The 56973-nt window shown below is 72.1% G+C and carries 52 protein-coding genes, 3 tRNA genes and 1 other RNA gene (1 of these 56 only partly in view); 25 read left to right on the plus strand and 31 right to left on the minus strand.

The annotated features are described in order from the left end of the window. Positions 1-95: 95 nt before the first annotated feature. The 3 genes from CLT75_RS22780 to bagB are packed head-to-tail and all read left to right on the plus strand — an operon-like array spanning position 96 to position 2901. Complete coding sequence (locus tag CLT75_RS22780) at positions 96-674, plus strand: Rv0361 family membrane protein (RefSeq protein ID WP_135242384.1); 579 nt, start codon at positions 96-98, stop codon at positions 672-674. 49 nt (positions 675-723) lie between these two features. After that, positions 724-1698 carry an ATPase BagA gene (bagA, locus tag CLT75_RS22785; protein ID WP_135242385.1) on the plus strand — a complete coding sequence of 325 codons (975 nt, stop codon included), beginning with the start codon at positions 724-726 and terminating at the stop codon, positions 1696-1698. Positions 1699-1752: 54 nt separating this feature from the next. After that, positions 1753-2901: an ArsA-related P-loop ATPase gene (bagB, locus tag CLT75_RS22790; protein WP_209310370.1), complete on the plus strand. Its 1149-nt coding sequence runs from the start codon at positions 1753-1755 to the stop codon at positions 2899-2901. 9 nt (positions 2902-2910) lie between these two features. On the opposite strand, the gene CLT75_RS22795 is transcribed toward bagB, so the two are convergent. Then, positions 2911-3231, minus strand: a complete 321-nt coding sequence (locus CLT75_RS22795) for a WhiB family transcriptional regulator (protein ID WP_043327856.1) — start codon at positions 3229-3231, stop codon at positions 2911-2913. A gap of 402 nt (positions 3232-3633) precedes the next feature. On the opposite strand from CLT75_RS22795, the gene CLT75_RS22800 reads away from it, so the two are divergent. Further along, positions 3634-6078 (plus strand): transglycosylase domain-containing protein, encoded by a 2445-nt coding sequence (locus tag CLT75_RS22800; RefSeq protein ID WP_135242387.1) that lies wholly within the window; start codon positions 3634-3636, stop codon positions 6076-6078. A gap of 72 nt (positions 6079-6150) precedes the next feature. Here CLT75_RS22800 and CLT75_RS22805 read toward each other — a convergent pair whose 3' ends face one another. Beyond that, positions 6151-6606 carry a GatB/YqeY domain-containing protein gene (locus tag CLT75_RS22805; RefSeq protein WP_135242388.1) on the minus strand — a complete coding sequence of 152 codons (456 nt, stop codon included), beginning with the start codon at positions 6604-6606 and terminating at the stop codon, positions 6151-6153. Between the two features lie 25 nt (positions 6607-6631). Here CLT75_RS22805 and CLT75_RS22810 point away from each other — a divergent pair, with 25 nt between their 5' ends. The 4 genes from CLT75_RS22810 (at position 6632) to CLT75_RS22825 (ending at position 9668) form a co-directional block, all read left to right on the plus strand. After that, entirely contained in the window at positions 6632-7525 is an 894-nt protein-coding gene (locus CLT75_RS22810; protein ID WP_135242389.1) for a metallophosphoesterase, read from the plus strand. Positions 7526-7656: 131 nt separating this feature from the next. Continuing rightward, positions 7657-7733, plus strand: a tRNA-Pro gene (locus tag CLT75_RS22815). Between the two features lie 80 nt (positions 7734-7813). Beyond that, on the plus strand, positions 7814-8488 hold the full coding sequence (locus tag CLT75_RS22820) for an HAD-IA family hydrolase (RefSeq protein WP_135242390.1): 675 nt from the start codon (positions 7814-7816) through the stop codon (positions 8486-8488). Between the two features lie 76 nt (positions 8489-8564). Further along, positions 8565-9668: a calcium:cation antiporter gene (locus tag CLT75_RS22825; protein ID WP_135242391.1), complete on the plus strand. Its 1104-nt coding sequence runs from the start codon at positions 8565-8567 to the stop codon at positions 9666-9668. A 37-nt stretch (positions 9669-9705) separates the two neighbouring features. Here CLT75_RS22825 and CLT75_RS22830 read toward each other — a convergent pair whose 3' ends face one another. Next, the gene (locus CLT75_RS22830; protein ID WP_486485249.1) at positions 9706-10179 is read right to left on the minus strand and encodes a hypothetical protein; all 474 of its coding nucleotides are present in this window, start codon (positions 10177-10179) and stop codon (positions 9706-9708) included. Positions 10180-10289: 110 nt separating this feature from the next. Between CLT75_RS22830 and CLT75_RS22835 the strand changes: the two genes are divergently transcribed. Continuing rightward, the gene (locus tag CLT75_RS22835; RefSeq protein ID WP_135242393.1) at positions 10290-11573 is read left to right on the plus strand and encodes an MFS transporter; all 1284 of its coding nucleotides are present in this window, start codon (positions 10290-10292) and stop codon (positions 11571-11573) included. 57 nt (positions 11574-11630) lie between these two features. Here the strand turns inward: CLT75_RS22835 and CLT75_RS22840 are convergent, their stop codons facing one another. The 5 genes from CLT75_RS22840 to CLT75_RS22860 all read right to left on the minus strand — a co-directional run bounded on the left by CLT75_RS22840 (position 11631) and on the right by CLT75_RS22860 (position 17107). Next, a complete protein-coding gene (locus tag CLT75_RS22840; RefSeq protein ID WP_135242394.1) occupies positions 11631-13373 on the minus strand; it encodes a bifunctional metallophosphatase/5'-nucleotidase in 1743 nt (580 codons plus the stop codon). A gap of 466 nt (positions 13374-13839) precedes the next feature. Then, complete coding sequence (locus tag CLT75_RS22845; RefSeq protein WP_135242395.1) at positions 13840-15105, minus strand: hypothetical protein; 1266 nt, start codon at positions 15103-15105, stop codon at positions 13840-13842. A gap of 1 nt (position 15106) precedes the next feature. Then, positions 15107-15619: a SigE family RNA polymerase sigma factor gene (locus CLT75_RS22850; protein ID WP_135242396.1), complete on the minus strand. Its 513-nt coding sequence runs from the start codon at positions 15617-15619 to the stop codon at positions 15107-15109. A gap of 81 nt (positions 15620-15700) precedes the next feature. Next, positions 15701-16315, minus strand: coding sequence for a histone deacetylase (locus CLT75_RS22855; protein WP_135242397.1), 615 nt, complete (start codon positions 16313-16315; stop codon positions 15701-15703). A 12-nt stretch (positions 16316-16327) separates the two neighbouring features. After that, a complete protein-coding gene (locus tag CLT75_RS22860) occupies positions 16328-17107 on the minus strand; it encodes a phosphodiesterase (protein ID WP_135242398.1) in 780 nt (259 codons plus the stop codon). 178 nt (positions 17108-17285) lie between these two features. Between CLT75_RS22860 and CLT75_RS22865 the strand changes: the two genes are divergently transcribed. Then, on the plus strand, positions 17286-18743 hold the full coding sequence (locus CLT75_RS22865) for a diguanylate cyclase (protein ID WP_135242399.1): 1458 nt from the start codon (positions 17286-17288) through the stop codon (positions 18741-18743). Positions 18744-18879: 136 nt separating this feature from the next. On the opposite strand, the gene CLT75_RS22870 is transcribed toward CLT75_RS22865, so the two are convergent. Both CLT75_RS22870 and CLT75_RS22875 read right to left on the minus strand, forming a co-directional pair. Next, the gene (locus CLT75_RS22870) at positions 18880-19941 is read right to left on the minus strand and encodes an aspartate-semialdehyde dehydrogenase (protein ID WP_135242400.1); all 1062 of its coding nucleotides are present in this window, start codon (positions 19939-19941) and stop codon (positions 18880-18882) included. 6 nt (positions 19942-19947) lie between these two features. Further along, entirely contained in the window at positions 19948-21213 is a 1266-nt protein-coding gene (locus CLT75_RS22875) for an aspartate kinase (RefSeq protein WP_135242401.1), read from the minus strand. 238 nt (positions 21214-21451) lie between these two features. Here CLT75_RS22875 and CLT75_RS22880 point away from each other — a divergent pair, with 238 nt between their 5' ends. Beyond that, complete coding sequence (locus CLT75_RS22880; RefSeq protein WP_486485250.1) at positions 21452-22213, plus strand: hypothetical protein; 762 nt, start codon at positions 21452-21454, stop codon at positions 22211-22213. Positions 22214-22484: 271 nt separating this feature from the next. Beyond that, the gene (gene leuA, locus CLT75_RS22885) at positions 22485-24230 is read left to right on the plus strand and encodes a 2-isopropylmalate synthase (protein ID WP_135242402.1); all 1746 of its coding nucleotides are present in this window, start codon (positions 22485-22487) and stop codon (positions 24228-24230) included. 24 nt (positions 24231-24254) lie between these two features. On the opposite strand, the gene CLT75_RS22890 is transcribed toward leuA, so the two are convergent. Then, entirely contained in the window at positions 24255-25697 is a 1443-nt protein-coding gene (locus CLT75_RS22890; protein WP_135242403.1) for an MFS transporter, read from the minus strand. Positions 25698-25805: 108 nt separating this feature from the next. Between CLT75_RS22890 and CLT75_RS22895 the strand changes: the two genes are divergently transcribed. Together CLT75_RS22895 and CLT75_RS22900 are read left to right on the plus strand one after the other, a co-directional pair. Continuing rightward, a complete protein-coding gene (locus tag CLT75_RS22895) occupies positions 25806-26465 on the plus strand; it encodes an HNH endonuclease family protein (protein WP_135242404.1) in 660 nt (219 codons plus the stop codon). Further along, on the plus strand, positions 26447-26908 hold the full coding sequence (locus CLT75_RS22900; protein ID WP_135242405.1) for a hypothetical protein: 462 nt from the start codon (positions 26447-26449) through the stop codon (positions 26906-26908). Before CLT75_RS22895 ends, CLT75_RS22900 begins: the two co-directional genes overlap by 19 nt. Positions 26909-26960: 52 nt before the next feature. On the opposite strand, the gene CLT75_RS22905 is transcribed toward CLT75_RS22900, so the two are convergent. From CLT75_RS22905 to ffs, 9 genes are all read right to left on the minus strand, one after another. Further along, positions 26961-28064 carry an ABC transporter ATP-binding protein gene (locus tag CLT75_RS22905; protein WP_030273815.1) on the minus strand — a complete coding sequence of 368 codons (1104 nt, stop codon included), beginning with the start codon at positions 28062-28064 and terminating at the stop codon, positions 26961-26963. Continuing rightward, positions 28061-29176 carry an ABC transporter ATP-binding protein gene (locus CLT75_RS22910; RefSeq protein WP_135242406.1) on the minus strand — a complete coding sequence of 372 codons (1116 nt, stop codon included), beginning with the start codon at positions 29174-29176 and terminating at the stop codon, positions 28061-28063. Before CLT75_RS22910 ends, CLT75_RS22905 begins: the two co-directional genes overlap by 4 nt. Before the next feature lie 11 nt (positions 29177-29187). Beyond that, positions 29188-30156: an ABC transporter permease gene (locus CLT75_RS22915; protein WP_135242407.1), complete on the minus strand. Its 969-nt coding sequence runs from the start codon at positions 30154-30156 to the stop codon at positions 29188-29190. Next, on the minus strand, positions 30153-31157 hold the full coding sequence (locus CLT75_RS22920) for an ABC transporter permease (RefSeq protein WP_135242408.1): 1005 nt from the start codon (positions 31155-31157) through the stop codon (positions 30153-30155). The genes CLT75_RS22915 and CLT75_RS22920 overlap by 4 nt, the downstream gene beginning before the upstream one ends. A 78-nt stretch (positions 31158-31235) precedes the next feature. Further along, entirely contained in the window at positions 31236-32897 is a 1662-nt protein-coding gene (locus tag CLT75_RS22925; RefSeq protein ID WP_135242409.1) for an ABC transporter substrate-binding protein, read from the minus strand. A 322-nt stretch (positions 32898-33219) separates the two neighbouring features. Then, a complete protein-coding gene (gene recR / locus CLT75_RS22930; protein ID WP_013289050.1) occupies positions 33220-33813 on the minus strand; it encodes a recombination mediator RecR in 594 nt (197 codons plus the stop codon). Between the two features lie 8 nt (positions 33814-33821). After that, entirely contained in the window at positions 33822-34130 is a 309-nt protein-coding gene (locus CLT75_RS22935; RefSeq protein WP_013289051.1) for a YbaB/EbfC family nucleoid-associated protein, read from the minus strand. Between the two features lie 108 nt (positions 34131-34238). After that, a complete protein-coding gene (locus tag CLT75_RS22940; protein WP_135242410.1) occupies positions 34239-37334 on the minus strand; it encodes a DNA polymerase III subunit gamma and tau in 3096 nt (1031 codons plus the stop codon). A 107-nt stretch (positions 37335-37441) separates the two neighbouring features. Beyond that, positions 37442-37531, minus strand: an RNA gene (ffs, locus tag CLT75_RS22945) — signal recognition particle sRNA small type. An 81-nt stretch (positions 37532-37612) separates the two neighbouring features. Between ffs and CLT75_RS22950 the strand changes: the two genes are divergently transcribed. After that, a tRNA-Ser gene (locus tag CLT75_RS22950) sits at positions 37613-37697 on the plus strand. 64 nt (positions 37698-37761) lie between these two features. On the opposite strand, the gene CLT75_RS22955 is transcribed toward CLT75_RS22950, so the two are convergent. Both CLT75_RS22955 and CLT75_RS22960 read right to left on the minus strand, forming a co-directional pair. Next, on the minus strand, positions 37762-38982 hold the full coding sequence (locus tag CLT75_RS22955) for an RNA polymerase sigma factor (RefSeq protein ID WP_135242411.1): 1221 nt from the start codon (positions 38980-38982) through the stop codon (positions 37762-37764). Next, entirely contained in the window at positions 38979-39311 is a 333-nt protein-coding gene (locus CLT75_RS22960; protein WP_135242412.1) for a YciI family protein, read from the minus strand. Before CLT75_RS22960 ends, CLT75_RS22955 begins: the two co-directional genes overlap by 4 nt. Before the next feature lie 232 nt (positions 39312-39543). Between CLT75_RS22960 and CLT75_RS22965 the strand changes: the two genes are divergently transcribed. The 3 genes from CLT75_RS22965 (at position 39544) to CLT75_RS22975 (ending at position 43265) form a co-directional block, all read left to right on the plus strand. Then, a complete protein-coding gene (locus CLT75_RS22965) occupies positions 39544-40158 on the plus strand; it encodes a hypothetical protein (protein ID WP_135242413.1) in 615 nt (204 codons plus the stop codon). Then, positions 40155-40676 (plus strand): hypothetical protein, encoded by a 522-nt coding sequence (locus CLT75_RS22970; RefSeq protein ID WP_135242414.1) that lies wholly within the window; start codon positions 40155-40157, stop codon positions 40674-40676. The genes CLT75_RS22965 and CLT75_RS22970 overlap by 4 nt, the downstream gene beginning before the upstream one ends. 165 nt (positions 40677-40841) lie before the next feature. Continuing rightward, on the plus strand, positions 40842-43265 hold the full coding sequence (locus CLT75_RS22975; RefSeq protein WP_135242415.1) for a hypothetical protein: 2424 nt from the start codon (positions 40842-40844) through the stop codon (positions 43263-43265). Between the two features lie 68 nt (positions 43266-43333). Here the strand turns inward: CLT75_RS22975 and CLT75_RS22980 are convergent. Further along, positions 43334-43420, minus strand: a tRNA-Ser gene (locus CLT75_RS22980). A gap of 75 nt (positions 43421-43495) precedes the next feature. On the opposite strand from CLT75_RS22980, the gene deoD reads away from it, so the two are divergent. From deoD to CLT75_RS22995, 3 genes are all read left to right on the plus strand, one after another. Beyond that, a complete protein-coding gene (gene deoD / locus CLT75_RS22985) occupies positions 43496-44203 on the plus strand; it encodes a purine-nucleoside phosphorylase (protein WP_013289061.1) in 708 nt (235 codons plus the stop codon). A gap of 112 nt (positions 44204-44315) precedes the next feature. After that, complete coding sequence (locus CLT75_RS22990; protein ID WP_135242416.1) at positions 44316-44954, plus strand: TetR/AcrR family transcriptional regulator; 639 nt, start codon at positions 44316-44318, stop codon at positions 44952-44954. Next, on the plus strand, positions 44951-45418 hold the full coding sequence (locus CLT75_RS22995) for a thioesterase family protein (RefSeq protein ID WP_135242417.1): 468 nt from the start codon (positions 44951-44953) through the stop codon (positions 45416-45418). The genes CLT75_RS22990 and CLT75_RS22995 overlap by 4 nt, the downstream gene beginning before the upstream one ends. An 11-nt stretch (positions 45419-45429) precedes the next feature. Here CLT75_RS22995 and CLT75_RS23000 read toward each other — a convergent pair whose 3' ends face one another. The 4 genes from CLT75_RS23000 to CLT75_RS23010 all read right to left on the minus strand — a co-directional run bounded on the left by CLT75_RS23000 (position 45430) and on the right by CLT75_RS23010 (position 47232). Continuing rightward, positions 45430-45897 carry a nucleoside deaminase gene (locus tag CLT75_RS23000; RefSeq protein WP_486485360.1) on the minus strand — a complete coding sequence of 156 codons (468 nt, stop codon included), beginning with the start codon at positions 45895-45897 and terminating at the stop codon, positions 45430-45432. Between the two features lie 148 nt (positions 45898-46045). After that, a complete protein-coding gene (locus tag CLT75_RS23005; protein WP_135242419.1) occupies positions 46046-46570 on the minus strand; it encodes a tRNA adenosine deaminase-associated protein in 525 nt (174 codons plus the stop codon). Positions 46571-46692: 122 nt separating this feature from the next. Continuing rightward, positions 46693-46863, minus strand: coding sequence for a hypothetical protein (locus tag CLT75_RS32750; protein WP_166457820.1), 171 nt, complete (start codon positions 46861-46863; stop codon positions 46693-46695). A 72-nt stretch (positions 46864-46935) separates the two neighbouring features. Next, positions 46936-47232, minus strand: a complete 297-nt coding sequence (locus tag CLT75_RS23010; protein ID WP_135244102.1) for a hypothetical protein — start codon at positions 47230-47232, stop codon at positions 46936-46938. A gap of 171 nt (positions 47233-47403) precedes the next feature. Here CLT75_RS23010 and CLT75_RS23015 point away from each other — a divergent pair, with 171 nt between their 5' ends. Further along, entirely contained in the window at positions 47404-48135 is a 732-nt protein-coding gene (locus CLT75_RS23015; protein WP_135242420.1) for a M23 family metallopeptidase, read from the plus strand. Positions 48136-48206: 71 nt separating this feature from the next. Continuing rightward, complete coding sequence (locus tag CLT75_RS23020; RefSeq protein ID WP_135242421.1) at positions 48207-49277, plus strand: PHP domain-containing protein; 1071 nt, start codon at positions 48207-48209, stop codon at positions 49275-49277. A gap of 3 nt (positions 49278-49280) precedes the next feature. On the opposite strand, the gene CLT75_RS23025 is transcribed toward CLT75_RS23020, so the two are convergent. After that, positions 49281-50255 carry a DMT family transporter gene (locus tag CLT75_RS23025; RefSeq protein ID WP_209310371.1) on the minus strand — a complete coding sequence of 325 codons (975 nt, stop codon included), beginning with the start codon at positions 50253-50255 and terminating at the stop codon, positions 49281-49283. A 73-nt stretch (positions 50256-50328) separates the two neighbouring features. Here CLT75_RS23025 and CLT75_RS23030 point away from each other — a divergent pair, with 73 nt between their 5' ends. Continuing rightward, positions 50329-51999: a DUF885 domain-containing protein gene (locus CLT75_RS23030; RefSeq protein WP_135242423.1), complete on the plus strand. Its 1671-nt coding sequence runs from the start codon at positions 50329-50331 to the stop codon at positions 51997-51999. A gap of 45 nt (positions 52000-52044) precedes the next feature. Here CLT75_RS23030 and CLT75_RS23035 read toward each other — a convergent pair whose 3' ends face one another. The 3 genes from CLT75_RS23035 to pgfA form a co-directional block, all read right to left on the minus strand. Continuing rightward, a complete protein-coding gene (locus tag CLT75_RS23035) occupies positions 52045-53610 on the minus strand; it encodes a DUF6114 domain-containing protein (protein ID WP_135242424.1) in 1566 nt (521 codons plus the stop codon). 77 nt (positions 53611-53687) lie between these two features. Beyond that, positions 53688-54311, minus strand: a complete 624-nt coding sequence (locus CLT75_RS23040; protein WP_013289072.1) for a DUF6230 family protein — start codon at positions 54309-54311, stop codon at positions 53688-53690. A gap of 392 nt (positions 54312-54703) precedes the next feature. After that, a complete protein-coding gene (gene pgfA / locus CLT75_RS23045; protein WP_135242425.1) occupies positions 54704-55861 on the minus strand; it encodes a cell envelope lipid trafficking protein PgfA in 1158 nt (385 codons plus the stop codon). Positions 55862-55974: 113 nt separating this feature from the next. On the opposite strand from pgfA, the gene CLT75_RS23050 reads away from it, so the two are divergent. Next, positions 55975-56973, plus strand: partial view of an acyltransferase family protein gene (locus CLT75_RS23050; RefSeq protein WP_135242426.1) — the 5' portion only. It continues 240 nt past the right edge of the window; only the first 999 of its 1239 coding nucleotides appear in the window; the start codon lies at positions 55975-55977; its stop codon lies off the right edge, out of view.

Raw genomic sequence — 56973 nt, forward strand, 5'->3', positions numbered from 1 at the left:
CTTCCGGACTGGACGCGCGCCGACGCGCGCCCGCACACCTCGACCCGTGCCCGTCGCCTGGGGCGGCGACGGGAGCCGCAACCCGGGGGAGACAGATGACCCAACCGCCCGCCGGTGGCGACACCGGCACGCCCGGCGACCCGAATCCGCAACCGCCGCCCGTCGGCGGCGCGCCGCCGGGACCCGCACCCGCAGCCGGTCCGCCGGCGTACCCGTCCGACACCCCGCCGCGCAAGCGACCGGCGGTGCTGATCGTCTCGCTGGTGCTGGCCGCCGCGGTCGTACTCTGCGGCGGTGGGGGCACTGCTGCGTTCCTCGCGTTACGCAACAGCGAGGACGGCCAGGGCGCGAAAGAACCGCAGGTAGCCGTGGACGGCTTCCTCAAGGCCGTCTACCAGGAGCGCGATGCCGGGAAGGCGGCCGCGTTCGTCTGCTCGGCGGCCCGTGACGACGAGAAGATCGCCGCCAAGGTCACCGAGGTACGGGAGTACGTCGCGCAGTACCAGAACCCCCGTTTCCGCTGGCCCACCCCGACGGTCGACAACCAGACCGGGGACCGGGCCACCGTCTCCGCGCGGGTGACCATGACCACCGCCGACGAGAAGGTCGCCGAGCAGGCGCTGCGTTTCACAGTGGTGCGGAAGACGGGTTGGTGGGTCTGCGAGGTCGGCTGATCCCACCGGCCGGACAGAGCTGGTCCCAACGGCTGGTTAGGCTCGACGGGTGGCAGCTAGTGAGCAGCCGGCCGAGTCCGCCGGCAGATGGCCGGCCCGCCTGCACGTGGTGACCGGCAAGGGCGGCACCGGAAAGACCAGCGTGGCCGCCGCGCTGGCCCTCGGCCTGGCCGCCGAGGGCCGGCGCACCCTGCTGGTCGAGGTGGAGGGCCGGCAGGGCATCGCCCAGCTCTTCGGCACCGACCCGCTGCCGTACGAGGAACGGCACCTCGCCGACGCGCCCGGCGGCGGTGAGGTGCGGGCGCTGGCGGTGGACGCCGAGGAGGCGCTCCTCGAATACCTGGACATGTTCTACAAGCTCGGCGCGGCCGGCCGGGCGCTGCGCAAGCTCGGCGCGATCGACTTCGCCACCACCATCGCGCCGGGCCTGCGCGACGTGCTGCTCACCGGCAAGGTCAAGGAGGCGACCACCCGCACCAGCGGGTCACGCCGGACGTACGACGCGGTGGTGCTGGACGCGCCGCCGACCGGGCGGATCGGCCGCTTCCTGAACGTGACGGCGGAGACCGCCAGGCTGGCGAAGGTCGGCCCGATCAAGACCCAGAGCGAGGGCGTCTCCGCGCTGCTCCGGTCCCCGATGACCGCGGTGCACGTGGTCACGCTGCTGGAGGAGATGCCGGTCCAGGAGACGCTCGACGCGGTCGCGGAGCTGACCCAGCTCGGTTTCCCGGTCGGCCGCGTGATCGTCAACGGCGTCCGTCCGCCGGTGCCGGCCGGGCGCGCGGTGACAGCAGCCGAGCTGAAGCGCGGGCTGGCCGCCGCCGGCCTGCCGACCGACGGCCCGACCGTGGCCGGGCTCGTCGAGGAGGCTCGTGACCAGCAGGTACGCCGTGAGCTGGAGGACTCCCTGCGGGGTGACCTGGTGGATCTGGGCCTGCCCCTGGTCGAGTTGCCGCTGCTGCCCGAGGGGGTCGACCGGGCCGGGCTGGAGACGCTCGCCGAGGCCCTCGTCCGGGCGGATTGACTCACACCTGCGGCCGGCACGGAGCAGAGAGGCCCTCGGGACCGATACGCTCGATTGGTGCCTTCCGAAGACGCGGCGCCTCCGCTTGACGTCGACCAGATCCTCGCCGACGACGGCGTACGGATCGTGGTCTGCTGCGGGGCGGGCGGCGTCGGCAAGACGACCACCGCCGCGGCGCTGGCGCTGCGGGCGGCCGAGCGGCACGGCCGGCGGACGGTGGTGCTCACCATCGACCCGGCCCGCCGGCTGGCCCAGTCGCTCGGCCTGACCGAGCTGGACAACACACCCCGGCAGGTCAAGGGCATCGACGTCGAGGCCAGCGGCGGCGAACTGCACGCCATGATGCTCGACATGAAGCGCACGTTCGACGACGTGGTGCTCCAGCACACCGACCCGGCGAAGGCTGCGGAGATCTTCGCCAACCCCTTCTACCAGGCCATGAGTTCCACCTTCGCCGGCACGCAGGAGTACATGGCGATGGAGAAGCTGGGCCAGTTGCACGCCCGGGGCGAGTGGGACCTGATCGTGGTGGACACGCCGCCGTCGCGGTCCGCGCTCGACTTCCTGGACGCGCCGGCCCGGCTGTCCCGGTTCCTCGACGGCCGGATGCTGCGGCTGCTGCTGGCGCCGGCGCGCAGCGGCGGGCGGAGCATGTTCAGCCTGGTCACGGCCAGCTTCGGGATGTTCTCCAAGGTGGTGCAGAAGGTGATCGGCGCCCAGCTGCTCACCGACCTGTCCGGCTTCGTGGCCGCCCTCGACTCGATGTTCGGCGGGTTCCGGCAGCGCGCCGAGCAGACGTACCGGATCCTCCAGGCCCGGGAGACGGCGTTCCTGCTGGTCGCGGCGCCGGAGCCGGACGCGGTCCGGGAGGCCGCCTACTTCGCCGGTCGCCTGCGGGAGGAGCGGATGCCGCTGGCCGGGCTGGTGCTCAACCGGGTGCACCGGCCGGCGTCGGACCTGTCCGCGGCGGAGAGCCTGGCCGCCGCGGAGCGGCTGGCCGGCCTGGGTGGGCACGAGGGCACCGTCGAGGTGTTGCGCGCGCACGCCGCGCTGACCCAGCAGGCGGTACGCGAGGAGCAGGTGGCGGCCCGGTTCACCGAGGCGTTCCCGGCGGTGCCGGCGGTGTCGGTGACGGCGCAGCCCGCCGACGTGCACGACGTCGACGGGCTGCGGACGATCGGCGAGGCGATCAGCCGGAGCTGACCGGTGCGGTCAGGTGGCCGTGGTGACCAGGACCTTGTCCTTGCCGGCCTTCTCCTTGGCGTTCTTCTTCATGGCCGCCTCGAACATCTTGCGCCAGCTGGTGACCTGCGGGTGACGGCGCAGCAACGCCCGGCGCTCGCGCTCGGTCATGCCACCCCACACGCCGAACTCGATCCGGTTGTCGAGCGCGTCGGCCAGGCACTCGTACCGAACTGGGCAGCTCCGGCAGATCCTCTTCGCCACGTTCTGTTCGGCGCCCTGTACGAACAACGCGTCCGGGTCTCCGTTCTGACATGCCGCCAGTGACGGCCAGTCAGTGATCATGCCCATCTGTACACGTCCCCCCTTGCAGTACCTACCGACTTCGCGCGAGCAGCCCTCGTACATCCCCCCGGTCGTTCGCCCCGGCCTCCCCAGGGCGGCACGAACGACACCGGCTGCGATCGCCGCCACCATCATGCTGTGTAGTCGCCCGATTACGCAACGTTGTCGGCGAAATCCATCATTCCGGACACTCCCGGCTTCCCGGGCTTTCGCCCCGCGACTACCCCGCCCGACTACGTGAAAACGCTGCGCCGCTCCCGGAGTTCGGCGAGACTTCCGCCGGATCCCACGCAACCTCGGACCAGGGCTCGTGCGTTTAGCACAACGAGGCCGGCGCGTGCAGGAAATGGGGAAAGTTCCCCGCGCGCCCGCCATTCCCTACTCGCGTACCCTGTCGAGGTGACCTGGATGCGGAAACGTGACCACAACGTGCTGACCAACGCCGCATCGCTGCTGATCTGCGGCCTGTTGGCCGGAGTGGTGGTCGCTGCGGCGGCCTTCCCCGTGGCGGCGATGTCGGGCCTGGCCGCGAAGGCCGGGGCGGAGACGTTCGAGGCGCTGCCCAAGGAGCTGACAGTCGCCCGGGCACCCCAGATCACCAAGCTGCTCGCGGCCGACGGCAAGACCGTGCTGGCCACGATGTACGACGAGAACCGCAAGGACGTCCAGCTCAAGGACATCTCGCCGCACATGCAGAAGGCCATCATCGCGGCCGAGGACCACGACTTCTACAAGCACAACGGCGTGGACATCAACGGTGTGGCGCGGGCCTTCGTCAACAACCAGGCCGCCGGCTCCTCCCGGCAGGGCGCGTCGACGCTCACCATGCAGTACGTCCGGCTGGCCATCTCCTACTCGGCCACCCACCCGGCCGACGTCGTCGCCGCGACCGAGGACACCAGCGGCCGCAAGCTGCGCGAGATGAGCCTGGCGCTCCAGGTCGACAAGGAGCTCTCCAAGGACGAGATCCTCCGGCGCTACCTGAACATCGCCGCGTTCGGCAACGGCGCGTACGGCATCTGGGCGGCCAGCCAGGTCTACTTCAACAAGCCGCCGAGCAAGCTCGACATCCAGGAGTCGGCGATGCTCGCCGGCATGGTGAAGGCCCCCACCGCTTTCGACCCGACCACCAAGGCGGGTTACCCGGAGGCCGTCGGCCGGCGCGACTACGTCATCCAGAACATGGTGCAGATCGGCGCGATCACCCAGCAGGAGGCGGACGCCGCCAAGAAGATCAAGCTCCAGGTCAAGGGCAAGCGCACCCCGAACGGCTGCACCCAGACCACCACCCGCTCCTGGGGCTTCTTCTGCGACTACCTCTACCGCTGGTGGCTCCAGCAGGAGACGTTCGGTGCCACCTCGTACGACCGGGAGCGGCGGCTGAAGAGCGGCGGCTACACCATCATCTCCACGCTGGACGTCCAGGCCCAGAAGGGCGCCGACAAGGCCGTCCGCAACAAGCTCGGCGAGAGCAGCAAGGCGGCCCGCATGGTGGCCGCTGTCGAACCGGGCACCGGCCGGGTCCGCGCCGTGGCGGTGAACCGGAACTTCAAGCTCGACGACCCGGCGGACCCGCAGAACAAGATCTCCAGCGACCCGAAGAAGGCCAAGAAGAAGATCCGGGGCAACTACCCCAACACGGTGAACCCGCTGGTCACCGGTGGTCCCGGCATCGCCGGCTACCAGGCCGGCTCGACCTTCAAGATCTTCACGCTGGTGGCCGCGCTGGAGAAGGGCTACCCGCTCAGCTACCCGATCAACGCGCAGCCGGTGTTCAAGTCGGACTACCCGGTCGAGTTCAACTCGCCCGCCGCCTGCCCGGGCACCAGCAAGTACTGCCCGAAGAACGCCAACCCCGCGATGGCCGGCATGCACAACATGTGGAGCGGCTTCGGCTACTCGGTCAACACGTTCTTCATCGACCTGCAGCAGCGGGTCGGCGCGGAGAACGTGGTGAAGGCCGCGCAGAAGCTCGGCATCACGTTCCGCTCGTCGAGCGACGCGCAGCTCGCCGCCAACCCGCACCAGTGGGGCGCGTTCAGCCTCGGTGTCTCCCAGACCACGCCGCTGGAGCTGGCGAACGCGTACGCCACGCTCGCCGCCGACGGCAAGTACTGCGAGCCGATCCCGGTGCAGGAGATCCGCGGCCCGGACGGCGAGAAGCTGGACGTCGCCAACCCCCGCTGCGAGCAGCGCGTCAGCACCGAGGTGGCCCGCGCCGCCGTGGACGCCGCGCGCTGCCCGGTCGGTGACCGCTCCTCCACCACCAAGTGCGGCCCCGCCACCGCCGGCAACGTCCGCGGCATCGTCAACGCGCCGGTGGCCGGCAAGTCCGGCACCACCGACTCCGACCGCACCTCGGCCCTGGTCGCGATGACCAAGCAGTACGCGGTGGCCGGCATCATGGCCGACCCGGACTGGCCGCAGACCAACCAGAAGATGGGCCACGACGAGACGCCCCAGGGCATCAACCCGGCGGTCTACCAGACGTTGCGCGACGCCATGAAGGGCAAGGAGCGGAAGAACTTCACGCCGCCCAGCGGCAAGATCGTCCTGGGTGACCAGCGCTCCATCCCGGGCGTGAAGTGCGAGTCCATCGAGACCGCGAAGTCCCGGCTGAAGGGCGCCGGCTTCGAGCCGGTGGTCTCCAGCAACAAGGTGCCGTCGGAGTGCCCGGCCGGCACCGCCGCCGGCACCAGCCCGGACGGGCGCACCATCAAGGGTGGCGTGGTGATGATCGAGGTCAGCTCCGGCCAGGGCACCCCGGAGCAGGGCGACACCGCCACACCGGGCCGGCCGGGTGGCCCGGGCGGACCGGGTAACGGCGGCCGGCCGGGACGACCGCCGAACTGACAGCCGACACAGCGACGGCCACCTCCCTCGGGAGGTGGCCGTCGTCGTTTCCGCGCTACCGGAGCGCCGGGGTCAGAGACCGAGCTGGCGGCGTACCTCGGCGGCGACCCGACCACCCTCGGCCCGGCCGGCCACCGCGCCCTGGGCCGCCTTCATGGCCGGGCCCATCTGCGCCTTGCCGGTGAAGCCGCCCGCGGCGAGCGCCCCCGAGACCAGCTCGGCCAGCTCCTCGTCGGAGAGCTGCCTGGGCAGGTAGCGCTCCAGCACCTCACCCTCGGCGGTCTCCTTGCCGGCCTGCTCGGCGCGCCCGGCGTCGGCGAACGCCACCGCCGCCTCGCGGCGCTTCTTGGCCTCCTTGGTCAGCACGGCGAGCACCTCGTCGTCGCTGAGCTCGCGCTTTTCCCGGCCGGCGACCTCGGCGTTGCCCACGGCGGCCAGGGCCATCCGCAGCGTGGAGGTGGTCAGCTCGTCGCGCGCCTTGAGAGCGGCGCGCATGTCGGCGGTGAGACGGTCCTTCAGCGTGCTCATGGACGGTGAAACTACCCTGAACGCCATGCGAAAGCGCACACTATTCCGGCTCGCGGCCGGAACCGTCGCCGCCGGCGCGGCCACCCTGGCGTACGCGTCGCTCATCGAGCGCAACATGTTCACCCTCCGCCGGTACGACGTACCGGTGCTCCCGACCGACGCCGAACCGCTGCGGGTGCTGCACCTCTCCGACCTGCACATGATGCCCGGCCAGCGACGCAAGCAGGATTGGGTGGCCTCGCTGGCCGCGCTCGACCCGGACCTGGTCGTGGTCACCGGCGACAACATGGCGCACCCGGAGTCGGTGCCGGGCGTGCTGCGCGCCCTGCAGCCGCTGCTCGACCTGCCCGGCGCGTTCGTCTTCGGCTCCAACGACTACACCGGTCCGGTCTTCAAGAACCCCTTCACCTACTTCCTGCCCGACCGGGAGTACACCGAGGGCGTGCCGCTGCCGTACGAGGAACTGCGCGACATCCTCACCGGCGCCGGCTGGGCCGACCTGAACAACGCCCGCACCACACTCAAGGGCGGCGGGCGGGAGATCGAGCTGGTCGGCGTGGACGACCCGCACATCGAACGGGACGACTACGACGCCGTGGCGGGCCGGGTCAGTGGCGACGCGGCGCTGTCGATCGCGGTGTCCCACTCCCCCGAGCCGATCGTGCTGGACCGGATGGCCGCCGACGGCTTCGGTCTGCTGCTCGCCGGGCACACCCACGGCGGTCAGGTCTGCGTGCCCGGGTACGGCGCCCTGGTGACCAACTGCGGGCTGCCCCGCTCAATGGCGCGCGGGCTGCACCGCTGGCCCGGCTCGGACTCCTGGCTGCACGTCTCCGCCGGCCTCGGCACCCACCCCACCGCCCCGATCCGCTTCGCCTGCCCGCCCGAGGCCAGCATCCTCACCTTGATCCCCCGCTGACCCACCGGCAGATCTTGGTACGCGGCCGCCCCTCGGAGGGCTCATCCGTACCAAGATCTGCCGGGTACGCGGGGCGGGGGGTACCGAGTTTGACCGTGCGGGCGGGTGGGCTACTATTTGTCGGCACGCCTCGGGGTGTGGCGCAGCTTGGTAGCGCGCTTCGTTCGGGACGAAGAGGTCGTCGGTTCGAATCCGGCCACCCCGACCAGAGGTAAGAGGGCACATCCGATCTCGGATGTGCCCTCTGCGTTTCCCCGGCCCCGCTCACCGTCGCAGTAGGATCCCGCCATGCCACGGCCGGTCGTCTTCGACCTCTTCCACACCCTGGTCCACGGCGCCGACGACGAGCGGGACCGGGTGGTCGGTGAGATGGCACTCATCGTCGGGGTGGATCCGGCGGCGCTCGTCTCCGCGTACCACGCGACCTGGCGGGACCGCCTCGTCCGCTGGAACGCGCCGGAGACCGTCCGCATCCTCGCCGAGCGCCTCGGCGGCTCGCCGACGCATGAGCAGGTGGCCCGCGCCGCCGCGCACCGGCTGGCCCTCGCCCACCGGGTGCTGGGCCGCGTCACGCCCGCCACGCTGGGCGTGCTCGACGCGCTGCGGGAGCGCGGGCACCGGCTGGCCCTGATCAGCAACGCCACCTCGGAGACGGCCGAGGCGTGGCCGGGCGGCCCGCTCGCCCGGCGTTTCGAAGTCACGGTGTTCTCCTGCGAGGCCGGGCTGGCCAAGCCGGACCCGGCGATCTACCGCACAGCCGCGGAGCGGCTGGGCGTCGCGCCGGCCGACTGCGTGTACGTGGGCGACGGCGCGGACGGCGAGCTGGCCGGCGCGGCGGCGGCCGGCATGACGGTGCTGCGGACGACGGAACACCAGGACACCGATCCGGGCTGGACCGGAACCGTGATCGGGAACCTCCGTGACGTGCTCGCCCACCTGGAGCAACCGGCCTCGATCGAATAGATCGACAGGACTGCCCGAAGCCACCCCGCCACGCGCGGTTGCCCCTGCTGCCTGGCAAAGTATGCGCATGCCGCCGATGATCCGATCCCGCCTGACCGATTGGACCACCGTCGCGCCCCTGGTCGCCGTGCTCGTGCTCGTGATGACCTGGGGACGGGAGTTGCCCGGCCCGCTCATCTTCGTGGTGGCGGGCCTGCTCGCGGCGGCCGTACTGGCGGCTGTGCACCACGCCGAGGTGGTCGCGCACAAGGTCGGTGAGCCGTTCGGTTCGCTCGTGCTCGCGGTGGCGGTCACCGTGATCGAAGTCGGTCTGATCGTCACACTGATGATCAGCGGCGGTGACAAGACGCAGGCGCTGGCCCGGGACACCGTCTTCGCCGCCGTGATGATCACCTGCAACGGCATCCTCGGCCTGTCGCTGCTGCTCGGCGCGCTGCGGCGGCAGGTGGCGGTGTTCAATCCGGAGGGCACCGGCGGGGCGCTGGCGACGGTGGCGACGCTCGCCACGCTCAGCCTGGTGGTGCCGACTTTCACCACGAGCCGGCCGGGCCCGGAGTTCTCCCCCGCGCAACTCGCCTTCGCGGCGGTCGCCTCGCTGGCGCTCTACCTGCTGTTCGTCATGGTGCAGACCGGCCGGCACCGCGACTACTTTCTCCCGGTGACCCAGGAGGGCAGCATCCTCGCCGAGGACAAGAACGGCGACGGGCACGCCGAGCCGCCGTCCACCCGTACCGCGCTGGCCAGCCTGGCCCTGCTGGTGGTGGCGCTCGTCGCGGTGGTCGGCGACGCGAAGACGATCTCCCCGGCGATCGAGACGGCGGTCGGCGCGGCGAACCTGCCGCAGGCGTTCGTCGGCGTGGTCATCGCGCTGCTGGTGCTGCTGCCGGAGACGCTCGCCGCGGCCCGGGCGGCCCGGCGGGACCGGGTGCAGATCAGCCTCAACCTCGCGCTCGGATCGGCGATGGCCAGCATCGGCCTGACCATCCCGGCCATCGCGATCGCCTCGATCTGGCTGGACGGGCCGCTGGTGCTGGGCCTGGGCGGCACGCAGATGACGTTGCTGGCGCTGACCGCGGTGACGGCGGTGCTCACCGTCGTACCGGGCCGGGCGACTGTGCTCCAGGGCGGGGTGCACCTGGTGCTGCTCGCCGCGTTCGTCTTCCTGGCCGCCAGCCCGTAAGCGGGCCCACTGCCGGCCCGCGCGCCGGCAAGAACCGTCAGTCGTGCGTCTCCGTCCGCGCCACCTCGGCGAACGCGGCGGTCAGGTACTCGGCGAACGGCCGCCCGGTGACCGCCAGCAGGTCGGCCATCAGCAGCGGCGCGTGCCGGGCGATCGCCGCCGGGTCGGGCGGGTTCTCGTCGTCACCCGGATCGTAGACGCCCAGCGCGCCGGCCAGCAGCACCAGCAGCACGTGCGGGTCGACGTCGGGCCACCAGGCCGCCGCCGACCGGACGCACTGTTCCAGCACCTGGCGTACGTCGTCGCCGTCCAGCCCGTCCGGGTGCCCCTCCTCCAGCAGCAGCCGGACCACGCCGCCGAGCACCAGCCCGGACCGGTCGGCGGCGGCCAGCCGCGCGACGGCCGGGGCGTACGCCTCGGCGTCGCGGGCCTGCGCGGCGCTCACCGCGTCGGTGGCCGTCTCGGCGATCTCGCGGGCCGGTGCGGGCAGGTGCCGCCAGGTCGTCGTCACCGGGTCAGCATGGCAGAGCACGTGTGATCGCTCACCTTCCGGCCCGGCGACCGCGTGTGTAAGGGGTAAACGGGTCGCGGTAGTCGTACCCGCCGAACAGAATCCCTGCCATGCTGCGCCGCGCCCTGCCCGCCCGTCCCGAAGCCCGCCGGATCCTGCTCGGCACGTTGTTCTCCGCGGTCGGGCGCGGCCTCACCCTGCCGTTCCTGTTCATCTACCTCACCGACGTACGCGGCCTGACCGACACCTGGGCCGGGTTGGTGATCGGCTGGTTCGGCGCTGTCACGCTGGCCCTCTCGCCGCTGGCCGGCACGTTCATCGACCGGTTCGGCGCGCGCCGGGTGGTGCTGCCCTGCTTGGTGATCGAGGCGATCGGCACCGGCTCGCTGGCGCTCGTCGACTCGACCGCCTCGGCGTTCGGCGTGATGACGCTGATCGCCGTCGGCAGCTCGGCGATCTGGGCCGGGCAGAACACGATCCTCGCCTCGCTGACCGACGACGGCGAGCGGCAGCGCGTCTTCGGGCTCAACTTCGCGCTGCTCAACCTGGGTATCGGCACCGGCGGCCTGATCTCCGGCGCGGTGGTCGACGTGGCCCGTCCGATCACCTTCGAGGTGATCTACCTGCTGGACGCGGTGAGCTACCTGACCCCCGCGCTGATCCTGCTCACGCTGCCACACGTCGGACGCCGCCCGGCCGTGGTCGCCGGCGCGAAGTCCGCCGACGGGAGGACCGGCGGCTACCTCACGGTGCTGCGGGACCGGCCGTTCCGCCGCCTGGTCGTCTTCGGCCTGGTGCTCACCACCTGCGGGTACGCGCAGATCGAGGTGGGCTTCGCGGCGTACTCGGTCCGGGTGGTCGAGGTGACGCCCCGGGTGGTGGCGTGGGCGCTCGCCGCGAACACCGTCATGATCGTGCTCTCCCAGTTGCTGGTGATCCGGCGGCTGGAGGGGCGCAGCCGTACCCGGGCACTCGCCACCGTCGGCGCGGTCTTCGCCGGCGCGTGGCTGGTGCTCGGCGCGGCGGGAGTGGTGGGCAGCGGCAACGCGGTGCTCGCGGCGCTCGGCGTGGTGGCCTGCTCGGCGATCTTCGGGTTCGGCGAGACGATGCTGTCGCCGGTCATGCCCGCGATCACCAACGCGCTGGCCACCGACGAGCTGCGCGGCCGGTACAACGCGATGAGCTCGATGATCTTCGGGATCAGCGGCGTGGTCGGCCCGGTCACCGCCGGTCCGCTGATCGGCGCGGCGAACGGCCGGGTCTGGGTGGCGGTGGTGGTGGGCGGCTGCCTGGCCGCCTCGCTGCTCGCGCTGTCGCTGCGCCCGCTGCTCACCGCCGCGCAGGACGGCCGCCTGACGGCCGTCGAAGCACCCGAGCCGGCCCGGGTCGGCTGACACGCGAACGGGCCCCGGAACGAACGCTCCGGGGCCCGTCGGCGGTGTGGTCGGCCGTCAGCCGGCCGCGACCTCGGTGGTCGTGCGGATCCGGTCCAGCGCCGGCGGGGAGACCGGCGACTTCTCGGTCAGGTACGCGGTGAAGGCGTCCAGGTCGATCTGGCCGGTCACCGCGTTGGTGCCGCCGGTCAGGACGCTGAAGCCGTCGCCGCCACCGGCGAGGAAGTTGTTCACGGTGACCCGGTAGGTGGCGGTGTCCGTCACCGGGGTGCCGTTGATGGTGAGGCTGCCCCGGACCACGCGGGTGCCGGCGCACGGCGTGCCGGCCGGCGCGGTGGTGCCGTTGACGTCCACGACGTAGTTGACGGTCGAGGACGCGTAGAGCACGCGCGCGACGGTGAACTGCTGCTCCAGCATGCAGTAGAGCTGGGCGCCGGTCAGGTCCAGCGTCACCAAGTTGTTGGCGAACGGCTGCACGGTGAACGCCTCGGCGTAGGTGACCGGGCCGGCGTCGAGGTCGGCGCGGACGCCACCGGGGTTCATGAACGCGGCGACCGCGTTCTGCTCGGTGTCGGTGGCGGCGAGCTGCGCGTCGGCGATCACGTTGCCGAGCGGCGACTCACCGGTCTGGTACGTCGGCTTGCCGTTGACGTCGACCCCGGTCTGGTACAGGTTCTCCTGGGTCTTGGTGATCGCGGCGGTGGTCTCGCCCACCACCCGGTCGGCCACCGGGCCGAGCGCGGTCTTGTACCGGTTGATCAGGTCGGTCGAGGGCTGGTCCTTCTCGACGTCCCGGGTGACCACCACGTTGTTCGCGGACGCGGTGACCACGTCGCGGGTACGCGGGTCGATCTTCAGGTCGATCTGGGTGACCAGACGGCCGAACGAGCTGGCGCTGGTGACCAGCTTGCCGTTGATGTTGCAGTTGTACGCGGCGTGGGTGTGCCCGCTGACGATCACGTCGATGGACGGGTCCATCCGGTTGGCGATGTCGACGATCGGGCCGCTGAAGCCGGTGCAGTCGTTGATGCCGCCGCCGTTCTGCACGCCGCCCTCGTGCAGCAGCACGACGATGCTCTTGACCCCGAGCAGGCGCAGGATCTTGGCGTACTTGTTGGCGGTGTCGGCCTCGTCGGTGAACCGCAGGCCGGCGACGCCCTGCTGGCTGACGATGTTCGGGGTGCCCTCCAGGGTCATCCCGATGAAGCCGATCGGGACACCCTTGACGATCTTGATGCCGAACGGCTGCATCAGCGGCAGGCCGGTGGAGGTCTTGAAGGCGTTCGCCGAGAGGTACGAGAACTTGGCGCCACCGAACGGGGTGCCGTCGGCGCAGCCGTCCACCGGGTGGCAGCCGCCGCGCTGCATGCGCAGCAGCTCGGCCGCGCCCTCGTCGAACTCGTGGTTGCCGACGCTCGCGAACTCCAGCCCGGCGAGGTTCATCTCCTCGATGGTGGGCTCGTCGTGGAACGCGGCGGACAGCAGCGGCGAGGCGCCGATCAGGTCACCGGCGGCGACGGTGACGGTGCCCTTGCCCTGCGCCTTGGCCTCGGCGCGCATCGACTTCAGGTGGCTGGCCAGGTATTCCGCGCCACCGGCCAGCTGGCCGTCGATGCTGCCGCTGGAACCAGTCGGCGGCTCCAGATTGCCGTGGAAGTCGTTGATCGCGAGCAACTGGACGTCGACCGGCTTCGGGCGGGCCTCGGCCTGGTCGGGGGTGACGGCGACAGCGGTGAACGCGGTCGCGGCGAGTGCGGCCAGGCCGACGGCGGCCCGGCGTCGCATCCCGGTGACGGACATGGAACTCCTCGTGAGATGCCGGTATGTGGCGTCCGGGCGATGGTGCGCCCGGCGACCCTGGTCCGTGCCGTGACAGGTGTCGATCGCGGAGGGCGGTACTCGGGGGAACGCCGCCCCGCCGGGGTAGCTTCTCATCCACCGGCCGCCAGGTCGAACGGGGTGGCATCAGGAATCGTCGCTGTCTCGGGCGGCCCGTACCGGTCTGCCGGACGAGTCGGACATGACGGTCAGGTGAAATTCCGCGCGACGCACGCTGCCGGTGCCCGCCGTCGTCGAAGGCGCCGGCTCCCAGGGACAGGGAGCCGGCGCCGACGCTCATGTCACGCGGAAATCGTTGCGCTGGCAACCGTCCTTGCCGGAATCACCTCCTGCCGGTCACCCATCGCGGACCGAACGGTCGTTCATGTACGACGGCCCGGCATATCGAGCGAACTGTCCGAACTCGACTCACTGCCGGGCGTGCCGGTCACCGGCACTGCCAGACCACCGGCCACTGCCGCCCGTTCTCGTCGAACGCTGCGCCGTAGATGCGTCCCGCGTCGTCGAGAAGGATCCTCCACAACTGGCGCTCGCCCGTCAGGCTCCTCGGTATCGGCCGCGCCGTCCCGTCCGGTCCGACCAGGAACCAGCCCTGCCGAGGCGTCGAGACGAGCAGCCGCCCGCTCCGGTCGGTGACGACGGTGTCGAGCCGGTGGGTGTCCAGGCCGAGGAACACCGTGAGCCGGCCCGTCCGGACGTTCCACTGCGCCGGTGACGACTTCTCGGCACCGACGCCCCAGACGGTTCCGGCCAGCCAGTCGCCCTGCACCGGAGCGTCCAGGCGGAAGTGCCAACCGGGCGCGGCGGGCTGCACCACAGTGCCGCCGTCCGGCCGGGAGATCCGGACGGCCACCGTCTCCCGGGTGAGACTCACACTCTCGGTGACCGTGCCGTCGGGCGCCCAGCCGAGGAAGGCACCGACAGGGTTCGCGACGACCCGTGGAGGAGTCTGCGCCGCGGCGTCCCACCGGACCAGGACCGCCTGGTCGCCGCTGCCGACGGCGACTCCCACGATCTCCCCGGCGGCGTCGACAGCGACCGGACGGACGTCCCGGTAGCCCTCGGGCAGGGGAAGGTTGCGCACCTGCCCGTCCCGATAGACCCAGGGCACCTCGGGCCGGTTCTCGCCGTCCCAGCGATTGCCCGCTGCCACACCCGCGGAGTTGATAGCGGTCACGGTGGCCTGGAAGGCACGTGACAGCTCCACGAGAGTCGCCTTCCCCCGGTCCCAGATCACCAGGTAGGTGCGGAAACCCTTGCTCCCCCAGTCCCGAACCGGAGAGGTCCCCGCGAGGAACCGGCCGCTGGGGTCCACCGCGCCCAGGCTCGGGAAGTACGCGTCGTCAGGCGTGTCGTACTGCTCGGAGGTGCACTCGGCCGGACTCGCGCTCACCCGTACCCGCACCTGGTCCACGGTGGGCGCGGCGCGGGTCTCCGTCGGGCGCGGGGACGGCCGGTCGACGACCTCGTCCATGCCCCGGCCGCGTCCGTCCCCGCCCAGCGCCACCGCGGACCCGAGCCCGATCGTGAGCACCGTCGCCGCCGCGAGGGTGACGGTCAGCCGGCGACGCCGCCGCTCGGCCCGGCGGCCGGCGACCAGCACCGCCCCCGGGTCGACCCGGCTCGGCGGCACCTCGACCCGGGTCAACTCCCGGCGGACGACCGCACCCACCCGATCCTCGTCCCAGGTCATGTCATCCTCCCGCTCGGTTGTCGGTACAGGTATCCAGGTCGAGCCGGCGGCGCAGCTTCGCGAGGCCGCGAGAGGTGTGGCTCTTCACGTTGCCGGTCGAGCAGTTGAGCAGGCTCGCCACCTCGGCGACGGGAAGGTCGCAGAGAAAGCGCAGGGTCAACACGGCCCGCTGGGCCGGTGACAGGCCGGCCAGCAGATCCTGGACGCCATCGCATTCCTCGACGTCCGGCGACGCGGCGGCCGGCCGTTCCGGCGCCTGCGGCAGCAGCCGGATCCGGAACCACCCGCGCCGGCGTTCGTCCAGGTAGGTGTGGATGAGAATCCGCCTGACGTACGCGTCGGTGTCGTCCGCCGCGGCCGCCCGCCGCCAGTACCGGTAGAGCTTGGTAAGCGTCGTCTGCACGATGTCGTCCGCCAGGTGAGCGTCACCGCAGATCAGGTACGCGGTGCGGTGCAGCACGGGCAGCCGTGCCCGCACGTACGCCACGTACTCGGTCTCGTCCTCGGCCCGCATGCCGCTCCTTCCCGGGACCCTACGGCTGATGGACGTGAGGGACGCCGACGGCGGTTGCACCAGGACAAATCGGCACGGCCCTCAGCCGGCGCCGACCAGCCTGCGCAACGCGGGCCGGTTCCACCGCCCGGCGACCCCCGGCCGGCCCGCCAGGTAGCCCACTGTGCGCGCGGCGTCCCAGCCGTGCGCCTCGCGCAGCCCGCGCGCCAGCATCCCCAGGTAGACCGGGGCGGGCCGGGTCCACTGCACCTCCACCGCCCGGTGCGGCGCGGTGAACGTGAGCATCGGCAGGCCCTCGTGGACGCCGACGCGCAGCAGCGTCTCGTAGCGGCCCGGCCCGAGCGTCGCCCGCCCGGTCTCGACCGCCGTGAGGATCCCGGCCAGGTCGGCGCCGGGCGGCCGGTACATCTCCTGCGCGGCGATGTCCGCGAACTGCTCGACTGTCACCAGGTAGCCGCGCGCCGCCGCCCGGCCGGGCAGCAGCGGGTCGTAGAACGCCATGCCGCCGGTCCAGGCCCGCGACTCACCGGCGAAGTAGACGCCGCCGGGGATCAGCACCGGAACCGTCCGGCGCGGTGGCCGGCGGTCCCGGCAGCCGGGGTACGTGCGCAGCCCGCCGGGTGGACACCCGCCACGCAGGTACCAGTCGAGCCGGGCGGCGTGCAGGTTCGAGCCGTACGCGACGTACCAGAGCATCGGCGGCGCGGCTCAGAACCAGCAGGTGCGCCCGGCGGAGTGGCTGACCTGGACGGTGTGCGTCACGCAGCCGCCGTCGGCGATCCGGTGCAGCAGGAAGGCGGTCGGCTCGGCGACGAACCCCGGCTCCTCCTCCTCGGTCATGCTCAGGCTCACCTGGATCCAGGTGCTCGGCGCGGTGGTCAGCACCGTACCGGCGAACGCGCTGGTCACCTGGCGGTGCAGGTGCCCCGCGGCGACGCGTACGACATGGGGGTGACGGCCGACCACGGCGGCGAGCGCGTCGGCGTCGGCGAGGCCCATCGCGTCCATGCCCGGCACGCCCACAGTGACCGGCGGATGGTGCAGGCACACGACGGCGGGCGCGTCGGTGCGGCCGGCGAGCACCCCGTCCAGCCAGGCGAGCTGCTCGTCGCCGAGCCGGCCGCCGGGGCTGCCCGGGGTGAGCGAGTCGAGCACCACGAGCGTCGCGTCCGGCAGGTCGACGTGGTAGTGCGCCGAGAAGCCGCCGGCCAGGTAGGGGGTGCCGCCGAACGTGTCGAGCAGCGACTCGCGGTCGTCGTGGTTGCCGGTCACCAGGTGCACCGGCAGCGGGAACGCGCCGACGATCTCGCGCAGGGCGAGGTATTCGTCCGGCCGGCCGTTGGCGGTGAGGTCACCCGTGATCACCACGCAGTCGGGCCGGGGACGCAGGGCGAGCACCGTGCCGAGCGCCCGGTGCAACCCGGACGCCGGGTCGGCCGCGAGCGGGCCGGTGGTCACGTGCGGGTCGCTGAGCTGGGCGATGAGCATCGGCCGCCTCCTCGGGTGCCCGGGCCCTCACGCTATCGCCGCACACCCTCCCCGCGCAGGCCCGCTTCTGCCCACAGGCTGCGTCCACAGCCTGTGGATGGCACATGTGTACGAAGGTCGGCGGCGGTTGCGCTGAGTACCCTTGATCGCGACCCGACCCCCTCCGAGCAGGAACGACGTGGACCACGAGCGAGTCCTCCGCGACGTCACGGTGCGCCTCCCCACGGCGTCGACCGTGCCGGAGGCGTGCCAGTGGACCGTCGCCGCGCTCGCCCGGCACACCCCGGCGACCGCCACCGTCCTGCTCCGCGTCCACGACCGTCTGCGCTGCGTCGCCGCCACCGGTGCCTGGCAGGTCTTCTCGCACGTGCCGGCCACCGCCGACGGCACCCCGCCGGGCCGCCATCGGCCCGAACCCTCGGTGGTGCGGCGGGTCTACGCCTCCGGGACCACCGCCGCCGTACCCGACGTCGGCGCCGACCCCGACTACCTTGAGGTCCGCCCGGACGTCACCGCCGAACTCTGTGTGCCGGTACGCGACCCGGACGGCCGTCCGATCGGCGTGCTCGACCTGCAGTGGAGCGAGCCGGTCGTGCTCGCGGCCTGGCGGGAGACCGCCGAACTGGTGGCCGACCGCCTCGGCGGGCGGATCGCCGCGCTCGGCGGGCCGCCGGCCGAGAGCCGCAGCGAGAAGCTGTTGCGGCACGCCGCCGCGTTCACCGCCGCGCCGACGGACTGGGACCTGATGACCGCCGCGCTCGCCGCGGCCCGGGACGTGTCAGCGCTCTCCGCCGCCGTACTGGTGCTCACCGGCCAGCGCGGCCCACGCCTCGGCGCGCCCACCGGCACCCCAGGAGCGCTGGAGGCGCGCATCCGGGCCGAGCTGGACGAGGCCGGACCGGTAGCGCTGGACCGCATGATCGACCGGGCCCACCGGTACGGCTCGGCGTACACGCTGGGCGAGGCGGGCCACCCGCCCACCGAGGCGTACCTGCCGCTGACCCGGGCCGGCGCGCGCACGCTCGTGGCGGTACCGGTCGGCACACCTGTCTCCGGTGGCGTGCTGCTCGTGGCCGACGAGCAGCGCCTGCGCCCCGACCCGACCACGGTCAACCTGATCGAGCTGCTCGCCGGGCAGGCGTGGACCTGCCTGGACCGGCTGCGTACGCTCGCCCGGCTCCGCGAGCAGGCAAGCTCGGACCCGCTCACCGGGCTGCGGCACACCGGCCCGTTCGGGCAGCGGATCGCCACCGCCACGCCGGGGCGTACCGCACTGCTGGCGATCGACGTGGACGGGTTCAAGGACGTCAACGACACGTACGGCCACCAGGCCGGCGACCGGCTGCTGGTGGGCCTGGCCCGGGCGCTCGAAGGCGCGTTGCGCCAGGGCGACGAGCTGTACCGGACCGGCGGCGACGAGTTCGTGGCGGTGATCGAGGTGAGCCGCCCGGAGGAGGCGGTCCGGATCGCCGAACGGCTCACCGAGGCGGCCCGCCGTACCGGCCGGACGATCAGCGTAGGCGTCGCCCTGCCGAGACCGGGCGAGTCCCCCGAGCGCACCCTGCACCGAGCCGACCAGGCCCTCTACGCCGTGAAGCGCCACGGCCGAGACGGAGTCCACCTCTCCGCCGCCTGACCCCGCCCCGCCCCCGTCACCCCTCTCCCCCGCGATCTTGCACTTCCGGCCCTGACAAATGCCGCATATGCCTCGCGAGCGGGGCCGAAAGTGCAAGATCAACGCCGGACCGGGCGGCGGCGGGAGGAGGGCCGGGTTATGGGCGGGTCAGGTCCTTGGCGAGGAGTTCGGCTATCTGGGCCGTGTTGAGGGCGGCGCCCTTGCGGAGGTTGTCGCCTGTCACGAAGAGGTCCAGGGCTCTGGGGTCGTCCACCGCTCGGCGGATGCGGCCCACCCACGACGGGTCGGTGCCGACCGCGTCGATCGGCATCGGGAACTCCCCCGCCGCCGGGTCGTCGACCAGGATCACGCCCGGCGCGTTGCGCAGCACCTCACGGGCACCCTCGGCGTCCACCTCGGTGGCGAAGACCGCGTGCACGGCGACCGAGTGACCGGTCACCACCGGCACCCGTACGCAGGTGGCGGACACCTTGAGGTCGGGCAGCCCGAGGATCTTGCGCGACTCGTTGCGCAGCTTCATCTCCTCGGAGGACCAGCCCCCGTCTGCCAGCGAGCCCGCCCACGGTACGACGTTCAGCGCCAGCGGCGCCGGGAACGGACCCAGCTCGTCGCCGACTGCCTGTCGCACGTCACCGGCCCGGGAGCCGAGCACCCGATCGCCGGCGATCTTGCCGAGCTGGAGGTGCAGCGCGTCCACGCCGGCCTGCCCCGCACCGGAGACCGCCTGGTACGACGCGAGCACCAGCTCGCGCAGCCCGTACTCGCGGTGCAGCGGCGCGACCGCCACGATCATCGCTAGCGTCGTGCAGTTGGCGTTGGCGATGATGCCCTTGGGCCGGTTGCGTACCTGCTCGGGGTTGATCTCGGGGACCACGAGCGGCACGTCACGGTCCATCCGGAACGCGCCGGAGTTGTCCACCACCACCGCGCCGCGCGCGGCGGCGACCGGGGCCCACTCCGCGGAGACGTCGTCCGGCACGTCGAACATCGCCACGTCGACGCCGTCGAGCGCGTCGGCGGTGAGCGCCTGGACGGTCAGTTCCTCGCCCCGGCACTGCATGCGCCGACCGGCCGACCGCTCGGAGGCGAGCAGCCGGATCTCGCCCCACACGTTGCGCCGGGAGGAGAGGATCTGGCACATCACCGTACCGACGGCACCTGTCGCCCCGACCACGGCGAGGGTGGGCAGCGACGCCACGGCGCGTTACCGCCCGGTGCCGGCGTAGACGACGGCTTCGGTGTCACCACCCAGCTCGAAGGCGTCGTGAATGGCGCGGACCGCCTTGTCCAGGTCGGTGTCGCGGCAGACCACGGAGACCCGGATCTCCGAGGTGGAGATCATCTCGATGTTGACGCCGGCCGCGCCGAGGGCGGCGAAGAAGCCGGCGGCGACGCCCGGGTGCGAGCGCATGCCGGCACCGATCAGGGACACCTTGCCGACGTGGTCGTCGTACAGCAGGCCCTTGAACTTGACCGACTCCTGGATCTTGCTGAGCGCGGTCATCGCGGTCGGGCCGTCGGCCTTGGGCAGCGTGAACGAGATGTCCGTGCGGCCGGTGCCCTCGGTGGACACGTTCTGCACGATCATGTCGATGTTGATCTCCGCGCCGGCCACGGTGTCGAAGATCGACGCGGCGGCGCCCGGCTCGTCGGGCACGCCGACGATCGTGATCTTCGCTTCGCTGCGGTCGTGGGCGACCCCGGTGATCAGTGCCTGTTCCACAGGAAGGTCCTCCATCGATCCGGTGACCATCGTGCCGGTGTTGGTCGAGTATGACGAACGGACGTGGATCGGCAAGCCCGCGCGCCGCGCGTACTCGACGCTGCGCAGGTGCAGCACCTTCGCGCCGCAGGCGGCCAGCTCCAGCATCTCCTCGTAGGTGATCTGCTTGATGTGCCGGGCGTTCGGCACGATACGCGGGTCGGCGCTGAAGATGCCGTCCACGTCGGTGTAGATCTCGCAGACGTCCGCCTCCAGCGCGGCGGCGAGCGCCACGGCGGTGGTGTCCGAGCCGCCGCGCCCGAGCGTGGTCACGTCCTTGGTGTCCTGCGAGACGCCCTGGAAGCCGGCCACGATGACCACCGCGCCCTCGTCCAGCGCGCCCTTGAGCCGCCCCGGGGTGACGTCGATGATCCGGGCCCGGCCGTGCACCGAGGTGGTGATCACGCCGGCCTGGGAACCGGTGAACGAGCGCGCTTCGTACCCCAGGTTGTGGATGGCCATGGCGAGCAGCGCCATGGAGATCCGCTCCCCGGCGGTGAGCAGCATGTCCAGCTCGCGGCCCGGCGGCAGCGGGCTGACCTGGTTGGCCAGGTCGAGCAGCTCGTCGGTGGTGTCGCCCATGGCGGACACCACCACCACCACGTCGTCGCCGGCCTTGCGCGCGGCCACGATGCGCTCGGCCACCCGCTTGATCCGCTCGGCGTTGGCGACGGAGGACCCGCCGTACTTCTGCACCACGAGTGCCACGACGGTGCACTCCCTCCCAGCGACGACCCTGAGCGTGCCGACGCCGCCGGTGTTCTCGGTCCGGCGGCGCGTGTCAGACCGCCTCAGCCTATCGGGCGGCCCGCGACGCCGGGTCGCGTGATCCCACCATCCGGCCCCGCCGTGGGGCGGCTCACCAGCCCCGAGGGACGCGACACGCCAAGCGGTACAGCCGTACGGTGGGCTGACCTGGACCGTGTCCACGACGCAGAATGAGCCGGTGCACGCTCATCGACGTGCGGCCCGCCTGACCGGCGTGGTCGCGCTCACCCTGCCGGTACTGCTGGCCGCCTGCGACGGCGGCAACCCCGAGGCGGCGCCCACCGGCACCGCCGACCCGGTCCCGGTGCAGGTCGACGCCGCCCGCGAGGAACTGGCCGGGCTGGCCGCCGCGGCGCAGGACCGCCACCTCACCGCCACGTACGCGTTCGCGCCCGCCGAGGGCACGCCCCGCACTGTTGCCTTCACCAGCGCCAACGACGGCAGCTGGCGGGTCGACGTGCCCGGCTGGGGGCACGCCGGCACGGTGGACGTCTCCCTCGCCGGCACCTCCGACGGGCTGTTCCAGTGCGCGCTGCCCTCGGCCGGCTGGCCGCAGGCGGCGACCTGCGTCCGCCTCGGCGACGCCGACGACGCGGTGCCGCGCCGGCTCGACCCCCGCGTGCAGCACCCGTTCACCGACTGGCTGGAGGTGCTGACCGACAGGCGTGCGCCGCTCGCCGTCTCCCCGGCCGATCCGCTACCGGGGGCCGACGGCCCCTGCTACACGGTCGACAGCACCTCGGCGTCGCTGAACGCGCCGCTGGACGTGGGCATCTACTGCTTCCGGGAGGACGGCACACCGGCGGCGGTACGGGCCGGGTTCGGCACGCTGACGCTGACCGGCGAGCCCGGCGCCGCGCCGGGCACCGTCGAGCTGGCCGGCGCGGTGACCGACGGCGAGCCGGTAAGCCGGGACGCCCCGAGCCCCGGAGCACCGTAGCCGGCCACCGATCCGGTGACTCTGATCCCATAGTCCGGACCAGCCTTCCCACCGCCCGTCCCACCACGTAGGGTGACCTTGTCATGTGGCGCGCGTACCTTCTCCTTGGCTGCCGCGACGAGGCCTGACCGGCCGGCACCTCGTCGCGGAGTCGCTACGCGCCGTCCAGCACATCCGATCTTCTTCTCGGCACCGCCGCGCACCGTCGCCCGGCAGCCCGCCGACACCTTTCCGATCTGCTGACGCCACATGTTCCAGGGAGCACTCCGAGATGGCTCAACCTGTCACCGCCACCGATCCGTTCGCCAGCCAGCGCCCCAGCCGGATGCCGGTCCACCGCTACGTCCCGTACGACAGGGAGTTCGGCGTCGACCTGCCGGACCGCTCCTGGCCCACCCGCCGCGTCGAGGCCGCGCCCCGCTGGTGCGCAGTCGACCTCCGCGACGGCAACCAGGCCCTGATCGACCCGATGTCGCCCGAGCGTAAGCGGCGGATGTTCCAGCTCCTGGTGCAGATGGGCTACAAGGAGATCGAGGTCGGCTTCCCGTCGGCGAGCCAGACCGACTACGACTTCGTACGGCAGCTGATCGAGCAGGACCTGATCCCCTCCGACGTCACCATCCAGGTGCTGACCCAGTGCCGGGAGCACCTGATCGAGCGGACCTTCGAGTCGCTGCGCGGCGCCCACCGGGCCATCGTGCACTTCTACAACTCCACGTCGACGCTGCAGCGCCGGGTGGTCTTCGGTCTGGACCGCGACGGCATCACCGACATCGCCACCCAGGGCGCGCGGCTGTGCCAGAAGTACGCGGAGATCCACACCCCGGACACCGACATCCACTACGAGTACTCGCCGGAGTCGTACACGGGCACCGAGCTGGAGTACGCGCTGGAGGTCTGCTCGGCGGTCATCGACGTGATCGACCCGACCCCGGACCGGAAGCTGATCATCAACCTGCCGGCCACCGTCGAGATGGCGATGCCGAACGTCTACGCCGACTCGATCGAGTGGATGCACCGGCGCCTGCCCCGGCGGGACAGCCTGGTGCTGAGCCTGCACCCGCACAACGACCGGGGCACCGGCGTGGCCGCCGCCGAGCTGGGCCTGCTGGCTGGCGCCGACCGGATCGAGGGCTGCCTGTTCGGCAACGGTGAGCGCACCGGCAACGTCGACCTGGTGACGCTGGGCCTGAACATGTTCTCCCAGGGCATCGACCCGATGATCGACTTCTCGAACATCGACGAAATCAAGCGCGCCGTCGAGTACTGCAACCAGCTGCCGGTGCACGAGCGCCACCCGTACGCGGGCGACCTGGTCTACACCGCGTTCTCCGGCTCCCACCAGGACGCGATCAACAAGGGCTTCGCTGCGCTGCACGCCGACGCCGCGGCGGCCGGGGTGCCGGTCGACGACTTCACCTGGGCCGTGCCCTACCTGCCGATCGACCCGAAGGACCTGGGCCGCACCTACGAGGCGGTCATCCGGGTCAACTCGCAGTCCGGCAAGGGCGGCGTCGCGTACATCATGAAGACCGAGCACCAGCTCGACCTGCCGCGCCGCCTCCAGATCGAGTTCTCCGGCGTGGTGCAGCAGGTCACCGACCACGACGGCGGCGAGGTCGAGCCGGGCGCGATGTGGGAGATCTTCGCCCGCAACTACCTGGTCGACCACCAGGTCGACCCGGCCGTGAAGCTGGCCGAGTACACCATCGGCACCGTCGACGGCAAGGTCGAGATCGACGCCCGCGTCGGCTTCGGCGGCGAGACCCGCGCGCTCACCGCTGTCGGCAACGGCCCGATCGACGCGTACGTCAACGCGTTGCAGTCCCTGGGCGTGGCGGTACGGGTGCTCGACTACCACGAGCACGCGCTGTCCTCCGGTGGGGACGCGCAGGCCGCCGCGTACGTCGAGTGCGAGGTGGACGGCCGTACGGTGTGGGGCGTCGGGGTGGACGCGAACATCGTGACCGCCTCGATCAAGGCGGTCACGAGCGCGGTGAACCGCACCCGCGCCTGATTCCGGCGACGCGGGGGTCCGGCTTCAGGCCGGGCCCCCGCTCTGCTTCGGCGGGCGGTGGATCAGCACGGCGGCGAGCACGGCCCCGGCCAGCAGCAGCCCCGCGCACCACGCCAACGCCCCCCGGTACGCGCCTGCGAGCGCGCCCTTCTGCTCGTACCCGGTGCCCGACAGCCCCACCAGCAGCGGCAACGCGGCCACCGCGAGCAGACCGCCGGCCCGGGACGCGGCGTTGTTGAAGCCGCTCGCCACCCCGGCGAACCGGTCCGAGACGGCGCCGAGCACCGACGTGGTCAGCGGCGCCACCACGAGCGTGAGCCCGGCGCCGAACAGCGCCACGCCCGGCAGCACGTCCACCCAGTACGACGCACCGGGCCCGACCCGCCGCAACAGCAGCAGACCCACGGCGGCGATCACCGGTCCGACGGTGAGCGGCAGCCGGGGGCCGATGCGGGCCGACAGCGCGCCGGCGCGCGGCGAGCCGACCAGCAGCAGCACCGTCATCGGCACTGTGGCCAGGCCGGTGAGCAGCGCCGACCAGCCGACCACGTTCTGCAGGTAGACGGCGAGGAAGAAGGTGAACCCGCCGAGCGCCGCGTACACCACGACGGTGAAGACGTTCAGCACGGAGAACAGCCGGCTGGAGAACAGCCCGGTGGGCAGCATCGCGGTGTCGCCGCGCCGCCGCTCGACCAGCACGAAGACCACCACGGCGACCACCCCGAGCACCGCCGCGGCGAGCACCGCCGGGGAGTCCAGGCCGCGCGCCGGGGCGTCGATCAGCGCGTACGTGACGCCGCCGAGCGCGAGCGCGCCGAGCAGCGCGCCCGTCACGTCGAACCGCCGCCGCCCGCCTCCGGTACGCGAGACCTCCTCGTCCCGGCTCTCCGGCACCCAGCGCAGCGCGGCGAGCACCACGCCGACGGCCAGCGGCAGGTTGACGAAGAAGATCCACCGCCAGGAGAGCGTGTCGATCAGCCAGCCGCCGAGCAGCGGGCCGAGCGCTGTGGACACCCCGGACAGCCCGGACCACGTGCCGATCGCCCGGCCCCGGTCGTCCGGGTGGAAGCTGGCCTGGAGCACGGACAGCGAGCCGGGCGTGAGCAGTGCCCCGCCGGCACCCTGGAGGAACCGGGCGGCGACGAGCCAGCCGGTGTCCTGGGCCAGCCCGCAGAGCACCGACGCCACCGCGAACCAGACCACGCCGAGCAGGAAGACGCGCCGCCGCCCGAACCGGTCGCCGAGCGCGCCGCCGAGCAGGACGAACGCGGCGAGCATGAGCAGGTAGCCGTTCACGGTCCACTGCAGACCGGCGACTGTGGCGTCCAGCTCGGCGCCGAGGCGCGGCAGCGCGACGTTGACGACAGTGCTGTCGAGGAACACCATGCCGGAAGCGAGGATCGCGGCGAGCAGGGTGCCGCGTCCGGCGGCGGAGCCGGTACGCAGCGCGGGAGCGGGTGCGGTCACGTCTCACCACTCTGCCCGCCGCCCACCCTCGACGCCACGAATCGCAGAAACCGCCGCCGGGTACTGTGCGGACTCGCCCGGAGCACGCAAGCTGGAGAGGTGTCGTCTGTGCGTACGAGATCAGGAGCCCGAGCCGGGCTGGCGGCCGCGCTGAGCGCGGTGCTCGCCCTCGGCGTGGCCGGCTGCGACGTGTCGGTCACCGAGCCGGAGGCGCCGCCGAGCGCCGCCGGGAACGTCAACAAGCAGCTCGGTGAGCTCACAGTGGCCACGGCCGGGTCGATGAAGGGCTACAGCCGTTCCCGCTTCCCGCACTGGCGCGGCACCGGCAAGAACTGCGACGTCCGCGACAGCGTGCTGCAGCGCGACGGCGAGGGCATCAAGCTGTCCGGCTGCAACGTGGTGGGCGGCCGGTGGGAGAGCGTCTACGACGGTGTGGTGCTGAACGACCCGTCGGACGTGGACATCGACCACGCCGTGCCGCTGGCCGCCGCGTGGCGGTCGGGCGCGGACGAGTGGGACGACTCGAAGCGCGGCGATTTCGCCAACGACCTGACCCGGCCGCAGCTCATCGCGGTTTCGGCGCGGTCCAACCGGGCAAAGGGTGACCAGGATCCGTCCCAGTGGAAGCCGCCGAACCGGTCGTCCTGGTGTCAGTACGCGGCCGACTGGGTGACGGTCAAGCACTACTGGCGGCTGACTGTGACAAGTGCCGAGAAGGCCGCTCTCACCGACATGCTGGAGGGCTGCACATGGGCGAGCAAACCGTGACCGGGCCGGACGCCACACCGGCGCCGGAGGCAGGCGGCGCACCGGCCCCGGAGGCGGCCGCGGAGACGACGGCCGGTCCGGCCTCGGCCGGGATGACGGCGGACGGCCGGCAGCCGGAGCCCACGGACGTGGCCGGGGCGGGCATGACCGCCGACGCGGTGCCGGGCGCTCCGGCCGGGGGCGCGCCGGGCGGACCGGCGGACCGCACCACCGACATCACCGCCGGTCCGGGCGGGGTCATGACCGACGAGGTGGGCGTGGTGACCGGCGAGTTGACGCTACGCACCGAGCACGCCGACGGCCGGGTGACGTTGCGGGTGCAGTACAAGGACGCCGACGAGTGGTACGCGGTCACCGGGGGTTCCGCGCCGCTGGCCGACCCGGCCGCGCTGGACGCCGTGCACACGATCGCGGTGGGCCTGCTCAACCGTCCCGAGGGCTGACAGACGAGAAGCGCGTCCCCACCCGGGCCGGGTGGGGACGCGCTTCGTCGTGTCAGACGTACGAGCCGGGCTCGCTCGGCGCGGAGACCACGCCCGGTTCCTCGCCCTCACCCTCCGGCCGGGTGATCTTCGCGGTCACCTCGTGCGGGCGCAGCTCACCGGCGGCGATCTGCTCGGCCCAGTGGCAGGCCACCCGGCTGGCGCCGATCTGCCGCAGTTCCGGCCGCTCGTCGGCGCAGCGGGTCGGCTGTGCCCACGGGCAGCGGGTGTGGAACCGGCAGCCCGACGGCGGGTTGGCCGGCGACGGCAGGTCACCGGCGAGCAGGATGCGCTCGCGCCGGTCCTCCACGTCGGGGTCCGGCACCGGCACCGCCGACATCAGCGCCCGGGTGTACGGGTGCAGCGGCTCGGTGTAGAGCCGGTCGCTCGGCGCCTCCTCCACCAGCGCGCCCAGGTACATCACGCCGACGATGTCGGAGATGTGCCGCACCACCGCCAGGTCGTGCGCGATGACCAGGTAGGTCAGGCCGAGGCTGTCCTGGAGTTCGTCGAGCAGGTTCACCACCTGCGCCTGGATCGACACGTCCAGCGCGGAGACCGGCTCGTCGGCGACGATCAGCTCCGGGCCGAGGACGAGGGCGCGGGCGATGCCGATGCGCTGGCGCTGGCCGCCGGAGAACTCGTGCGGGTAGCGGGACAGCGCCCATTTGGGCAGGCCGACCGCGTCGAGCGTCTCGCCGATGATCCGCCGCCGGTCGTCCCGGTTGGCGCCGATGCCGTGGGTCTGGAGGCCCTCGGTCAGGATCGACTCGACGTTCTGCCGGGGGTCCAGGCTGGACATCGGGTCCTGGAAGATCATCTGCATCCGGCGGCGCATCGCGCGCAGCTTGCCGGCGGGGAGCGTGGTCAGCTCGACGCCGTCGAACTTCACCTCGCCGCTGGTCGGCGGGTTGAGCTGGAGCAGCGCCCGGCCCAGCGTGGACTTGCCGCAGCCCGACTCGCCCACCAGCCCGTACGTCTTGCCGCGCGGGATGCTCAGGTCGACCCCGTCGACCGCCTTGACGTGCCCGACGGTCCGGTCGAAGATCACGCCCCGGCGGATCGGGAAGTGCACCTTCAGGTCGCGGACCTCGACGAGGATGTCGTTGTCGCTCACGGGGTCTCCTCCTCGCGCGGAGCCGGTCCGAAGCCGGGCACGGCGGGCGGGTCGGCCGGTTCGGCCTGGGCCGGCACCGCGCCCGGTTCGGTGGTCGTCGGCGCGGTCGCGCGGGCGTCCGCCTCCGGGGTCAGGCCGGGAATCGGCACGGGGTTGACGCAGCGGTAGCTGCGCGCGTCGTGGGTCAGCACCAGTTCCGGCGGTTCACCCACGCACTCGTCGACCCGGCGCGCACAGCGCGGGGCGAACGCGCAGCCGTCCGGCCAGGGCAGCACGTCGCGCACCGAGCCGGGGATGGGGTTCAGCCGTTCGCCACGGCCGGCGTCCAGGCGCGGCACCGAAGCGAGCAGACCCTCGGTGTACGGGTGCCGGGGCTGGCGGAACAGCGGACGGCGGGTGGCCGTCTCCACCACCCGGCCGGCGTAGAGCACGTTGACGGTGTCGCACATGCCGGCCACCACGCCGAGGTCGTGCGTGATCATCACCAGTGCGGTGCCGGAGTCCCGGACCAGGTCCTTCAGCAGTTCCAGGATCTGCGCCTGGATGGTGACGTCGAGGGCGGTGGTCGGCTCGTCGGCGATCAGCAGCCGGGGCTGGCAGGCGACAGCCATGGCGATCAGGGCCCGCTGCCGCATGCCGCCGGAGAGCTGGTGCGGGTACTCCTTGAGGCGCCGCCGAGGGTCCGGGATGCCCACCCGGTCGAGCAGGTCGGCGGCCTCCTTGGTGGCCGCCTCGCCCTTCATGCCCCGGTGCCGGGCCAGCACCTCGGTCACCTGGAGCCCGATCGGGATGACCGGGTTCAGCGAGGACAGCGGATCCTGGAAGATCATCGCCACGTCCCGGCCGCGGATGTCGCGGCGGGACCGGTCGTCGAGCTGGAGCAGGTCGGTGCCGTCGAAGACCGCCTTGCCGCCGACCCGCAGGCCCGGCTGCTTGGGCAGCAGGCCCATGATGGCCAGCGACGTGACGCTCTTGCCGCAGCCGGACTCGCCGACCAGGCCGACCACCTCACCGGCGTCGACCGAGAAGGACACCCCGTCCACCGCGTGCACGGTGCGCTGCCCACGACGGGCGAACGTGACGGAGAGGTCGTCCACTTCGAGCAGTGCCATGGCTGACTGACCTACTTCCGCAGCTTCGGATCGAGAGCCTCGCGCATCGCCTCACCGAGCAGGGTGAACCCCAGCGCGGTGATGATGATGCCAAGCGCCGGATAGATCGCCAGGCCCGGCCGGATGCCCAGGTACGGCTGCGCGTCGGCGAGCATGACGCCCCACTCCGGGATGGCCGAGTCGGGGTTGCCGAGACCGAGGAAGGACAGCGCGGCCGCCTCGATGATCGCGGTCGCCAGCGTCAGCGTGGCCTGGACGATGACCGGGGCGATCGAGTTCGGCACCACGTGGGTGAGGGCGATCTTGGAGCGCTTCACGCCGAGCGACGTCGCGGCCAGTACGTAGTCGCTGTTGGCCTGCGCGATCATCGAGCCGCGCAGCAGCCGGGCGAAGATCGGCACGGACACCACACCGACGGCGATCATCACGGTGGTGAGGCTGGCGCCGAGCAGCGCCGCGATGCTCACCGCGAGCAGCAGGCTCGGCATGGCCAGCAGCATGTCGATGAAGCGCATCAGGGTGGTGTCGATCCAGCGGCCCCAGCGGCCGCCGAGGCCGGCCGCGGCACCGGCGACGCCGCCGATCAGCGCGCCGACCGCGAGGCCGATCAGGGTGGACACGACGCCGACGAGCAGCGTCTGCCGGGCCCCGACGATGAGCCGGCTGAACTCGTCCCGGCCCTGGTGGTCGAAGCCGAGCCAGTGGTCGGCGGAGGCGCCCGGGATGATGCCCTGGCCGGACTTGACCAGGCCCTCGCGGATGCCGATGGAGTCGGTCGGGCTGTACGGGACGAGGAACGGCCCGATGACCGCGACCAGGACGAAGATCGCCAGGATGACCACGCCGATGACGGCAGCCGGGTTGCGGCGCAGCCGGCGGAACGCCTCCTTCCAGAGGCTCACCCCCTGCTCGTCGTCGCGGGCGGCCAGCTCGGCGAGCCGGTCGATCTTCTCGCGCTTCTTGCCGGTGGTGATGGTCATCGCACCCTCACCCTCGGGTCGATCACGCTGTAGGAGAGGTCGACCAGGAGATTCACCAGCACGTACACCACCGCAATGATCATGATGAAGCCCATCAGCACCGGGTAGTCGCGCTGACTGATCGACTCGGCGACGAACGCGCCGATGCCGCTGAACGCGAACACGGTCTCGGTGAGCACCGCGCCGGAGAGCAGGAGACCGGTCTGGAGACCGATCGAGGTGGCCACCGGGAGCATGGCGTTGCGCAGCACGTGCCGGCGGCGGACGGTCCGCTCGGTCAGGCCCTTGGCCTCGGCGGTGCGGACGAAGTCCTCGTTGAGGACCTCCAGCACGCTGGCCCGGGTGATCCGGACGATGATCGCGAGCGGGATGCTGGCGAGCGCGATGCCCGGCAGCACGAGGTGCCAGAGCGCGTCGGCGGCCGCGTCCCACTCGCGGGTCATGAGCCCGTCGATGACGAAGAAGTTGGTGACCCGGGTCGCCCCGATGGTCGGGTCCTGCCGGCCGCTGGAGGGGAACCAGCCCAGGTTCTCCGCGAAGATCGCCTTCAGCACGTACGCCAGGAAGAAGACCGGGATGCAGATGCCGATGAGCGATCCGCCGACCGAGGCGTGGTCGAGGAACCGGCCCCGGCGGCGGGCGGCCAGGTAGCCGAGCGGGATACCGATGCCGACCGCGAGCACCATGGCCATGATCGTCAGCTCGACGGTGCCGGGGAACCGCTCCACGAACTCCGTGGTGACCGCCCGCTTCGTACCGGTCGAGGTGCCGAGGTCGAGCCGGATCATCCGCCGCAGGAAGCGGGCGTACTGGACCAGGATCGGCTCGTCGAGGCCGAGGTTGCGCCGGATGGCGGCGCGCGTCTCGGGCGTGCCCCGTTCACCGAGGATCGCGGTCTCGGGCCCGCCGGGAAGTCGGTGGAGCCAGATGAACAGCAGGACGGAGAGCCCGAACAGCGTGGGTATCAGCTGTAGCAGGCGTCTGATGATGAACCGGAACACGGGCGCCTCGGAAGGTGTGCGGAGGGGTGCGGGCGGGCGCTGTGGTCACAGCGCCCGCCCGCGTACGGTGCCTTCAGATCACTTGAACTCTGCGGTCGCGTACCGCTCGTCGGTGAGCGGGCTCGCCTTGATCCCGGTCACGTCCTTGCCGAACACGATCGCCGGCGGGGAGTGCGAGATCGGCACACCCGGCAGGAAGTCCATGATCGACTTGTTCAGTGCCTTGTACTTCTCCGTCCGGGCCGCCGCGTCGGCGGTGGTGTCGGCGTCCTTGAACTGCGCGAAGAGCTGGGCGTTGTTGAAGCCCCACTCGTCCTTCGGGCGGTCGAAGAAGGTGCCGATGAAGTTGTACGCGTCGCCGTAGTCACCGGTCCAGCCGAGGAAGTGCAGGTCGTGCTTGCTGCCGGAGGTGGTGGCGTTGAGGTAGTCCGGGCTCCACTTCAGCGGGATGGCCTGGACGTTGATGCCGACCGCCTTGAGGTCCGCCGAGAGCAGCTCGAAGATGTCCTTCGGGTTCGGCATGTACGGCCGGGTGACCTCGGTCGGGTAGTGGAACTTCAGCGTCAGGTTCGACGCGCCGGCCTCGGCCAGCAGGGCCTTCGCCTTGGCCGGGTCGTAGTCGTACTTGGTGACGTCGCCGTTCCAGCCCTCGACGGTGTCGGGCATGAAGTTCATCGCGACCTTGGCGCCCGGGGGCAGCTTCGAGTCGACCAGGGCCTGCCGGTTCAGCGCGTGCGCGATGGCCTGCCGGACCTTCAGGTCGGCCAGCTTCGGGTTCCCCTTCTGGTTGATCGCCAGGTAGAGGACGTTGAAGGCGGGCCGGGTGAGGACGTTGAAGCCCTCCTTCTTCAGCGGCTCGACGTCGGCCGGGCCGACCAGGTCGTAGCCCTGGATGTCACCCGAGCGGAGCGCCTGCTTGCGGGCGTTCTCGTCCGAGATCGTCTTGAAGATGATGGTCTTCAGCTTGGCCTTGTCGCCGTAGTAGTCGTCGTTGCGCTCGATGGTGAGCGACTTGTTCGCGATGTCCCACGCCTTGAACTTGAACGGGCCGGTGCCGGTCGGGTGCTCCATCGCGTACGCCGGGTACTTGATGTCCTCGGCGGTGCCGGTCACGTTGCTGGCGTCGTACTGCTCCATCGCCTTGGGGCTCTGGATCGAGAACGACGGCAGCATGAGCGCGGCCGGGATCTTGCTGGAGACCCGGGTGAACGCCAGGTCCACAGTGGTGGCGTCCTTGGCGGTGCAGGACTTGAAGAGGCTCGGCGGCAGGTCCGGGTTCTCGTTCTTGGCGAACCCGCCCATGACGTCCTGCCAGTACGCGGTCACGTCCGGGCTCTGCATGAGGCCCTTGGCGTTGTACCAGCGGTTGAAGTTGACGCAGACGGCCTCGGCGTTGAAGTCGGTGCCGTCGTGGAACTTGACACCCGAGCGGAGCTTGAACGTCCAGGTCGTGCCCGCCGCGTCCGGCGTCCAGGACTCGGCGAGGCCCGGCGTCACCTTGGTGCCGCCCTCCTCCGGACGGACCAGGGTCTCGAAGACCTGGCGCGCCACGCGCAGCGACTCACCGTCGCTGGCGAAGCTGGGGTCGAGCACCTTCGGGTCTCCGGCGACGCCGAAGACGAGGGTGTCCTTCTTGCTATCTCCGGAGCCACTCTCACGGTCGCTCTCGGCGCAGCCTGCAACCGCGAGGGCCGCGACCGCGACGGCCGCGATTGCGACCTTCGGCCTGGATGCACGCATGGTGCTTCACCTCGTCCTTGGGGGTACGGACAACGTGGTGACAGGGTCACCGATGTGGGCAGACCTTAGCCCTCGGTGGGACGGCGCGGAAACGGGCGGGGGGCGGGTTGGTATCGAATCGTGTCTGTTCCGCAACGAGGCATACGAATCGAAGGGGAATCCCTTGCGTCGCCGAACTTTCGTCGGCCAGAAGGCCGAATTTATTACGTCGATCCGGTCCCGGACGCACGTTCCTGTCAGATCGACGGACATCCCGGTCCGGCCCGGAGACACGTCCGGCGGGCACCCCGCAGGGCACCCGCCGGAGGCGGCACGACTGGATTCAGACGGCCCGGCGGCCCTCGAAGGCCCGGCCCAGCGTGATCTCGTCGGCGTACTCCAGGTCGCCGCCGACCGGCAGTCCACTCGCGAGCCGGGTCACCGCGATCCCCATCGGCTTGACCATCAGCGCCAGATAGGTGGCTGTCGCCTCGCCCTCGGTGTTCGGGTCGGTGGCGAGGATCAGCTCGCGGACCTCGCCGCCGCCGAGGCGGGTCATCAGCTCACGGATCCGCAGGTTGTCCGGGCCGATGCCCTCCAGCGGATTGATCGCGCCGCCGAGCACGTGGTAGCGCCCGCGGAACTCGCCGGTCCGCTCGATCGCCACCACGTCCTTCGGCTCCTCGACCACACAGAGCACCTCGTCGGTGCGCCGGGGATCACGGCAGATCCGGCACTGCTCCGACTCGGCCACGTTGTAGCAGGTCGTGCAGAACCGGACCAGGTCCTTGACCTTGCGCAGCGCGCCGGCCAGCCGGTTCACGTCGGCCGGATCCGCCGACAGCACGTGGAACGCGATCCGCTGGGCGCTCTTCGGGCCCACGCCCGGCAGCCGGCCCAGCTCGTCGATCAGATCCTGGATGGCACCCTCGTACATCTGCCGGCTCAGAACCCGGACAGGCCGAGGCCGCCCATGCCGCCCGCGACCGGGCCCATCTTCTTCTCGGTCAGCTCGCGGGCCGCCTCGGCGGCGTTGTGCACGGCCGCGACGACCAGGTCCTCCAGCGTCTCGACGTCCTCCGGGTCGACCGCCTTCGGGTCGATCTTGATCGCCTTCAGCTCACCGGTACCGGCGACCGTCGCGGTGACCAGGCCCCCGCCGGCGGTGCCGGTCAGCTCCGCCTCGGCCAGCTCGGCCTGGGCCTTGGCGATCTGCTGCTGCATCTTCTGCGCCTGCTTCAGCATCTGCTGCATGTTCGGCTGTCCACCTGGGCGCACGGACCGCTCCTTCTTCCACTCGTCTGCTCGGCCGGGCCCAGCCTAGTCGGGCCACGGCACCGCTGAATCGCGGTCGGCGCGCGCTCAGCGCGCGTCCACCTCGTCGATCTTCTCCGCGCCGAACGTCTCGCGCAGCAGCTGCACCGCCTGCTCCTCGCTCGACTGCCGGGCGGTCCGCTCGTCGATCACGTCGTCGAGCGGCTCGTCGCCCGGGTCGAAACCCTCGTAGGCGGGCGCCGCCGCGGGCGCGCCCCCACCTCGCACCGGGCCGTCGAAGTCCGGGTCGTAGGGCGGCTCACCCGCCCACTCGGCATCGGCCGTCTTCCGCGCAGGCTGCGCCGCGCGCGGCCCCTTGCCGGGACCACCGCCCGCAGCGGCAGCCGCCGCGGCCGCACGCGCCGCCGCGATCGCGCTGTTCTTCGCCCCCGCCGGCCTCGCCCCAGTGGCAGGCGCCGTCGCAGGTCCAGCCGGCTTGGGTACGACGACAGGGGCGGTAGCGGTCGCCGTGCCCCCGCCCGGACGGGCAGCCGCCGGCCAGTCCTCAGCCCCGGTGCTCGCCGCCGAGGCGGTGCCGGTGGCCGAGGCGGTAGCCGCGCCACCGGGGCGCGCCGGCTCCGGCCAGTCCTCCTCGCCGGCGTGCTCACCGGCAGCGGTCGCCGCCGTCCGGTGCGAGGCGTCGGCCGAACCCGCGCCGCCCCGGCCCGCCGGTCCTCCGGCCTGGCTTCCCGCCCCTTGGCTGCCGGTGGCCGGGTTGCCCGTGGCTCGGCTACCAGCGGTGCCGCCCGAGCCGGACACCGGCTGTCCCGGGGCGCCACCGGACGCATCACGTCCGGCGACGCCGGAGTCCGGACGGCCCGGCCCGGCGTGGACCGAACCCGGCCGGCCCGGTCCGGTGTCGGAGCCGGGACGGTTCGGTCCCGCGTCGGCTGCGGTCGAACGGGAGGCGTCCGCGTGGACGGAATCGGGGCGCGCCTGCGCGGCGCCTGCCGCACCTGAGGCGGGCCGTCCATACCCGGCGTCGGCGGTGCCTGCCGCCCCGGAGTCCGGGCGACCAGGCGCGGTGTCGGACGCCGAGCCGGGCGGACCGGATGCCGGGCGAGTCGGGGCGCTGTCGGACGCCGAGCCGGGCAGACCGGACGCCGGGCGGGTCGGGGCGCTGTCGGACGCGCTGCGGGCGGGCGCGGTGTCGGCCTGGGCGCGGCTCGACCCGGACGGGCGGGACGGGCCACCGAGCGAGGTCGCGCCGCGCTCGCCGGCCACCTCGCAGCGGATCTGCCAGCGACCGCCCAGCTCCTCGTAGAGCGCATCGGTCAGCACTGCGGCGTGGTCGGCCATCATCTTCGCCAGCACCGTCGACTTCACGGTCAGCACGAGCGTGTCGCCGTCCAGGTCGCGTACCACCGCGTCCCGCATCAGCGCGGCGATCCGCTTGTTGCTCCGGTTGACCTTGCCGACCACCTCGGGCCAGACCCGGCGCACCGCTACCGCGTCGAGCGCGCCCGGATTCGCCGCGCCGGGGCGGGGCGGCTCGGGCGTGGCCGGGTCGGGCATCACCGCGGACGGCGGTACCGGGCGTCGGGCAGCGCCCGGACCGGAAGTCGTCGAGCCGGCGGCAGCCCGCTCGGAGGCGGCCGACGCGGGGAACCCGGCGTCCGTGTCGGGGTGGACCCCGGCAGCCGCGGTCGCTTCGGTAGCCGCCGGGGCGAGACGCGGACCCGACTCGGCAGCGGCCGGGCCGGAGTCGGCAGCCGCACCCGCCGGGGCGGGACGGGAGCCGGTAGCCCCGACGGCAGGGCCGGGGCGGGAACCGGGGGCGGCGTTCCGGGCACCCGCCGCAGCGGCTGCGGCGGCACGTGCGGCGGCGGCCCCGGTCGGGGCACCGGCAGCCGCCGGCGTGCCGGCGGAATCCGGGTGGACCGCGGCGGCAGCCGCGCCCGGGGCGGGCGCCGCCGGGCGTACCCCCTGGGTCTGGGTGGGATGCGCGGAGTCGGCGGCGGCCGGCGGCAGCTCGGCGCCCCCGAGCGTCAGCCGGCGCTCCATCCGCTCCAGGCGCTGGAGCAGGCCGCCGGACGAGTCGTCCGCGCCGGGCAGGAGCATGCGTGCGCAGATCAGCTCCAGCAGCAGCCGGGGCGCGGTGGTGCCGCGCATCTCGACCAGGCCGTTGTGCACGATGTCGGCGCAGCGCGACAGCGTGGCCGGGCCGAGGCGCTGCGCCTGGGCGGCCATCCGCTCGATCTGGTCGGCCGGGCCGTCGATGAGGCCCCTGGCGGCGGCATCCGGCACCTGCTGCAGGACGATCAGGTCGCGGAGGCGTTCCAGCAGGTCGGAGGCGAAGCGGCGCGAGTCGTGCCCGGCCTCGGCGACCCGGTCGACGGTGGCGTACGCGGCGGCGCCGTCACCGGCGGCGAGCGCGTCGCACATCTCGTCGATCAGCGCGGCGTCGGTGACCCCGAGCAGCGCGGCGGCCCGGGCGTAGTCGACGCCCTCCGGGCCGGCCCCCGCGATGAGCTGGTCGAGTACGGAGAGGCTGTCGCGCATGCTGCCCCCGCCGGCGCGCACCACCAGCGGGAAGACCGCCGACTCGACCTTGACGCCCTCCGCCTCGCAGAGCTGCTCGAGATAGGGACGGACCACCTTCGGCGGGAACAGCCGGAACGGGTAGTGGTGGGTCCGCGACTTGATCGTGCCGAGGACCTTCTCCGGTTCGGTGGTGGCGAAGATGAACTTGACGTACTCCGGGGGCTCCTCGACCAGCTTGAGCAGCGCGTTGAAGCCGGCCGACGAGACCATGTGCGCCTCGTCGATGATGTAGATCTTGAAGCGGCTGCGGGCCGGGGCGAAGAACGCCTTCTCACGCAGCTCACGGGCGTCGTCGACACCACCGTGGCTGGCCGCGTCGATCTCGATGACGTCGATCGAGCCGCCGCCGTCGGGAGCCAGCCCGCGACACGAGTCACACTGCCCGCACGGCTCGGGGGTGGGGCCCTGCTCGCAGTTGAGGGAGCGGGCCAGGATCCGGGCGCTGGAGGTCTTGCCGCAGCCCCGCGGACCGGAGAAGAGGTAGGCGTGGTTGAGCCGCCCGCTGCGCAGCGCCTGCGACAGCGGCTCGGTGACCTGCTCCTGGCCGATCATCTCGGCGAACGTCCGCGGCCGGTACTTGCGGTAAAGGGCCAGTGCCACCCGTCCCGCCTCCTCTCGACCGAGCCATTCTGCGCCGGTCGGCCCCGGGTGACCACCCACCACCCCGTGACCCGACCCGCAGCGACGTTACCCGGCCCGGGAGACAGAAAGGCCTCCCGTGCACCCGGCAGAGCTCGCTTATCCTTGCTGCCTTCCGGCCCTGGGGAGGTTCACGAGGTACCGCCGCACGGGAGGTGACGCCAAGCCTACCCGAAGGGTTGTGGATCTTCCGGGAGGGTGGGGTGGCCCGCCGTCGCGGGACCTGTATCCTGGCTCGCGGAGGATTCGCCTAGAGGCCTAGGGCGCACGCTTGGAAAGCGTGTTGGGTTCACACCCTCACGAGTTCGAATCTCGTATCCTCCGCTCGCAGATGGCAGGGCCGGTACCCGCGGGGGGACCGGCCCTGAGTCGTTCTCCGCGGCACCCCTCACCGGCCGCCCAACTGGTCCCGCCGCCGCTTCAGGTACGCCGTCTCCGCGCTGTTTCCCGCCAGCTCGATCGCCCGGTCGTACGCCGCCCGCGCCTCCTCACCCCGCCCCATCCGCCGCAACAACTCGGCACGCGTCGCGTGGTACGCGTGGTAACCCTCCAGCGGCAACCCGTCCATTTCCGCCAGCGCGACCTGCGGCCCGTCCAGTTCGGCGACCGCCACGGCCCGGTTGAGCCGCACGATCGGCGACGGGTCGACGCGTACCAGATGGTCGTAGAGCGCGGCGACCTGCGACCAGTCGGTGTCCCGCGCGTCGCGGGCGTCGGTGTGGACGGCGTTTATCGCGGCGAGGATCTGGTAGCGGCCCGGCGGACGGCCGGCGGCGATGCACGCGCGGACCAGGGCGTGTCCCTCGGCGATCAGCTCCCGGTCCCAGGCGCTGCGGTCCTGCTCGGCGAGGACGACGAGTTCGCCGGTCGCGGAGACCCGGGCGGGCCGGCGGGCCTCGGTGAGCAGCATCAGCGCCAGGAGCCCGGTGGCCTCGTCGTCGTCGGGCAGCAGGGTACGGACCAGGCGGGTGAGCCGGATCGCCTCGGCGGTGAGATCGGCGCGGACCGCCTCCTTGCCCGGGTCGGAGGCGAGGTAGCCCTCGTTGAAGATCAGGTACAGGACGGCGAGCACGCCGGCGACCCGGGCCGGGAGGTCCTCGCGGGACGGCACCCGGTACGGGATCCCGGCCGCCTTGATCTTCGTCTTGGCCCGGGTGATCCGTCTGCCCATGGCGGCCTCCTGAATCAGGTAGGCACGCGCGATCTCCGGCACGGTGAGCCCGCCGACCAGGCGCAGCGTCAGCGCCACCCGCGCCTCCATGGCCAGCGCCGGATGGCAGCAGGTGAAGATCAGGCGGAGCCGGTCGTCGTCGATGACACCGAGCGGTTCGGGCACGTCGGCCAGCATCAGCGCCTCCCGGTGTTTGTCGTCCCGCCGGCTCTCGCGCCGGATCCGGTCGACGGCCCTGCGGTACGCGGTGGTGGTGAGCCACGCACCGGGGTTCGGCGGTACGCCGTCGGCTGACCACCGCTCGACGGCGGCGGCGAACGCCTCGGCGGTCATTTCCTCGGCCACGTCGAGATCACCGATGCGCCGGGCGAGCGTGGCGACGACCCGGGCCCACTCCTGGCGGTGGACCCGGGTGAGCGCCTCGCCGACGTCTGTCACGCGCCCAGGAACGGCCGCAGCTCGACCCGCCTGTTGCACCGCTGCGAGGCCAGCGCGGCGAGCGGCAGCGCCACGTCGAAGTCCGGTGCCTCGATGATCCAGAATCCGCCGACGTACTCCTTCGTCTCCGCGTAGGGCCCGTCGGTGAGCAACGGACTGCCACCCCGCGCGTCCACGACGGTGGCCGTCTCCGGCGCCGCGAGCCCACCGGCGAAGACCCAGTGGCCGTCGGCTCGCAACCGCTCGTTGAACTCACCGATCGCGGCCATCTCCGCCTCGGTGGCCGAGCCGGTCGTGTCGTCGAGTACGGAGATCAGGTACTGCGCCATCGGTTCCTCTTTCACTCTCGTCGGCTGCGGGCCGGGCCGCTGTCACCCCGGCTACGAACACCGCCATCCCGATCCGACAACCGTGCAGAGCGAGTATCGGGCGCGATGATGCGCGAGCGCTGCCGCGCCCGTACGTTGGGCATCGGTCGCGTCACTCGCCGAGCGCGCCGAGAGCCCGACGATCCGTCGTACACATGTTCCATCCACAGCCTGTGGACGCCGAGAGGACCGGATGAGTTACCAGCTCAGCGCCGTGGTCGCCGACGTCGAGCTGCTTCGCGAGCAGACCGCCGACCTGGACCACGCGGTGCTCGCCGCGCTCCGCCAGGACTTCGCGCTGCTGCCTGTCACCCCGCAACTGGTGCAGGAGCTGACCGGCGGCCTGCCGGACTACGCCACCGACGAGCCGCGCGCCGAGCGCCCGTTCCGGCTGGTGCTGTCGCCGCCGCTGGCGGAGGTGCTGGCCCGCTGGTCGAGGAGCGGCCCGGTGGCGTACCTGGAAGCGGATTTCGCGGGCGGCCTGGGCCACCAGTCGGCCGTGGTCTGGCTCGGCGGCGAGGTGAGCTGGGGCCCGCGGTACGACGCCGCGCTGGACCGGCCGCGTACCGAGTGGCCGATCAACACGGCGCTCGCCCGCCTGGGCGCGGAGCCGGGCGCGTGGATCGACCCGTTCGCCGAGCTGGGCCTGCACCTGGAGCGCGACACGGACGGCTGGCTGGCGCACGGCCGGCGCGGACTGTCCGCCGACTACTGGGACGAGCTGGCCGAGGAGTGGGAACTACGCCAATCCGACCAACAACAGCAACCTCATCGCCCCGGTCCCGTTGGTGACTGGGGGATTGCATGAAACTACGACAATTCGGCTTTATTGCCGCACTGCTTGCTGCCGCGTCCGCAGCCGGCAGCGGCGTTCATCCACAGTGGCCCACCCGCCCGGTCGGCGCCGCCCAGGTGGTGAGTCTGGAGGGCCTGCGCAACGCGGAGTTCGGCGACACCGAGGCGGACCTGACCCGGCGCGGCGTGCTGCGCGCCGACGAAGAGGCATGCGGGCCCGCGCTGGTCGGGCACGGTTCGGTCAGCCCGATCTTCGTCGACGACCGGCTCGTCCTGCTCTGGCTCGACGACCCGATGAGCACACCCGAGGGCATCAGCGCCGGCTCGCCGGTCGGCGAGGCCCGCGCCGCGTACCCGGGCGCCGTCGACCTGCCGGCACCGCCCGGCAGTCACCGCTTCGCCGGGCTGCTCGCCCGCGACGGCGACCGCGCGTACCTGTTCCTGCACGACGGCGTCACCGTCCGCGAGATCATCGCCGGGTACGCGGACTGGGCCCGCCGCCTCTTCGACGAGGGCTACGGCCCCTGCTGATCGACCGGAAAGCACGGTCCACAAGCCGATTGTTGCCGGTCGATCCGCATGGAATCATCTCTCCACTCGCGCAGATCGCGCGACGTCTACGGGGGAGTATGCATGCGTACAACCGTGCCCGATCCATGGTGGAGACACCTTGCGAGATGGGCGGCAGTGGCTGCCGTGAGCACCACCGCGGCGGGCCTGCTGAGCGGCCCGGCAACCGCTGCCCCGACGGCGGAGCCGTCGCCGCAGCCCGTCACCACCACCGAATCCGCACGCCCCGCCGCGGCACCGTCGGCCCCGGCACCCACCACCGCCGCTCCCGCCCCGGGCCGCAGGGCCAAAGCGTCGGCGACGGCCACCAGCGGCACCGTGACCTGCGGCGGCAAGCTTCCGCTCGGCCAGGTCAAGAACTGCGCCTCGATCACGGGTGACACGACGCAGACGTGGAAGGTCACCTCGACAGTCGACCAGGACACCCTCTTCATCCGCCTCCGCGAGGTGTCCGGTGACGGCGTCGGCGCTGAGGTGAAGGGACCCGACGGGACTCGCGCCTGCTTCGCCGGCCCGTACCTGACGGAGTGCCGGCTGGGCGCCGCGGGCACCTACACGATCACGGTCACCCTCACGTACGGCACGGGCCAGGGCGCCTACTCGCTGTCCGCGGAGTCGATGCGGACGCCCTCCACCTGCGCCACCCTCTCGGAGAGCTTCTTCTCCTTCGCCTCGGCCGGTCGCAGCGGCACGCTGCCCGCCGGCCTGGCCGCCCGCTGCTTCACCTTCACCCAGCGCGCCGGCACCGTCCTGCACCTGGCCGACCCGGGCGGCGGCGGGAACATCGAGGGCAAGATCCTGGACGGGCAGTTCCAGCCGCTGTGCACGGTGCGATACACCACGGAGTGCACGCTCGGCGAGCCCGGACCGTACCGGCTCTTCCTGGAGCAGAGCTACGGCGACAAGGCGACCTACACGCTCAAGATGCCGCGGATCTCGCGGGCGGTCGGCTGCCCCGTCCTGCCGTTGGCCACGTTCGGTGACCCCGGGACGGCTGTCGGCACCGGTAGCGTCCCGCCGAGCCAGGGCATCAGCTGCCAGGCGCTGCGGGTCGCCACCCCCGGCCCGCTTGTCGTCCGCTTCGACCAGTACGCGAACCAGTACCTCGACTGGCGTGTGTACGACGATTCAGGTCGGCAGGTGTGCGCGGAGTACGAGTCCTGGCGATCCTGCACCGCGCCGGTCGCCGGCTCGTACACGCTGCTCGCGCAGAACTGGAACTGGGAGCCCGTCACCTACCGGGTCGCGGCGACCCGCCTCGACCGGACCGAGGGGTGCGCCGCCCCCACCGGTATGGCGTGGACCCAGCCCACGCTGACCGTGCACCAGACCTCGCCGGTGCAGACCAACTGCCAGCCGTTCCAGGGCGAGGCCGGTGACCGGGTCATGGTCTACCGGGCGCCGGACCGGTACAACGACGTCTTCTCCTGGCTGGTCGACGCGCAGGGTGCCGTGCTCTGCACCGACTACTCGGAGGAGGACGGCTGCGTCCTGCCGTCGACCGGCACTTTCCGGGTCGTCTCGTACCTCTCCCGGTGGGAGCCCGACGACACCGACCTGACCTACCGGATGCAGGTGCGCGACCTCAACGATCCGACCGGCTGCCCGACTGTCACCCCCGGCGCGTACAACGCCGCGCCGGCCGGCGCGCTCGCCGGCGTCCGCTGCCGCGTCCTGGACCTGCCCGAGGGCACGTTCCGCGTCAAGGCGGTCGGCGAGGACAACTACCGGCAGTACGCGAACGTCTACGACGGTGACGGCCACCGGCTGTGCACGGACGAGTGGTGCAAGGTTCCCGCCGCCGGCCGCTACACACTGGTGCTCAGCGGCGGCGTCCCGAGCGCGGTGATCGACGACAACCTGCGGTACCACCTCGCGGTGCTGCCCTGGACGCCGTCCGACTGCCGGCCGGTGTCCGACAACGGCTGGCAGGACGCGCCGGTGCGAGGGCGGCTCGCCACTCCCGCACAGTTCGACTGTCTCGAGCTGAGCAGCCCCGCCGGCGCTGTTCTCACCGGACTGTTCCCGGGCGACGCCACGGGAGCCGGCTGGCCGGAGATGAGGGTGTTCGACTCCACCGGCGCCTCGGTGTGCGACGAGTACTCGTTGCGGCAGTACCACTGCGAGCTGACGGGCCAGGCGCCGTTCCGCGTCGTGCTCAACTCGGGCAACGGCGACGCCGACGGGCCGTACTCCCTCGCGTTCGCCCGCACCGACGGCCCGCCCGCCTGCGCGTCGCTTCCGATGGGTACGACGGGCGCCACCGTGACGACGAGCGCGGAGCGATTCGGGGTCTGCCTCTCGATCCCGGCCGACGGTCGGGGCGCCACCGAGTCGATCACCTGGAAGCGGACCAGCGGCACCGGTGACGCCCGCCTGTCGGTGTTCGACTCGGCCGGGCGTCGGTACTGCGGGCCGACCGGGTACTCGACCGAGCGGACGATCTCCTGCACGCTGCCGGCCGGGCCGGTCACGGTGGTCCTGGAGGCGGACGCCGTCGACGCCACCTACCAGCTCACCCACCGGGACGCGAGCCAGCCCGCGGGCTGACCGGCGACCCGACGCGGAACGCCCGGCCGATCCTCGCGGATCGACCGGGCGTTCTCGCTGTTCACGAGCGGTGGCGGCGGGATTTGAACCCGCGGAGGGCGTAAACCCTCACACGCTTTCGAGGCGTGCTCCTTAGGCCACTCGGACACGCCACCGCCGACGAGGGTACAGGACCGCCGGCTTGGACGCCGAACCGGTATCCCTCGGCCCGGCCTGGCAGGATCTTTGCCATGAGTACGCACATCGGCGCTGAGCCGGGAGAGATCGCCGAGCGGGTCCTGATGCCGGGCGACCCGCTGCGGGCCAAGTGGATCGCGGAGACCTACCTGGAGGGGGCCCGCTGCTACACGACGGTGCGCGGCATGCTGGGCTTCACCGGCCGGTGGAACGGTGTCGACGTGTCCGTCCAGGGCTCCGGCATGGGCATGCCGTCCGCCTCGATCTACGCCCACGAGCTGGTAAACGAGTACGGCGTGAAGTCGCTGATCCGGGTCGGCTCCTGTGGCGCCCTGACCGAGGATCTGCAGTTGCGGGACGTGGTGGCGGCGATCGGCTCGTCCACCGACTCGAACATGAACCGGATGCGCTTCGACGGGCTGATCGACTACGCCCCGGTGGCCGACTTCGGGCTGCTGCGTACCTCGGTCGAGGTGGCCGAGCGGCGCGGCATCAGCATGCGGGTGGGGCCGATCCTGGCGGCGGACGCCTTCTACACGGACCGGCCGGACCTGTACGACAGGCTCGCCGACTACGGCGTGCTGGCGGTGGAGATGGAGTCGGCGGCGCTGTACACGATCGCGGCGCGCTTCAAGGCCCGCGCGCTGACCATCCTGACCGTCAGCGACCACATCAAGACCGGCGAGAAGACCACGTCGCAGGAGCGCGAGCAGACGTTCGGCCAGATGGTCGAGATCGCGCTGGACACCATCATCGCCTGACCTGATCGATCCAGGGCCGCCCCGTCACCGCTCGGTGGCGGGGCGGTTACGCGTTACCGTCGTCACAAAAATAAATACGACCGGTCGTGCTTGTTTCCCCTAGGCTGATCGCATGACCTCCGACGGCCGCGTCGCCCGTGGCGACCGCACCCGCACCGCGGTGCTGGACACCGCAGTGGCGCTGGCCACCGAGGTCGGCCTGCACGGTCTGTCCCTGGCCCAGCTCGCCGACCGGCTGGAGGTGAGCAAGTCCGGCCTCTTCGCGCACTGGCGCTCCAAGGAGGCGCTGCAACTCGCCACCGTCGACCGGGCCGTGGCGCAGTGGCAGGAGATGATCGTCGCCCCCGCCCTGCACGCACCTCGGGGCGTACGCCGGCTGCGCACGCTGCACGAGGCCCGGATCGACTTCTACGCCGCGCGGGTGCTGCCCGGCGGCTGCTTCTTCGCGAACACCGAGTTCGAGTACAACGCCCGTCCCGGCCCGGTCCGGGACCGGCTCGCCGACGCGCTCTCCCGCTGGACCGCACTGTTGGAGCGCCTCGTCCAGGAGGCGGTCGACCTCGGCGAACTCCCCGCCGACCTGGACGTGCCGCTGCTCGCGTACGAGATCGACGCGCTGGGGATCAGCGCGGTGATGCGGTCCCGGCTGCTCGACCCGGACGCCTCCTACCGGCATGCCCGCCAGGGCCTGCTGAACCGGCTGCGGGCGCTCTGCCCGGATCCGGCCCTGCTATCGGAAGGCCAGTCATGAGCCACGCCACCACCGACCGGCCGGTCGCGGAGTTCGGGCACGTCGAGCACGTGCCGGTGCACTTCGACGACCTGGACGCGATGGGCATCCTGCACAACGCCCGGTACGCCGTGCTGCTGGAACGCGCGCTGACGCCCTACTGGGCCGAGCGCGGCGTCGCCTTCCGCGGCGACGTGCACGCCACCCCCGACGTGTTCCACGCGGTCCGCGAGTTCACCATCACCTACCAGGCGCCGGTCGTCGGTGTCGGCACGGTGGCGGTGCACTTCTGGCTGGAGCACTTCGGCACCAGCAGCGCCCGCTACGCCTTCGAGTTCCGCTCGACCGACGGCGCGACCGTGCACGCCACCGGCACCCGGTCGATCGTCCGGCTGGACCCGGCCACGCTGCGCCCGACCGCCTGGACCGAGGTCGGCCAAGCGGTCGCCGCGACGCTGCTCCGCCCGACGCCGGCCGACGCCTGAAAACCGGGCGGTCAGCGGAAGAAGGCGCGCAGCAACGCCGCACTCTCGCGTTCCAGCACGCCCCCGTACACCTCGGGGCGGTGCGTGACGCGGCGGTCGCGCAGCACGTCCCAAAGTGACCCGACGGCGCCGGTCTTGGGTTCCCACGCGCCGAACACCACTGTCGAGACGCGGGCCAGGGCGATCGCCCCGGCGCACATGGCGCACGGTTCGAGCGTCACCACGAGCGTGCAGTCGTCCAGCCGCCACCGGCCCAACCGCTGCGCGGCCCGCCGCAGCGCCAGCACCTCGGCGTGCGCGGTCGGGTCGCCGGTCAGCTCCCGCTCGTTGCGCCCGATCGCCAGCTCGGCGCCGTCGGGACCGTAGAGCACCGCGCCGACCGGCACGTCGTCGGCGTCGGGGGTCGCGCCGTCCGGGCCGGTCACCGCGACCTCAAGGGCACGGCGCATCCACAGCTCGTGCCGCTGCCGGCGGCCCACCGCGCCCGGGTCGGCGAGCGCCTCGTCGGCGCCGGGACCGACGCGCGCGGCCCGGCCGGGGGTGGGCTGCCCCGGGCGTACGGTCTCCAGCGACGGATCGGTCGCGTCTGCCGGTTCGGCGGCGCCGGGCGTCAGGGACTCCCCGGGCTCAGACCTCACGCAGCTCCTCGACCTCGTCCACGCAGCCGAGCACCTGGCAGATCTCGGCTGTCACGTCCGCAGGCATGGAGCCCTCGTGCGCGCAGAGCGCCAGCAGCTTCTGCGCCGGGATGCCCAGGTCGGCCAGCAGGTCCGCGTCGCCGACCGGGTCGGCCTCCGGGTCCACAGCGGGCTGCTCGGTGTCGTCGTCGCCGGTGGAGGCGCGCGGCTCGTCGACCTCCTCCAGCCCGGTCACCGAGGTCTTCAGGTCGCCGACCAGCAGCGCGCCCAGCCGGGACTCCTCCGCGTACGCCGAGTCCGAGCCGAAGACCCGCAGGTCCTCCCCCTCGTCCAGGCGCAGGATGACCAGGTACGTGTCGTCGGCCTCGACGAACAGCAGCGAGAGGTCGGCGTCCGGCTCGACGTCGCGCAGCCGGTCGGCCACCTCCTCGATGTCGGTGACGCCGCGCAGGCTCACCTCACCGGCGGTCCAGCCGCCGTCGACGCGCGCCACGGCAGCAGCGAAGTACGACACGGTCCCCCCAAATCAGCCTCGGCAGCACGCCGACACGTCACGCGATGCACGTTAACCGGTCGGGTCGGCAGGCGAGCGGTCAACGCCCCGTATGGGCCGGCCGTTCCTGAAGAGAAAGCCGGTCAGCCGACGACGCGCCGGCGGGTGGCGATGAGTTGGCGCAGTCGCTCGGTGCGGGCCCGCTGCGGCCGTTGCCGCTGCTGCACCGCACGGGCACCGGCCAACTCAGCGAGGAGTTGCAGGCGGCGGCGGCTCCGCTCGGGGTCGAGCCGCGGCGGTGTGGTCCAGGCCATACCGCGAGCGTGGACCGTCCTCACGCGTACGTCAAGGTGGCCTTCGCTACGCAGCGAAACCGGCACCGAAGGTCACCAGAGCGGCCAGTCTCCGGTCTGCGCCCAGCGCATCGCGACGATCGCGGCGGCGATGCTCCAGCCACCGGCGGTGACGATCGCGACGCCCGTCGCCACCCCCCGGTCGCCGTGACGGACCAGCACCCCGGCGGCCACCCACGCCAGGCCGCCGGCCAGCAGCGTCCACCAGGCGTATCCGGCCACGCCGCCGCCGAGCAGCCCGAACAACAGCAACCAGGCGAACGCGACGAGCGCGCCGGCTGCGACGCCGGCGCCGGTGATCGGGTACGGCTCGCGGTAGCTGGGCCGCATCGACGTGCTCGACGGGAACAGCCCGGAGGGCGTACGCGGTGGCGGGAACGCCCCCGGACCGGTCCTCTCGGGTCCGCCGTGCCATCCGTGCGTCACCGCCGCCCCCTTCCCGGATCACCCGTCCCGCGCTCGGCATTCGTCCCTACGGTAGTGGTCTGTCAGGATGACCGGATGCGCTCGCCATCGATCGGACGCCGGACGCGGCCGGCGTACCCGGTCCTGCTGCTCGTCGCGGCGCTCGCCGCCGGGGGGTGCGGCGCCTCCACCGGGCGCGCCGACAGGTGGCAGGAACCGAGCGCGGTGGCGACTGCGGCGCAGCCCGCCGATCCGGCCCCGCCGCCGGCCGCCTCCTCGTCGTCCGCGCCGTCGCCGGCGCGCGCCGACGTGAAGCGGGTCTTCCCGGTACGGGCCGGCAACGTCGACTACCACCCGACGCACGGCGGCTACCCGGGCACCGACGTGTTCGCCGACTGCGGGGAACCGGTGGTGGCGGTCACCGACGGCGTGGTGCTGGAGGTGAGCCGCGTCGACAGGTTCGACAAGCGTGGTCCGCTGGGCCCGAACAACGGCGGGCTCTCCGTCTCGCTGCTCGGTGACGACGGGGTGCGCTACTACGGTTCGCACCTGAGCGCGATCGCCGCCGGTGTCGACGCCGGGGTACGCGTACGCGCCGGGCAGCAGCTCGGCGAGGTGGGCCGCACCGGCAACGCCAACAACGTCTGCCACCTGCACTTCGGACTCTCCCCGAAGTGCACGGGCAAGGACGACTGGTGGATCCGCCGGGGCGTGGTCTGGCCGGCGCCGTACCTGAACTCGTGGCGCAAGGGCGGCAACCGCTCGCCGGTCGCCGAGGTCACCACCTGGCAGCGCAAGCACGGCTGCCCGGCCGCGCCCGGCCGGTAGGCGCGCGGCGGCTGACCGGCTCGCGGTGCGGGGTCACCCGGCGGGCGGCGAATGCGCGTAGGTTCCAGGACATGAGTGCCCGGGATCCCATCGCCGACCTGCGCCGGATCGCGTTCCTGCTGGAACGGGCCAACGAGGCCACGTACCGGGTGCGGGCGTTCCGGTCGGCGGCGAAGACGCTCGGCGCGCTGCCCGCCGCCGAGGTGGCCGAGCGGGCCCGCACCGGCAAGCTGACCGAGCTGTCCGGCGTCGGTGACGTGACCGCGCGCTGCGTGGCCGAGTCGCTGGCCGGCGAGGAGCCGGTCTACCTGCGCCGGTTGCTGGCGACGGAGGGCACCGACCTGGACGAGGCGGCGGCGAAGCTGCGGGACGCGCTGCGCGGCGAGTGCCACACCCACTCGGACTGGTCCGACGGCGGCTCGCCGATCGAGGAGATGGCGCTGGCCGCGGTCGAGCTGGGCCACGAGTACCTGGTGCTCACCGACCACTCGCCGCGACTCACCGTGGCCCGCGGCCTGACCGCGGAGCGGCTGCGCAAGCAGCTCGACCACGTCGCGGCCGTCAACGAGGCGCTGCCGAAGGGCTTCCGTCTCCTCACCGGCATCGAGGTGGACATCCTCGCGGACGGCTCGCTCGACCAGGACGAGGACCTGCTGGCCCGCCTGGACGTGGTGGTCGGCTCGGTGCACAGCGGCCTCAACGACGACCGGGCGAAGATGACCCGCCGGATGCTGACCGCGATCGCGAACCCGCACCTGGACATCCTCGGCCACTGCACCGGCCGGATGGTCTCCTCCCGGCCCGCCGGGGTGACCGGGCCCGGGGACCGGGGGCACCGGGCGCGTACCCGCAAGGAGAGCGAGTTCGACGCGGAGGCCGTCTTCGCCGCCTGCGCGGAGCACGACGTGGCCGTCGAGATCAACTCCCGGCCGGAGCGGCAGGATCCGCCGAAGCGGCTGATCCGCCTCGCGCTGGAGGCCGGGTGCCGGTTCGCCATCGACACCGACGCGCACGCGCCGGGCCAGCTCGACTGGCAGCGGTTCGGCTGCGAGCGGGCCGCGCTGTGCGGCGTACCGGCGAAGCAGGTGGTGAACACCTGGACGGCCGACCGTCTGGTGAAGTGGACGGCCGGCCGTAGCTGACCGTCAGCCCCGGGCGGCCGGCTCGGCGGCGCGGACTGCGGGCGCGACCGCCTCCGGGCGCGGGCGGCGCCGCCCGAACAGGCCCTGGGCGACCGCGACGCCGACGAGCACCACGAACGCGCCGACCGGCTGGTGCCAGTTCATCCGCTCGCCCAGCACCACCGCGCCGACGAGCACCGCGAACACCGGGATCAGGTAGGTCACGGTGGACGCCGTGCTGGCCCCGGCCAGCCGGATGTTGCGCATGTTGATGACGAAGGCGAGCCCGGTGCCGAGCGCGCCGAGCGCCAGCACGCTCGCCGCCACGCGCGGGGAGAGGCCGATCGGTGACGGCGGCGTGCCGACGAACGGCGCGACGAGCGCGAGCTGCGCGGTCGCCACCAGCAGCTGCGCCGCCGACAGCGACAGACCGGAGTACGCACTGCCCGCGACGAACTTCTTCTGGTACGGAATGGCCAGCCCGTAGCAGGCCGCCGCGCCGAAGCACATGAGCTGGCCGACGAAGTGGGCGCCACCGACGCCCTCCCAGACGCCGAGCACCACGAGCACGCCGACGAAGCCCAGCCCCAGCCCGACCGCACGCCGGGCGGTCAGCCGCTCGGTGCGGAACACCAGCACCGCCAGCGGCAGCACGATCAGCGGCGTGGTGGCGTTCCAGATGCCGGCGAGCATCGACTCGACCCGCTGCTCGCCGTAGCCGAACAGGGTGAACGGCACCGCGACGCCGAACGCGGCCACCACGAGCATGTGCCCCCAGACGCGGAGGTCGCGGGGCAGCCGGTCGCGCAGCACCGCGAGCACCACGAGCAGCGTCAGCGCGCCGGTGGCCACCCGGTAGAGGGTGAGGTGCACGGGGTGCAGCTCGGTCACGCCGACCTTGATGAACAGGAAGCTGGAACCCCAGATGGCGGCGAGCGCGACGAACCCGGGCAGCCAGCTGCGCACCGGCGCGCGGTCAGGAGTGATCTCGACGTTCACCCCTGACACTCTGCCGCAGAGGTACGACGAAGTCGCGCGGTATTCCGGATGCGGCGTCACGTAGGGTCGCCTCGTGGGACGAATCGATGACCTCGCCAACCGGTACGTGGCCGAGTGGGCTCCGCTGAGCCCGACCGGCGCCACCTACGTCGGCATCGCCGGCTACGACGACCAGCTCGACGACCTGTCGCCCGAGGGTTACGCCGCCCGCGCCGAACTGGCCCGTCGCACGCTCGGCGAACTCGACGTGACCGAGCCGGAGACCGAGGCGGAGCGGACCGCCCAGGAGGCCATGCAGGAACGTCTCGGCCTGGAGCTGGCCCGCCACGACGCGGGCGAGACCGGCAGCGAGGTCAACGTGATCGCGAGCGGACTGCACGAGATCCGGATGGTCTTCGACCTCATGCCGACCGACGGCGAGGAGGCCCGGGCGAACGTGGCCGCGCGGCTCAACCGCTTCGCGTCCGCGCTGGACGGCTACAAGCGCACGCTGCGCGAGGCCGCCGCGGCGGGACGGGTCAGCTCGCGGGTGCAGCTCGTCGAGGTCGCCAAGCAGTGCGACGTCTGGGTCGACCCGGAGGGCGACAACTTCTTCCACGGGCTGGTCGAACGGATCGACGCCGACGGCGCGCTCGGCGCGGAGCTGCGCAAGGGCGCCGCCGCCGCGACCGCCGCCACCGCCGAGTTCGGGCAGTTCCTGCGCACCGAGCTGGCGCCGGTGGGCCGGGAGAAGCAGGCCGCCGGGCGGGAGCGCTACGAGCTGGCCTCGCAGTACTTCCTCGGCGCGAAGGTCGATCTGGACGAGACGTACGCCTGGGGTTTCGCCGAGCTGGCCCGGCTGGAGGCCGAGATGCGCGCGGTGGCCGCGCGGATCGCCGGACGCGGCGCCTCGGTCGACGACGCGGTACGCGCGCTCGACGCCGACCCGGCGCGGACGGTACGCGGCAAGGAGGCGTTCCGGGACTGGATGCAGGCGCTCGCCGACAGGGCGATCACCGAGCTGAACGGCACCCACTTCGACATCCCCGAGCAGGTACGCCGGATCGAGTGCTGCCTCGCGCCGACGAGCGACGGCGCCATCTACTACACCGGCCCGAGCGAGGACTTCTCCCGGCCGGGACGGATGTGGTGGGCGGTGCCGCAGGGCATCACCGACTTCTCCACCTGGCGCGAGGTGACCACCGTCTACCACGAGGGCGTGCCGGGTCACCACCTCCAGGTCGCCCAGACCGCCGTCCGGGCCGACCTGCTCAACCGCTGGCAGCGGCTGCTGTGCTGGGTCTCCGGGCACGGCGAGGGCTGGGCGCTCTACTCGGAGCGGCTGATGGACGAGCTGGGCTACCTCGACGACCCGGGTGACCGGCTCGGCATGCTCGACGGGCAGGCGCTGCGCGCGGCCCGGGTCATCGTGGACATCGGCATGCACCTGGAGCTGGAGATCCCGAAGGACAACCCGTTCGGCTTCCACCCGGGCGAGCGGTGGACGCCGGAGCTGGGCTGGGAGTTCATGCGGGCGCACTGCCGGGTGCCGGACGAGAACCTGCGCTTCGAGCTGAACCGCTACCTGGGCTGGCCCGGGCAGGCCCCGTCGTACAAGGTGGGCGAGCGGATCTGGTTGCAGGCCCGGGAGGACGCGAAGGCGCGCAAGGGCGCCGACTTCGACCTCAAGGAGTTCCACCGCCAGGCGCTCGACCTGGGCTCGCTGGGGCTGGACCCGCTGCGCAAGGCGCTGGCCCGGCTCTGAGCCGTGGTCCGGGTGCCGGCGGTGCGTCCGCCGGCACCCGTCGCCCTACGCGCCGAGCGTCAGCCGCAGCGTCGGCCGGCCGGTGAGCGTGTTGCTGGTGACGTACGCCAGGTCGATGACCGGGTCGGTGAACGTCACCGGGATGGGCAGCGTGACCGGCAGGCCGTCCGGGAACGGCAGGTCCGGCGTCAGCGTCAGTTTGATGCCGGCGAGCTTGCCGACGAACCGGGTGCAGTAGAACGCGACGTCGTCGCGGACCGTGAGGCGGTCGGTCGCGTACCGCTGGGTGCGGCCCCGGGGACCGTCGGCGACCAGCAGGAAGTCGTCGGTCACCGCCTCCTTCATGCTGAACTTCAGCACCTTGAGCGCGCCCTGCTCGGTCTGCAGGTCGGTGATCCCCTCGAACCGCAGCCCGGTCATGGTCACCTTGGAGCCGGTGAGCTTCGACGGCGTCTGGCCCACCTTCGGCAGGCTCGGGTCGGCGGCGATACGCGGCAGGAGCTTGCCGGGCTCCACTTTGCCGGGCTTCGCCGGGTCCACCTTGCCGGGCTTGTCCGGCGCCGGGCACTCGGTCGATCCGGGCCGGGCCGCCGGCTTGCTCGTCGGGGCCGCCGATCCACTCGCGGTCGGCGTGGGCGAGGGCGTCTCGCCCTTCTTGCTGCTGCCCTTGAACAGGTCACCGATCCCCTCGAAGAAGTCGGTGATGATGTTGCCCTCCCGCGTCGGGCTCGCGCTCGGCGACGGGGTGGGCGTCGCCGTGGGCGCGCTCGCGCCGGGCGTCGGCGTGGCGGGCCTCGACGGGCAGGCGCCGGCGGCGGGCTTGCTCGGGGCGGCGGCCTGCACCGCTCGGGGCTGCACGGCGAGGCCGGCGGTGGCGAGGCCGAGCACCACGAGGACGATGCCGAAGGCGCGCGGGTCCGCCGAACGGCCCGCCCACTCCGGCGGCCCGCCGTCGGATCCGGCCGCCTGCCCGTTCACCGACTGCCGAGGGACCGGCCGCTCCCCGCCCGGCCGCTCGGCAGTCGGCTGCTCGACGACCGGCCGTACGCCGGCCGGCACCTCGACGGTCGGCCGCGCGTCCGCGGGCTGTGTATCCACGGGCTGCGCGTCCACGGGCTGCCCGTCCACCACGGTGTCGGCCTCGGCGTCCACAGCGGTGCCGGGTTCGGCGTCCGCCTCGGTGTCGGGTTCGTCGGCGGCCGGACCGGCGGGACCAGCCGGAGGGGTCGGCACCCAGGCGAACGCGAGCGCGCTGCCCACGATGCCGAGCAGCAGACCGAGGAAGAAACCGCCGAGGTTGAGCCCGATCAGGGAGTAGACGGTGGTGATCGCCGCGACGATCGAGTAGAACAGCCGCTGCGGCGGGCTGAGCCAGAGCAGCACCCCGCACGTCACCAGGATGGCCGGGATCAGCAGCGAGAGCAGGCCGGTGGCGCCGCTGCTGAAGCTCAGGCCGTTGAGGGTCAACCGGGTGGAGGCGAGCATCTCCACCCCGGCCAGGATGATCAACAGGCCACCCCAGAACGGCCGGCTCCGCTGCCAGCGGCGGAAGGTCCGCCATGCCCGGGCCGCGGTGCCGGGCCGGGCGTGGGACGGGTCGACGGTTGTCACGTACTCCTCCTGGCGGAGCGGGGACGGGGACGGTCGGGCGGGCCCGCGGTGGTCGGCCACCGCGGGCCGTGCTCAGCTCAGAAGCACTCCTTGCCCTTGGCGTCGTCGCCCACGTTGACCTTGAGCCGCAGCCCGACCAGGTTGAACGTCGAGGAGGTGGTGTAGCGGGAGACCTGCTTCAGGTCACGGATGGTCACCCGGTCGGAGTTCTGGCCGAACGAGCCGCGCTGCGCCGTCGGGTTGAGGTCGCTGGCGTCGCGGCCGATCTTGATGTTGGTGAAGGTCGCGTTGCCCTCGAGCGAGTCCATCGCGATCACGAGGTCCTTGGCGCGGGCGGGGTCCTTGCCCTCACCGGCGTTGATGGTGAGCACCACCGGCAGGCCGGGCAGGTCGGCGCGGACGGACTGGCAGAGCTTGTACAGCTCGGCGCTGCTGATCTCGGCCATCGCGACCGGGCGGGTCGCGCCGGCCTTGCCGTCCTCGCCCTTCTCGCGGACGATGCCGCCGTACTGCTTGAAGCCCTCACCCTCCAGGCGGTCGGCGCCGATCTTGAACGTCTGCCCGGACACGGTGATGTCGGAGGCGATGGCGCCGGTCGACATGCCGAACAGGATGGCACCGGCGGCGGCCGTGGTGGGCACGATCATGGCGGCGAACCGCCGCCACCGGGTACGACCCTGGTTGTCGAGCCGATTCTGCACGGGTTCCTCCTCGAACGAATGTGCGCGGCGGCCGGTGGGGAACCGGCGGCCCGCGCCGGGCCCGCCCTCTGTTACCGACGGGTAACGATCGAGCCTGATCGTGCACCCGATGCGGTGCAGCTCACAACCCCCCGATTACCCGGTAGTAACACCGGGGTGAGGCGGGCACGTCACCAGGCGTCACGAAATCCCAGGCCAGAGGCGGCTTCGAGGGCGAAATGTCGCGCCAAACCGGGCATAGATGACCGTGAGCGCGACGGAAAGTCACCGGATATCTCGCCGTTACAATCGAGTAACGAATGTAAAGTAGGTTCGCCCGCATGGGAGATCTTCACGACGGAGGGGTGGACCGCGATGCGGTCCACCCCTCCGTCGTGCTTCCGGCTCACCGGTCAGCGGCGCTCCACCTCGCCGGTGCCCGACCGCTGGGCCGGCACCGACGGATCGTCGGACCGCCAGTTCGTCGACGCAGGCGGGATCTCGTCGTCGAGCGGGCCACCCACGGGCTCCTGGTCGACACGCGTGGGCGTCGGGTCGGAGGTCGGCGCGTCCGCGCGGTGCCGGGCGCTGCCGTCACCCTTGGGCCGGGTCACCAGCCACACGCCCGCGATCAGGGCGATCAGGCCGAGCACACCGGCGATGATCGGGCCCCAGACACTGATCATGCCGATCTTGAAACGGTTGTCCTTCACCGTCTCGACGCTGCGGCTGATCGTGTCGTCGTTGTAGTTGAAGTCCGCGTCCAGCAGCACGGTCGGGGCGCCGGTGTCCGGACGCAGCTCCTTGTACTGCTGCTCGCGCACCTTGACGTAGGCGCCGGTCACCGGGTCGACCCAGAGCGTACGGGTGTTGCTGTAGACGACCTGGCCGCTGGTCGCGGTCGGCGCGAACTTGCCCAGCAGCGTCTTGACGCTGTCCGCCGGGGTGTTCAGCGGCTCGTTCTCGATCCGCTGCTCGAAGCGGTACGTCTCAACGCCCTTGATCTTCTCGGTGCCGGTGAACCGCGCCGGGAAGGTCTTCTTCAGGTCGCGGTCGAACACCTGGTAGTCACGCTTGCCGGTGCCGAACGGGAACTTGTAGATCTGGCCCGAGTAACGCACGTTGCCGACCGGGGTCTGCTCCGCGCCGGACTCGTTGAGCCACTGCTCGTCCCACGGCGCCGCCGCGCCGGAGATCCGGTAAAGCGCCAGTTCGGTGCTGTACTGGCTGATCACATCCTGGTTGTCGCTGCGCTTGACCGTCTGGAAGACGTTCCAGATGACCGCGTCGCCCTTCAGCTCCTTGGGCACGCGGTCCTTGGTGTCCTCCGGCTGCGGGATGACCTCGATGCTGGACACGAGATCGGCCTGCGGCACGTCGATGCTCACCGCGCCGGCTTCGGACTTGATCTGTAGGAACTTCGCGCCCTTCGCCTCCGCGACGGACGTCGTTGGTTCCAGGTCATAGGGCAGCTTGGTCACGGCGGGGGCCACGTAGAACGGCAGCCCGGCCGCGAAGACCAGCAACAAGACACCTAGCCCGAAGAGCGCGGCGCCCACGCGAAGCTTCACTCATCCTCCTGTAACCTGCCGCCCTACGGTCTGTCGTCCGGGGCACCCGATCCTTAGCATTGGCGGGAGGTTACTCCCCAGTCACCTGCAAAAGCGACCCCCTGGATGTCCAGATGTCCACAGCCACCACGCCAACAATCCCGGAGCCACCGGTAACGGGCCGTCTTCCCGCCCTCGACGCGCTGCGAGCGATCGGCGCGGTGGCGGTCGTCGGTCACCACGTCGGCTTCCAGACCGCCGTCACCATGAACACCACGTGGGGCGGCTGGTTGGCGCGCCTGGACGTGGGCGTGGCGATCTTCTTCGTGCTCTCCGGGTTCCTGCTGTTCCGCCCGTGGGCGCTCACCGTCGCCACCGGACGGCCCCGCCCCCGAGCCAAGCGCTACTTCTGGCGCCGTGCGCTGCGGATCCTGCCCGCGTACTGGCTGGCGGTGGTGGTCTGCTTCGTCGTCCTGCCCGGCAACGACCCGGTGTCGGCCGGTGACTGGCTGCGTCACCTCACGCTCACCCAGATCTACGGCCCGGGTCAGCTGCGGCACGGGCTCAGCCAGACCTGGAGCCTCGCCACCGAGGTCGTCTTCTACCTGCTCCTGCCGCTGCTCGCCGTGCTCGCCGTGGGCCGGACCTGGCGTCCCGTCCGCACCGTCCTGCTCGCCTCGTCCGGGGCGCTGCTGACCCTCGCGTGGGTCGCCATGATGGGCGCCGGCTGGCTCGACGGCGCGCTGCACACGATGTGGTTCCCGTCGTACGGCGCGTGGTTCGGCGGCGGCATGGCGCTGGCCGCGGCGCACGTGGCCCTGCGTACCGGCACCGCGCCGGCCGCCTTCCGGGTGCTCGACGATCTCGCCTCGGCGCCGCTCGCCTGCTGGGGCGCGGCGGTCGCGGTGATGGCGATCGCGACGACGCCGATCGCCGGCCCGCGCGACCTGACCAGCCCGACCGCCGTCGAGTTCGGCACCAAGATGGCGCTCTACCTCCTGATCGCCGTCCTGATCACGGTCCCGGTGGCGTTCGGCGGCCCGACCCGGGCGAAGGAGGTCTTCAGCACCGGGTCGGCGCGGTGGATGGGCCACGTGTCGTACGGGCTGTTCCTGTGGCACCCGCTGGTCATC

This window comes from Micromonospora sp. CNZ285, assembly GCF_004637285.1.

Bases quoted from the DNA above. Each gene is read 5' to 3' on its own strand.
- CLT75_RS22780 (WP_135242384.1), top strand. From the start codon at position 96: ATGACCCAACCGCCCGCCGGTGGCGACACCGGCACGCCCGGCGACCCG.
- CLT75_RS22795 (WP_043327856.1), bottom strand. From the start codon at position 3,231: ATGGGCATGATCACTGACTGGCCGTCACTGGCGGCATGTCAGAACGGA.
- CLT75_RS22800 (WP_135242387.1), top strand. From the start codon at position 3,634: ATGCGGAAACGTGACCACAACGTGCTGACCAACGCCGCATCGCTGCTG.
- CLT75_RS22805 (WP_135242388.1), bottom strand. From the start codon at position 6,606: ATGAGCACGCTGAAGGACCGTCTCACCGCCGACATGCGCGCCGCTCTC.
- CLT75_RS22810 (WP_135242389.1), top strand. From the start codon at position 6,632: ATGCGAAAGCGCACACTATTCCGGCTCGCGGCCGGAACCGTCGCCGCC.
- CLT75_RS22820 (WP_135242390.1), top strand. From the start codon at position 7,814: ATGCCACGGCCGGTCGTCTTCGACCTCTTCCACACCCTGGTCCACGGC.
- CLT75_RS22825 (WP_135242391.1), top strand. From the start codon at position 8,565: ATGATCCGATCCCGCCTGACCGATTGGACCACCGTCGCGCCCCTGGTC.
- CLT75_RS22835 (WP_135242393.1), top strand. From the start codon at position 10,290: ATGCTGCGCCGCGCCCTGCCCGCCCGTCCCGAAGCCCGCCGGATCCTG.
- CLT75_RS22840 (WP_135242394.1), bottom strand. From the start codon at position 13,373: ATGTCCGTCACCGGGATGCGACGCCGGGCCGCCGTCGGCCTGGCCGCA.
- CLT75_RS22845 (WP_135242395.1), bottom strand. From the start codon at position 15,105: ATGACCTGGGACGAGGATCGGGTGGGTGCGGTCGTCCGCCGGGAGTTG.
- CLT75_RS22850 (WP_135242396.1), bottom strand. From the start codon at position 15,619: ATGCGGGCCGAGGACGAGACCGAGTACGTGGCGTACGTGCGGGCACGG.
- CLT75_RS22855 (WP_135242397.1), bottom strand. From the start codon at position 16,315: ATGCTCTGGTACGTCGCGTACGGCTCGAACCTGCACGCCGCCCGGCTC.
- CLT75_RS22860 (WP_135242398.1), bottom strand. From the start codon at position 17,107: ATGCTCATCGCCCAGCTCAGCGACCCGCACGTGACCACCGGCCCGCTC.
- leuA (WP_135242402.1), top strand. From the start codon at position 22,485: ATGGCTCAACCTGTCACCGCCACCGATCCGTTCGCCAGCCAGCGCCCC.
- CLT75_RS22900 (WP_135242405.1), top strand. From the start codon at position 26,447: ATGGGCGAGCAAACCGTGACCGGGCCGGACGCCACACCGGCGCCGGAG.
- CLT75_RS22910 (WP_135242406.1), bottom strand. From the start codon at position 29,176: ATGGCACTGCTCGAAGTGGACGACCTCTCCGTCACGTTCGCCCGTCGT.
- CLT75_RS22915 (WP_135242407.1), bottom strand. From the start codon at position 30,156: ATGACCATCACCACCGGCAAGAAGCGCGAGAAGATCGACCGGCTCGCC.
- CLT75_RS22925 (WP_135242409.1), bottom strand. From the start codon at position 32,897: ATGCGTGCATCCAGGCCGAAGGTCGCAATCGCGGCCGTCGCGGTCGCG.
- recR (WP_013289050.1), bottom strand. From the start codon at position 33,813: ATGTACGAGGGTGCCATCCAGGATCTGATCGACGAGCTGGGCCGGCTG.
- CLT75_RS22935 (WP_013289051.1), bottom strand. From the start codon at position 34,130: ATGCAGCAGATGCTGAAGCAGGCGCAGAAGATGCAGCAGCAGATCGCC.
- CLT75_RS22960 (WP_135242412.1), bottom strand. From the start codon at position 39,311: ATGGCGCAGTACCTGATCTCCGTACTCGACGACACGACCGGCTCGGCC.
- CLT75_RS22965 (WP_135242413.1), top strand. From the start codon at position 39,544: ATGAGTTACCAGCTCAGCGCCGTGGTCGCCGACGTCGAGCTGCTTCGC.
- CLT75_RS22970 (WP_135242414.1), top strand. From the start codon at position 40,155: ATGAAACTACGACAATTCGGCTTTATTGCCGCACTGCTTGCTGCCGCG.
- deoD (WP_013289061.1), top strand. From the start codon at position 43,496: ATGAGTACGCACATCGGCGCTGAGCCGGGAGAGATCGCCGAGCGGGTC.
- CLT75_RS22990 (WP_135242416.1), top strand. From the start codon at position 44,316: ATGACCTCCGACGGCCGCGTCGCCCGTGGCGACCGCACCCGCACCGCG.
- CLT75_RS22995 (WP_135242417.1), top strand. From the start codon at position 44,951: ATGAGCCACGCCACCACCGACCGGCCGGTCGCGGAGTTCGGGCACGTC.
- CLT75_RS32750 (WP_166457820.1), bottom strand. From the start codon at position 46,863: ATGGCCTGGACCACACCGCCGCGGCTCGACCCCGAGCGGAGCCGCCGC.
- CLT75_RS23010 (WP_135244102.1), bottom strand. From the start codon at position 47,232: ATGCGGCCCAGCTACCGCGAGCCGTACCCGATCACCGGCGCCGGCGTC.
- CLT75_RS23015 (WP_135242420.1), top strand. From the start codon at position 47,404: ATGCGCTCGCCATCGATCGGACGCCGGACGCGGCCGGCGTACCCGGTC.
- CLT75_RS23020 (WP_135242421.1), top strand. From the start codon at position 48,207: ATGAGTGCCCGGGATCCCATCGCCGACCTGCGCCGGATCGCGTTCCTG.